This is a genomic window from Salinibius halmophilus, assembly GCF_003577475.1.
Lineage (GTDB): Bacteria > Pseudomonadota > Gammaproteobacteria > Pseudomonadales > Natronospirillaceae > Salinibius > Salinibius halmophilus.
Map to the genome: position 1 here is coordinate 55,893 of NZ_QPEP01000006.1, position 56,719 is coordinate 112,611.

Genomic DNA, 56,719 nt, shown 5'->3' on the forward strand with positions numbered 1-56,719 from the left:
TCGAATACCGTTTTGGGAATGTAGTAGATCAAGCAGTCTTCTAGAGCGCGCGCTGGAAAACGCACACATTGTTGGCGCAGCAAACTGAACTGGCCAAAAATATCGCCCTCGGTTAGGCGGTTATAAAGTTCGCCATTGCGGCGAAATAACTCTACGGCACCGCTGCGAATAAACATTAAATCGGTGGCCGGTTCTTCAAAATTAATAATGGCGCTACCGGCCTTAAAGTAGCGAACTTGTAGGTGTTGCGCAATCAGCTCAATGGCATCATCACTAATAGCATCAAAGGGTTCAAACTGCCCAATGTACTGGGCAATCTCTAGCTGCTCGGGTGTCATAAGCATTTCACCAAACGTCACTGCAGAATGTACTATGCAGTGTAACGGACTGTGGCGCTAATTACCTGTTAGGTCATATTGATAACCGGCGCCGTATACCGAGCGAATAAATGCTTGCTCGGGGGCGATTTGCTCAATTTTTTTACGCAGCTTTTTCACATGACTATCAATGGTGCGGTCGCTGACCACCCGTTGATCGCTGTAGGCGTGATCCATTAACTGATCACGAGAATAAATTCGCCCGGGGTGAGCAATCAAGGTAGACAGGATATTGAACTCCACTGCAGTAAGCTGAGCTTGTTTACCTTGCCAGCTCACGGTTAGCTGTCCCTCGTTGAGCGTTAATCCTTGGGTGCTTACCGGTTCGCCAAGCAAGCGCGCGCGCCTTAATATGGCTTTGACTCTAGCTACAAGTTCACGGGGGCTAAAGGGTTTGCACAGGTAGTCATCGGCGCCAAGCTCTAACCCTAACAGGCGGTCTACTTCCTCGACCCTCGCTGTGGTCATAATGATGGCGGTTTGCGGGGCAATGGCTTGCATCTGTTTGCATATTTCAATGCCGTCTGTGCCTGGCAGCATTAAATCTAGCACCACCAAGTCATAGCGGGTTTGCTCAAGCGCGCTAAGCGCATGGTCGCCATGATGCACCATCTCGACGTCGTAACCAGAGGCGAGCAAGTAGTCGCGCTCAACCTCCGCTAAGCTTACTTCGTCCTCAACGATTAATAGGTTCATTGGCGCTCCCTCGGCAGGGTGATGATTAAACTTAAACCACCCAATGGGCTATGCTCAGCCTGGATTTCTCCTTGGTGAGCTTTGACGATTTCGTCAACAATGGCAAGCCCCAATCCCGAGCCGCCAGTATAGCGGTTGCGAGATTCATCAACCCGATACAAGCGGTCGAATAGTTTGCTAAGGCTTGCATCTGGCACGCCTGGTGCGCTATCTGACCAGGTAATTTGCACATATTGCCCCATGTTCGTCACAGTCACTTGCAGCTGCATGGGTTGGTCACTGTAGTGCTTCGAGTTGCTAAGCAAGTTGTGCCAAAGTTGATTAAGTCGTTGGTCATCAACGGCGGCAAAACTACTGTTGCCAACAAGATGTGTGGCCGGCCAGTGGGTTTGTAAAAATTCTGCTAGGTGTTCATGTATATCTAGGGTTTGCCAGTGATAGGTCAACCCACCAGCGTCTGAACGGGCAAGTTCTGCCAGGTCGTGAACTAGCGTGGTTAAGCGCTGTTGCTGATCTTTGAGTCTAGCCAAGGCGGCATCATCAAGCGGGCGAATGCCATCTTCAATGGCTTCAATGTCGGCCTGCAACACACTCAGAGGCGTGCGCAGTTCATGGGCAATATCTGCCACCCATTGTTTGCGCGCCTGCTGATGATCAGCCAGCGCTTGTGCTAGCAGGTCAACATCCTGCGATAGTTCGCCAAGCTCATCGCTGCGCTTGAGCTTCAACCTAGGCTGATAGTCGCCGCGCGCTAGTCGATGCAACGCGCTGGAAATTAGGCTAAGTGGCTTGGTGAGCTGGCGCGCCATCGCCATGGCAACAATGGCCGAAATAATGATGGCCGCAATGGCAATCCACCAGCCTTGCTGTTGAATTTCGCGCTGGAACTGGCGGTCAAAATCGGCCAGGGCTCTGCTTCTATCGGGTATACCCAGGGTGCCCACTTGCTCACCATCAATTTCGAAGGGTACCCACAACATGTCATCGGCTGCTATGCGCGGGCCAATGAGTACTTGATTAAAATTATCGCGCAATACAAAGGGCAAACGACGGCGCTCAAAATTGCGCGAGCGCAATTCATCCATACGTGACCAGCCATGCGAGCGATACTCTAACTCGAGCATTTGTCGCCAAGGCTCTAAGCGCTTGAGTTCATTATTAATCGCGTAGCGCTCAAAGCGCTCCTGAAAAGCGAAGTTAGACGCTAGCACCAGCACAGCGGCGAGCGCAAAGTTGGCAAATAATATTGCCGCAAATAGTTTGCTTCGAACAGTGAGTTTCATAGCCATAGCATAAGCCATAACTTAGGATGAATTATGGAAAAATCTGACAAATTGCTTGGTAACGGTCATCACCAAGCAACATCGAAATAAGGCTAGCAGTTAGTTTTGCTGGGAAGGCGATATGAGGTATCGAGCCATGCCATCAATATCTAGAATTTTTTTCCCGCCTTGGCAGCAAAATTTGGCAAATTTGCCGAACTCGGTGGTGAGCTCTACTTTTAAAGCAGCCATTGAGTAGCGCTTGCCTGTTCTGGCTAACAGCGCCATCACTTCATCGTCAGAAATAGTACGTCGCATTGTTTTTCTCCCTTACCCCAAAGCGCACAACCATTGTGCTGGGGCCTTATTTTTGTTTTCGCGTCTATTTTGTATGGTGCCCTAACTTTAGGGCTTTGGCATTCATGGAACTCGCTAATCGACACGACGCAAATGAAGAGCAGTCGAAAGCATCCCAGCGTGGGCTTCCAGCCAGTGCTTCCATGCACTGTCGTTCAAGCCTACAAACGCATCTTATGCGTTTGTTGCTTACGCATCGGCTTTTACCCCTGTAGTCTCTCTCTCTAAACAAAGAGGCGCTCCCTGCGGGTGACGGTCTCTTAGCAAGCACCATGAATACCAAGCTTGTCGCTCAAGTTAGTGGCTATGATATTTAATGTAGTTATTTTTATGACTATTAGGTGACAAAAAGATCTGATTGAGATCAATGGTTTGATTGCTTCTTGAGTGGCAATTTTGCAAGATTTTGCTATGCGGATTTTGTATGCTGGGTGCTCGCACTTTCAATGAGATGGTCATGAATATTCTGGTTGCCCCTGATGCAATAGCGCCTGAGCTATCGGCATACCAAACATCGGTAATGCTGAAAGAAGCGCTACTGACGGTTTGCCCACGTGCGCGCTATCAATTATTGCCCATGTCTGATTGCCGCATTGGTATGGCGGATGCACTGCGCCATAGTGTTGGTGGGCAAATCATAGAATGCCGAGTGCAAGGCCCACTTGGTCACCCTGTAACGGCTCGCTACTTATTGTTAGATGACGGTAAAACTGCTGCCATTGAAGTTGCCGAGGCGGTCGGCTTAAAACAACTGCATGGGCAACCCAATAATGTTCTGCGTGCTTGTAGTTTTGGTGCCGGTGAGCTGATTTTAGATGCGCTGAAACACGGCGTTTCACAAATTGTGTTGGGGTTAGATGAAACGGCAACACTAGATGGTGGCACCGGCATGATGCGCGCGCTAGGTGTGCGCTTTCTTGATATTTTTGGCAATGAGGTGGGGGCAGGTGCGCAAGCACTGCAGCACATCGAAAAGATCGACGCGACCGCCATTACGCCAATGTTAGAAGGGGTGCGCTTCGACATTGCCTGTGAGGTGGCGACTTGTTTGGCTGGCCCAACTGGCGCTGCGATTGAGTGTGGTGAGTTTAAAGGCGCCAGCTTGGATGAAATGTTGCAAATTGATGAGTACCTACACAGCTTTGCTGATGTGCTAGGGCGTGATATCGCCGACAGGCCAGGTGCTGGTGCCGCCGGTGGGGTAGGGGCGGTCGCTATGGCGTTTTTGGTGACCCGAATGCGCCGCGGCGTTGATATTATTGCTGAGGTGGTTGATTTTCATAACCATCTAGCAAGTGCCGATTTAGTCATTAGCGCGCAAGGCTATGCAACCAAACAGCAGCCAAGTACGGTAGCAAGCGGCGTGGCTAGGCTAGCCGGTCAGCTCAATAAACCCTGCGTTGCAATAACACCACATAATTGTGCCGACTTTCCACACTGGATTGCGTTACAATCGCCGCCCGATATTGACGTGCTGACATCGCAGCTAGCAGATGTGATCACGACTTTACTTCCAACACTCGAGTAATATCTTCGTGCAAAAATTTTCTTCCTTGCCGCTGAGCAAGGCGCTGCTAGAAAACCTAGACAGCCTGAACTACCAACAAATGACCGAGATTCAAGCGCAAAGCTTGCCGGTGATGATTGATGGCCGTGATGTGATCGCGCAAGCGCAAACTGGGTCTGGTAAAACGGCAGCCTTTGGTTTGGCCTTGCTGCATCATCTCAATGTCAAACGCTTTCGTGTGCAAACCCTTGTGTTATGCCCAACGCGCGAGCTAGCCGATCAAGTGGCGAACGAAATACGCCGCTTAGCGCGCACCATTCATAACATTAAAGTGCTTACCCTGTGTGGTGGCATGCCGTTTGGGCCGCAAATTGGCTCACTTGCTCATGGTGCTCATATTGTGGTGGGCACACCCGGGCGCGTAGAAGAGCATGTACGCAAAGGCACACTGAAGCTTGCAGACATTCAAACCTTTGTCCTCGACGAAGCCGACCGCATGTTGGATATGGGCTTTCAACCTACCATTGATGCCATTGTTGATCAGTTGCCAGCGAAGCGGCAAAACTTGCTATTTAGTGCAACGTATCCAGCTGAAATTGAGCAACTATCAGCACGAGTGTTGAGCCAGCCGGTGATGGTGAAGGTAGAAAGCAAACACGATCAGCGCAGCATTGAACAGCATTTTTACCAGCTCGACAGCAATGATGAGCGCCTTGGTGCGGTAGTAACGCTATTGATGGTGCACAACCCAAATAGTGCCATTATTTTCTGTAACACGCGCAAAGAAGTGGATGAAATTGCCACTGAGCTGCGCAGCCAAGGTGTGGATGCTCTAGGCCTACATGGCGATTTAGACCAACCAAAACGCGACTCGGTGATTGTGCGATTTGCCAACCAAAGTGTGACGGTGCTGGTTGCAACCGACGTGGCTGCACGGGGCATTGATATTGATGACATTGAATTGGTGGTCAACTACCAAATAGCGCATGACCCTGAAGTGCACGTGCACCGCGTGGGACGAACGGGTCGAGCCGGTGGCTCAGGTGTGGCGTGCTCTCTGTTTAGCAAGCGCGAAGCGCATAAGTTTGCTGATGTGCAAGCCTACTTAAACTGTGATTTCGAAGCCGAAAGGGTGCCACCTCGCCCAGCTGGGGTTGAGCTCAAGTCGGCGGTGATGGCAACCTTGCGCATTGATGGTGGTAAACGCGATAAGGTGCGCCCAGGTGACATTGTTGGGGCGTTAACAAAAGGTGGCGATATTGCCGGCAATGACTTGGGTAAAATTCAAGTGTTCCCTAACTGTGCCTATGTTGCCGTGCGCAAACGAGACGCCAACCTCGCTTTGGATAAAATTAATCGTGGCAAGCTGAAAGGGCGTAAATTCAGAGCAATGCGAATTCGTGGGGAATAATATGGCCAACGCGACTCAACGACTGATGAAAATTGCTGATGCAACAGCGTTAACTCTTGCTGGGTTAGCGCTCGCCTCAATGATCTTTGTTCCGTTCGCTGCCAGTGCCATTGCTGAGCAACAAGGTGTGGGCACTAATTGGTTAGCCGTGGCCATTATTGAAGTGATTAGCTTATTAACCGGCATTGGCGCATTTTTATTAACTAGGCACCGTCCCCTTGGGCTGCTAATCACCTTGCTGCCTGCGGTTGCTTGGCTAGTGATTGGTGCATGGCCAGTCGCGATTGCTTATTTGGTTCTGCACTTTTTACTCATTGATTTGGCTTATCTGAAAGTCATGCAAGAAGCCAGGTAGGTTGTACGGCGTTTTTTTTGCCGGGCAACATGTATCGCCACCGAGCAATTGTTTCCCGAACCTGCGGCTCGTGAAACCTACGTGAACCTAACCAAATTAATAACATGTCGGCTACCTCTTACACGCAAGGCTCTATACGCCAACATATTTACCGTATGACGGCCTCGGCTGGCATTGGTTTGCTTGCCATGTTTTCAGCTGAGCTGGCCGATTTGTTCTTTATTAGTTGGCTTGGCAACCAAACGCTTACTGCTGCGGTTGGGTTTGCTGCAACGCTGATCTTTTTCACCCATAGTGTCAATATTGGGTTAATGATTGCCACCGGTGCCGTGGTAAGCCGTGCCCTTGGCGAGCAAGCGACTAACAAAGCGAAGCGTTTGGTTAGCCACAGCTTGCTATTTAATGCCATGGTTAGCTTTGTCATTACCGCCGTCATTTGGTTTGCTCGCACGCCGCTTTTGCAGCTAATTGGTGCTGAGGGAGAAGCGCTGCAGGCTGCTTCTAGTTATTTGGCGATTGTATTGCCTGCTTTTCCTTTAGCCGCGGTAGGCATGGCCGCCGGTGGCATTATGCGTGCTAATGGAGATGCCAAAGGTGCTTTGTGGCTATCGCTTACCGGCGCTTTGGTAAATGTATTGCTCGATCCACTCTTGATTTGGTGGTTATCCATTGAAGGGGCGGCCATTGCTAGTGTCGCGAGCCGCTTGGCAATGTTTGGTTATGGCGTTTATCGCGTAGCCGTGCATTACCGCTTGTTTGGTGCATTGCAAAAGCAATTGTTTGTGGGTGACGTGCGTCTATTCAGTGGTATCGGCTTGCCAGCCGTGTTAACCAACCTAGCAACGCCTATTGGGGGTGCCGTGGTGATGGCCGCTATGGCTCAGTATGGCGAGGCGGCGGTTGCTGGCGCAGCCATCGTTGGTAGGCTGCAAATGCTTGCTTTTGTGGGTTTGTATGCCCTCTCGGGCGTAGTGGGCACCATAGCTGGGCGCAACTGGGGGGCGCAAGCTTTTGATAGAGTTGAGCGCACTATGAGTGAGTCGCTGCGCTTTATTGTGCTTTATTGCCTACTGGCTTGTGCGCTGTTAGCAGCATTAACGCCGATCGTCATCCACGGCTTTAACGCCAGCGGCGAGGCCGTTGTGCTCATTCAACTGTTCACCTTTGGCCTGTCGCTACACTATGTTTTTCAGGGCATGTCGTTTGTTAGTAACGCCATGTTTAATAATCTAGGCAAACCACGCTGGGCGACCTATTTTAACGTCGCCAAGGCTACCGTTTTTACCGCGCCATTCGCGTGGCTTGGTGCCTGGGTTTTAGACGCACCAGGTGTGCTAGTAGGGCAGGCGGTTGGTGCAGTATTGGTAGGGCTTTGGGGCTGGTTGGCATGCAAGCGTTACATTGCCAAATTAGCTAGCTGAATAGTCATTCAGACATGATTTTAACGGCGTGATACAGTTTAAGCGTTCAACAAGTGATTAAGGAATGATAATGGACGCCAAAACTCGAACTGAACTGGTTTATTTGTATCTAGCCGCAATCTTCTTCCCGCTGTTTGCATCGGTAGCGGTCTTACTCACGTATCAATCTGGCGAGCAGCGCAATCCAATTATGTTGCGCCACGCAACCGTACTGATTTGGTTCGCTGGTATTCTTGTTGTCCCCTACGCCATCGCCGAAATATTATTAACCGGTAGGCTTGCCTTGATCATTCAACTTGTTGTGTTAGCCGTGCATGTTGGTTTGTTAGCGAAGGGCGCTTGGGCAATTAAAAACAGCCAACCAGTGCCAAAGGCGTTTGCTTGGTACACCAAATAACGCACTGCCAATATTATGTTGCACAGCCATTAGGGACAGCCATGAGTTTTTCTAATAAAGCCATAGAGGCGCTGCCACAAGCGCAATCCATACCGCTTACACCTATTAGCCCCTTGCATGCTTGGTTTTGTTTAGTCATGCACACACTAGTGTTCGCCGTGTTGGCAGCGGTGTCGGCATTTTTTTTATGGCAGCCCTGGTTTGACTTGGTTTTCTTGCGGGATGTCGCGCCTTATACCCTAGGTGCCACGCTCGTTTTATTTGTACTCTTTGCTGGCTATCGCTTTGTTGCCAATCGCAAACTCGCTTATGGCGTGCGTGAGCACGATATTACCCTGCGAGCCGGTTGGTACTGGCGCAGCATTACTACCCAACCTCTGCTGCGCGTTCAGCACATCGAAGTAGAGCGCGGGCCGCTGGAGCGCCGCGCCGGTTTGGCAACCTTGGCATTGTTCAGTGCCGGTGGCGAACTGCATACGCTTAGCATTCCAGGGCTAACCCTTGCTCGGGCGGAAGCACTTCGCCAATTTGTGCTGGCGTATAAAGCTGAGCAACATGTCGATCAGGGCGCTAGCGATGTTTGAGACTGGCTGGCAAAAACTCTCGCCGATAGCGGTGTTATTCTATGTCGCCCGTACCTGGTACCACGTGCTAGGCAACGTATTTTCTTGGTTAATCCCACTCATTGTGTTTCGCCAGTACATTCTTGAGCACCTCTTGATCACCTCAGGTGTTGTGATTGGCCTGCTTGCGCTGTCTATCTTATGGGCCTGGGTAAGCTATCGAATGGTGAGCTATCAGCTAGACAATAATGGGGTTGATTTACGCACCGGTGTATTCAATAAACAATTGCTCCAACTGCCGTTTGATCGCGTGCAAAACGTTCGAATAGAGCACCCTTGGTATTTTCGCCTCACTGGGCACTGCCAGTTGATTCTTGAAAGTGCTGGCAGCTCCGACCAAGAAATCATGCTGGTGGCGCTAAAACCCGAGTTTGCTGAGCGCATAAAAGCTGAGGTGCTAGCGGTTCGCACCACCGTGCCAAGCGCACACAATCCGCCGCAACATGACCAGCAACACCTTCACCAGCAACACCAAGACGCCACGCTACTGAATCAGCGTAGTGTGGGCGACTTGGTCATGTATGGCATAGGTTCAAACCGTGGCTGGCTGATTATAGGTGGCTTGTTTCCATTTTATGGCTACATTGAAGACCGTATTGAGCCTTTGTTATATCAGCTAGGCATCTTCAATGACGGCTCGCTGCCCATTTGGCAGTGGCTCGTCACATTGTTGGCATTATTTGCCATGCTAATGTTCGTGCTCACCTTATTCTCTATTGTGATTGCGGTGATTAGCTATTACGACTTTAAACTATACCGAGATGGCGATAGATACTTAGCCCGAATGGGCTTATTGAGCCGCAAAGAAGTGGCAATGCCCATCAGCCGTATTCAGGAAGTGTCGGTGCAGCAAGACTGGTTAGATATGCTATTGCGCCGCCGCCAATTACGCTACTCGCAAGTTGGCGGTATGTTTGAGTCGAAGAACATTTTAGTGCCTGCTGTGACCAGTAGCGAAAGCCAAGCGCTATTAGATGACGTGTACGCCCAGCGCGACCGCAACATTAAAATGACTCAAGCCAGTAAATGGCTATTGGCCGTTTACGCCACCTGGTATTGGCTGCCACTGGTTGCATTGACTACGACAGTGGTTGTTTTGCTAGCAGGCTGGAGTGCAGGCGTTTGGATGTTAGTTCCTGCGGTGTTGTTAGCTGGCTTGTATTACCTGCGCTGGCGCCGTTGGGGCTATGCGATGGATGGCGAATTTATTTACCTGCAAAGTGGCTGGCTAGGGAAGAAAACTACCCTGATTCCGCTTGCGAAACTGCAGCAGCCTTCGCTATTGCAAACACCACTGATGCGCCGACGCGGCTTAATGAGCATCGACTGGGTCACAGCAGGCGGCGTCCATCGCTTGCCGTTTATCAACGAAGCTCAAGCACGGGCTATGTATGACTTTGCGCTATTTGAAATTGAAGCCAAATCGCCAAATTGGATGTAGAAAGTAAAAAATGACAAATAATTAATTAATATAAATAAAATATATATTTTATTGAGTTATTTTCAATAAAAAATTATAGGTATTTTTTGCCTTCTCTAACACTTAGTGGCGATAATTCACAGCTATGCAATATCTCTTTTGCGGCAGTAGGATTGGTCTTGCTTAACTCGCGAATGGCCCAGCCGATGGCTTTTTGAATAAAGAACTCGTCACTGCTTTGGTTTTCGGCAATTAAGCTGTGCAGCAAGGCAACATCTGTGTGCTGCTTATATTTTAATTGAAACAACAAGCACACACGGCGCAGCCAAAAATCCTCACTCGTGCGCCACTTTGCAATCCACTCTCTGGCATCATGCTGCTGCGCTAGCTTACCTACCGTTCGAACGGCGAGTGGGTCGATGGTATCCCACCAGCTTTTGTGTAAAACCAAACGCTCGACCTCGGCAAACATGGTTTCCGGTAGCTGCTTCTGGCGATCAAGTAGGTCGATCACGGCATACTGCATTTCACGCTTATCTTGTTGCCACAACTGCCAGTAGTCGCATGGTGCACCAAACTGCTTGCAATACTGCTTTACCAATGCCTTTCGCTGCGGGGTTTTAATGCCAAAAAAGTCGTATTGGTCGCGCAGATACTTGCGCATCCAATGAGCGTTTTCAGCGTTACTATGCTGGGCTAAAAAGTCATAAAGGGTCATTTATCAACCTAGGGTTACAGGTAATGCGCTGCCGATTATCGCACTGGCGTTGTATTTTTATTCAGTAGTTATAGACTGCCAAGCCCTTCATCGCAACAGGAATAGGCCGCTATGGAACTTATCTACACCCTCTTTCGAACCAATAAAAAGATCGTGCTGGTCGGCCTCATTTTTGTTTTCGCTAGTGCTTTTGCCAACATTGGTGCAATCAATTTTATTAACCAAACCGTGGTGACCGAAGGCCAGTTTTTTGCTGACCACACGTTGATGTTTTTCAGTATTTTGCTGTCGGCATTTGTGCTGGCGGTGGTGGCACAGTGGCTGATGACCACCTTGAGCTACCGAGTGGTGTATCAGCTACGTGGGCGCATGCTGGGGCAAATTTTGGGCTCTGAATACGAGCATATTCAATCGCTTGGGCGCAATAAAATTTATGCCAGCATCACCAAAGACATTCGCAGCATTCAAGATGGGTTTGTCATGCTGCCATTCTTCTTATATGGCGTAACATTAGTTGTGGCAGGCTTTGCTTATATGTTTTGGCTGAACTTACAGTTAGCCGCGATCACATTAGGCGCACTGGGTGCCATTTCGATTGTTGGTAAGGTGCTGACTGGCCGTTTTCAGGCATTGCTGCGCAAAGAGCGCGAGCTCGAAGATGACCTCTTTGGTGGTTATGAAAAAGTGCTAGATGGCCATAAAGAACTGCTACTGAACGAGTCGCGTGGCCAGCGCCTAGTGAAAGCCGTGATGCATGGCCCGGCGCGCCTTTCGCGAGACTATCGCACCAAAGCCGACCGCTACATCATTGTAAATATTCATATGATGACCACGGTGATTTTGGCTCTAATCGGTTTAAGTTTCTGGTCGGTATTTTATTGGGACCTTGGCACACTAGGCGAAGGCACGGCGTTTGCGCTCACCCTACTGTTCGTGCGCCAACCTTTGAACATGGCGATGAACCAGCTGCCCGGCATTTTAGTTGGCCGAGTAGCCCTGCTAAAAATGCAAAAGCTGCAGCTACCTGAACCCCGCACTGAAGCGCATGATGCCCCCCTTAAACAAGATTGGCAGCGCATTCGGGTAGCAGACGTAGAGTATGACTACCCAGGTAATAGTCAGTTCCACTTCGGCCCGGTATCGACCGAGATCAACCGTGGAGAGCTAGTGTTTTTAGTTGGTCACAATGGCGCCGGTAAAACCACCTTTGTGCGCTTGTTAACCGGATTAACTCAGCCGGCGCGTGGTCAAATCAGCATAGATAATACGGCGATTACTGATGACAACCGCCGCGGATACAGGGCGATGATTTCGGCCGTGCTGACCGATTTTCACTTGTTTGAGCAAGCAGCATTAAAACCTAATGATCAGCAAGATGAAGCCGCACGCGCTTGGCTGAAACGATTGCAGTTAGACCATATTGTTAGCGTGCACAATGGCCAGTTCTCTGTTGTTGACTTATCCACCGGCCAGCGCAAACGCCTTGCCATGGTGACCGCTTGCCTAGAAAACCGCGATATCTTGGTGCTAGATGAATGGGCCGCCGACCAAGATCCATACTTCCGCAAAATGTTCTACGAAGAGCTGTTACCCGAGCTCAAGGCCGCTGGCCTCAGCCTCATTGTGGTTAGCCACGACGACCGCTACTTCCATGTAGCCGACCGCGTGCTAGAGCTAAGCAAAGGTGGCTTGGTGGATATGCAAGCCGCTGGGTAGAGAGTTCACCGCTTGGGTAAGGTGGCGCAAATAATTGAACACCTACCGGTTACAGGGCTGAACAAATAATAACCAATTGCATATAAAACTCTTTAGCTAGCCGCCGAAAGCCTCAACACTACAGAAACCGTTGAGGACGCGGCCATGAAGATTGTAAGCACGGACCTACAAGCTCGCAGTGCCCGCAGTTATGAATTCGCAGAGCAGAGCAATCAACAACTTAAAATAAGCGCCGAGCAGCGTATGGCAAAAGCCGACGACACGCTGCAGGATGATGTCAGCATTACTGCTGCGGGCAGTCGACTGTCGAGCCAGCAGTCGGTGTTGAACAGCCAGAGTGTGGTCACCAAGCTAGACGACCCTGCCAGTATGCAAGTTCACCAGCACCAAGAGATTATCCAATCCATGGTGGCAGAAACCTTTGCTACATCGGTGGATATCAAAAGTGTGCAAGGTGCATTTGGTGATGACCTAACCGCGGAAGAGCTGGCGGAAAGTGCCAAAGTAACCTTTAGCATTGATATGGTAGAAGAGCGCACTCTGGTTGAATCTGAGCAGCTTGCGATTGAAACGCTTGGCACAGTTACCACAGAAGACGGCCGCGAAATCAATTTTATGATGAGCCTAGAACTTCAGCGCCACTACGCTGAAACCTCTACCGATACCGTTAAAGGGACAACCGAGTGGATCGACCCCTTGGTGCTTAACTTTGCTGGTGGCGTACCCGCCCTAAAAGATACAACGTTTGAATTCGATCTAAATGCCGATGGTGAGACGGAGAATATTAACCAGCTAGCCAGTGGTACGGGTTTTTTGGTGTTCGACAAAAATGCCGATGGTGAACTCAACAATGGCAGTGAGTTGTTTGGCGCGTTAAGTGGCAACGGCTATGCCGAGCTTGCCGAACTGGATGACGATGGTAATGGCTGGATTGATGAAGGCGATACTGCCTATGCTCAACTATCGTTGTGGACACAAAACGATGATGGCAGCGGTCAGCTGCAAAGCCTTGAAGAAATGGGGATTGGGGCATTGTCGATTGACGCCATCATGGGCAACTTCACCATGACCGACCACAATAACCAAGCCAAAGCAGAGGTCACTGCCACGGGTGTTGCATTAACCGAAGACGGCAAAGTGCTCGCTATGCAGCAAATGAACTTTGCTAGCCAAGGTGAAGTCGACGACATTGACGATGTAGATGATGTAGATGATGTAGATGATGTAGATGATGTAGATGATGTAGATGATGTAGATGATGTAGATGATGTAGATGATGTAGATGATGTAGATGATGTAGATGATGTAGATGATGTAGATGATGTAGATGATGTAGATGATGTAGATGATGTAGATGATGTAGATGATGTAGATGATGTAGATGATGTAGATGATGTAGATGATGTAGATGATGTAGATGATGTAGATGATGTAGATGATGTAGATGATGTAGATGATGTAGATGATGTAGATGATGTAGATGATGTAGATGATGTAGATGATGTAGATGATGTAGATGATGTAGATGATGTAGATGATGTAGATGATGTAGATGATGTAGATGATGTAGATGATGTAGATGATGTAGATGATGTAGATGATGTAGATGATGTAGATGATGTAGATGATGTAGATGATGTAGATGATGTAGATGATGTAGATGATGTAGATGATGTAGATGATGTAGATGATGTAGATGATGTAGATGATGTAGATGATGTAGATGATGTAGATGATGTAGATGATGTAGATGATGTAGATGATGTAGATGATGTAGATGATGTAGATGATGTAGATGATGTAGATGATGTAGATGATGTAGATGATGTAGATGATGTAGATGATGTAGATGATGTAGATGATGTAGATGATGTAGATGATGTAGATAACAGTGGCGATGGCGGGAGCGAAGTGGCAGAAGGCGTTAATAATGCACAAGCCAACGGCATTCCTACCAATGGCACCACCAACTTTGCCAACGACGAAGGGCTAGACCAGCTCCTTCAAGATATTCTCTTTATGCAAGGCAATGGTGAACTGGCTGTGCAGTCGGTAAACCCTAATGTGTTCGATGAAGGCGCCAACCAATCACTGGTCGCCGTTAGTGATGCTGGCGAGTTGAACCAAAACGTTGCCTTCCAGTTTGGTGGAAACAGCTACGCCTCCACCACTAATGTGAAATGGGAAACTGTTGCGGTTCAGTATAGCGCTAATAACACCACGCCACCGCCCGAGCCAGCCCCCGACAACGCGGCTAGCCCGTCACAAAATAATAGTGCACCAGATCAGTCGGGTGCTTACAGTGAACCAGACTGGATGGCACAACTAGAAAGCCAAGACCCGGCCGGGGAGATGCGCGTGCTAATAGAGCAGCTGAAAGCCATGCGCGAAAGCCAGCAAGCCCTAACGGCGAAGTTTGTTTAGTGAAACTAGCCTACAAAATCCAAGGTTAGCACTAAACGAAACTCATCATTTGCCACAGCAGGAGAGCGGTGAATAACACCGTTCTCTTCGTTGCCCTCCCAAGCGGTGCCCTTCAATAGTGCAACATCACCCGAGTGAATTTGTTTCACTGGCTGGTGCATAAACTCAGTACCCGGCCCGCCATAGGTGGTAATTAGGCGCACGGGCACTCGGTCGCAATGGAACTTGGGGCACATAGCACGCTCAAGCGGTTGCAGCCTTACACCTATATTTTCTAACTCAAACAAGCTGCTATACATATCGGCCAAGAGCCAAATGTCTTCGCTAAGTTTGGCTTTATCTTCATGGTCTGGCAGATGTTGGTGCAGCACGCCGGGTACATCATCAACCTTGGCGGTAAAGCGCAAAGGTGCAATGGTTCGCAGCCAATGCGTATTGTGTGCAAGCGGGTCTTGGCGTTGCCATACCGCCAAATTGCAGTGATCTTGATAGATATTAGTCAAGACTGTGCAATCAGATGAAATCATGATGCGCCTCTATGCTACCTAATGTTATAACGTAACAATTATTTGGGCGAGGGAGAAGAATGTCAAGCAGGGCAATGAGTTACTCTAGAGTTCGCTGTTTAAACAAAGGTCAGCTATACACCCACCACTTTAAGCCGATTTTTAAGCGTGTTACTGATGGGTGTCTAACTTACATTAAGCGTGTTACTGATGGGTGTCTAACTTACATTATTGATTAGACGCTTTGCGGTTAGCATTCTCTAATGTTGCTAACGCACTGCCTACCGTGACCAAAAAAAGCACTGCACCCACGCCAAAGAGAGTGTTTAATAGCCAGCTTGGCCAGTTGATACCGAATAAGGCTAGGCTCATGCATACCACGGCTGGCACTACTGACGTTGCATTCATTTGTGGAGCGAATTTGACCAAAAGCTGTCGACAAGGTGGTATTAAGCCAATCATTGCCGACAAAAGAATCAAGCCTGCTGCAAGCAGGCCTAGTTGCGTTTCCATTCTGCATTCTCCTAAAAAAGGTTAACTAACAAACTCGCGGCACCACCTAGCCAGAGCCCAGTGGTGAAGAGTGCCACACCGCCAACAAACAGCAGCAATACGGCTAAGCCTTCATGCTCTTTGGCTATGGTGATTGATAGTCCTTTGTTCTGTTTCATGGTTATCTCCTTACAGTAATTTCTGGCGCCAGCGGCTATGCAGTAGCACGGCTGCTGGCACGCTGATGGCGCCAAGAATGGCGAACAACATTGGGTAAGTGGTGTTTAAAACAATAAATCCAAAAAGTAGTACGCCGGAGCCGATAAACTTAACGCTTATAAGCCACAGGCGGTTCTCGGTTGGTATGAGCGCCCATGCCAGCATGACACAGCTAAAAATGCTGGTGATCGCAAGGCTTGGCAGTATTACCGCAAAGTTTTCTGGTGTTGGCAAAACCAGCCAAGCCACCAGCATGATAAACGGCTGTACTAGTAGCAATCCAATAAAGGTGATGGTTAGTTGTTGGATAATCTTTGCGCGAGATATGGGCAACAGCTGCCAAATCTTAGTAATCTGCTCACTGGTATTCGGAAGCACCGAGCAAGCAATCAATATAAACCAACTGCCAATAAACCAACCATCCGATGGTGCCCACCCTAGCTCGCGCACGGTACTGATCATGGGAAAAGATAAACCAACAAAGAGTGCAACCAGCATTACGCCAGCGACGGCAGCATGTTTGCCCCAAATAGCATAGCGCAGCAATGGGTTAAGCAAGATAACATTGGTATTGGTGGTTGCTGGCAGCCAGCGCCATTCATAATGGTCTAGGTCTGTACCTTGATTCACTCGCTGCTGGTGCAACCGACATATTTTTATATGTGAGAGTGCAGTGGCAACAATAATGAGCAGCAACATGGCACTAGGCCAGCGCCAATAATCTACGACGTTAATTTCTAGTAGCAGTAGCGGTATAAGCGCGTAGATCGGCCATTGTGAGGCGACATTGCTTTTTACCCCGCCCCAAGCCATGCCTAGGTGTAATAACAGTAGCCAGCCGGTAATGGCAACGGCATCGGCGAAGCTGGTGGTTTGCCAGGTTACGATAAATTTCAGCAAAATAAGCAAATAGAGCTGGCCAAAACAGGCATTAAAGTATTGCTGAAACAGGCCAGGCACAAACACCAATGTGGCTGATTTACGCAGTTGTATAACTTGATACTGGTAGGCCCAGAACAGCATGGCAAAGGCATAGAGTTCGGTGTAATAACTGGCAACACCGGCGAACGCCGACAAATAAATGTAGAACAATGCCAAACATAATGTGAGCCAGCAGTATCGCGAGTTGCTTACCAAGGCCATTTTTGGCAATGCTAAAACGCTAGTCATTTGGTCACCTCAAGCAAAATATCTTCAAGGCTGAGGTGCGTGACAGTAATTTGGGCATTAAGCGTTTGCGACAGTGCTTCAGTGTTTAGTTCTTTGCCATTGGCGACGATTACTTCGGCGAATTTACCATGGCATTGTTGGCGAATAATGCCAGCAATCGGCAGGCTTTCTGGAAGTATGTTTTGGCTTGTGATGGTGAGTTTTACAATGCTGGCTTTTAGTTCATCGATGTCGCCGGCATAGGTAATTTTACCGTGATGCAAGATGGCGACGTGTGAGCAAATGCGCTCGATATCACTAACAATATGGCTTGATAACAATATGGTTTTGTCTGATTCGGCATTTAAGTCTGCTAGGTCTGCCATTAATTGTCGGCGCGCCGCTGGGTCGAGTGATGCGGCTGGCTCATCTAGTACCAGTACCTCTGGGTCGTGCGCAACGGCGCAAATAATAGCAAGGCGTTGTTTCTGGCCACCAGAGAGTTTGCCAAGGCGTGCTTTTGGGTCAATCTGCCATTTGGCTAGCAGAGTCTCAACAGTGCTGGTTTGCCAGTTAGGGTAGTAGCGGCCAATAAACTCAAGGTACCTATTCACCTTCATTGAGGGTAGGGCATCGAAGCTTTGCGCCACAAAGCCAATACGCTGCTTGTGCTCGTTTGGCATATCCCAGGCTGGTTTGCCAAAAGCATTGGCAGTGCCTGTATCAGGTTTTTGCAAGCCAAGCAGCGAATGAATAAGTGTGGTTTTACCGGCGCCGTTTACCCCTAGTAGCCCTAATATCTGCCCAGGCTCAAGGGTTAAATCAACGCCCTGTAGAACTGCCTTGTTGTTGAAGGTTTTGCTTAGTCCTTTGGCTTCTAACATTCTTTTACTCCTTGTTGACTCAGGGCGTCTTCAATGGCCTTTAGTAGGCTAGGGGCGTCTACGCCTAGTTGTTTGGCGTTGGCGAGTAGTTGGTCAATGCTGGGTTGTAGCTGCGCCATACGCTCGCTTGGCGTTAGGGCTTGGCGCCGGGCAACTTTCATCCCTTTGCCACGCTGGCGCTCTAGCCATCCTTGTTGCTCAAGCTGGCCATAGGCTTTCGAGATGGTCATTGGATTTACGGCAAAATGAGCGGCTAATTTACGTACCGAAGGCATGTCATCGCCTTGTTGTAGTTGCTCTGTGCCAATAAGCCTGCTGATTTGCTCAACTAGCTGTTGGTAGATGGGCGTGCTAGCCCCTACATCAACATGCAGTAGCAGTTCCAATTGCATGGCGAAACCTAGAATTTTGTTGTCTGTATTAATACAATAATACACCTATACAGCTTTGCAAAGGACTTTTATGAAACCAGTTAAAAGGCTAGGTGATATCTGGCTTCGCCCAGGTGTAGAGGGGTGGGCCAAAGCATTAATCGTCTCAATGCTGATTACTCCCGTTTTTTCGGTGTACTTTTATTGGCAGGAAGCTCAGCAGGTTTTATTGGCGCTAAACGGTTGGCAGCAGGGCCTTGTGAACTTTTTGATCATTTGGCCTTGGTCGGTTTTTTTCGGAATGCTTGTCTTCGGAATTTATCAACGGTTTCAGTTGCGGTTTTTTGGCCAGTTGTTGGTAGCGGTCGGTGTTGGCTCGTCCGTAGGGTTTACGGTTGGCGTAGTTGAAGGGTTTACCAATAAGCCAATGATGCCAGGCATTGGGTTTCCCCTCGTATTGTCGGTCTTGGCATTTAGTCATGCATTGAAGCCAGCAAAAGCCGTAACCCAGCAGCCTGTTTGGTTTTTGGCAGCCATGGCGATATGGCCACGGGTACTGGGATTAAGTTTGTTGTGGCACATCGGCTTGGCCATTTTCCTAGCGGCAACGCTCGATGCTGTTATTCACTGGCCGCTTTCAATGCTAGTCGCTTGGCCTTGGTCTATTGTCATTGCAATTTTGAGCTTTCGGGCGACTGTGGCATTAAATGACCGCTGGTTTGTGCTTCCGATTTCACTGTTTCTGTTTGCTACTTCTCTGGCAGCTGTGTTTATCGACAGCTTGGTAGGCTTTGCGGATGTGCTCCTAATTATGCTACTCGCAGGTATATGGGTGAAAGCTACCCTCGAACAAGCTTGGCGCAAAGCTAAGGCGGCAACATGACGCTGTATAAGTGTGTTTTGCTTTTTAAACTCGCACTTATTACGTGCGCTGCTTTTTACGCTGTTATTTACGCTTCTAGCTGGTTGTGGGGCGGTGGCAGCGAGTTTATGCCCATCCCAAGTTTACCTCTTGCCATGGTTAACTGGGTTGTACCCAGCTTAATTGCCGTGGGGTGGTTCTGGTTCGTGGTCCGCAAGCCATGGTATAAACGCCACAAGCTTAAGATTGGCTTGTTAGCTTATGTGGTTATTTGTGCATTAGGGCTTTGGATTATTGCGTCGGGGCTTTATTTACAGGGCTGGGCAATTTTCCCGGTATTAGTGTTTATAACAAGCATGTTGCTTCGTAATTCTTTGTACCTATTTCGGTTCTCGCAACACAAAAAAGCACGGCGGCGCTAATACTCTAGGTTGGCTAAGTATGCCAATAACTGCTCAAACTCTTCTGGGGTAAGCGGTACTGCAGGCATCTGGCCACCGCCGCTAATCATAAACGCAAGCTCTCCCTCACTAATGCCTCGCAAATCAGCAAAAGTCACCACTTCTGGGTTTTTGCCATGACAGCTCGCGCAGTGTTCGCTATAAACATGCTGCCCCGCTTCAGCGCTGTTTGCACACATCGGCAAAGCGAGCACGAGAAGCAGCCATATTTGCAAACCTTGTTTCATACATCACCAAACCCTTCACATTACACGGATAGGCTAGCGAATGAACTTTGCCAGCAAATGACAAAGCTGCCACGTGGGCAGCTTTGCTTTTAGTTAGTGCAGGTTCTTACGGCGGCGTGTGGCAAACAGCAGAGGCAGTAGTAGCCATAATCCATAGCCCAACGCACCGGCTTTTTCGTTTTTGATCACGGTGCCTTGGCCAGTGCGGCTGTTGTCGCTTCCAGGATTGCCCGGTGTGCTTGGGTCTTCGATGTGGCTAAAGCTTATGAACTCTATATTGCGCAGTTGCGCCATATCTTGCCCTTCAGAGAGTGAGCCATCTTTTTGATAAATAAAGGATATCTCGTGGAAACCTGTCTCTATTCGCACTTGATGCGAGAGCCAATACGTATTGCCGTCGCATACGGCTACTCGATCAAAGTCGACCCAAACTTCCAGGTAGTCGGCGCCGGTTTCGGCATCAACTCGACAGTCAAAGGTCAACACGCCGTCGGCGAAGTAGTCAAGCTGCGTAAATAAGCTGATCTCGTTATCTTGAATGTCTGCCGATTGGAATACGGTGCCACCATCGTAGCCAGCAACAAACCATGGGTATTCGTTGCTGTGGCTCCATAAGTCATCAGCCGATGGCTGCCAATAGTGAATCAGATCAAGTTGGCGATTGGGGACAAATGGGTCGGTGCCAAAAATTAGCAATTCGTCCTTGTTACTCACGCCATCGCCATCACTATCTATGTTGGCATCATTTGGGTTATAGGGGTCGAGGCCGTATGACTCTTCTGCCCAGTTTTCTATGCCGTCGCCATCAATATCCATATCGCATACGTCACCATAACCGTCGCCATCCATATCTGCTTGGGTTGGGTTGGCGATATCAGAGCAGTTATCAAACTCATCTGCGATGCCGTCGCTGTCATAATCGGGTAGGCGCAGCTCAATACGCCGAATTTGAATAACGGTGTCTTCTGCTGCTTGCGCGGTGTTGTAGATCAGCAAATGATTCAGCCCATCGTTGACATTGAGTTTGAGTTCCTGCCATTGATTGTTGTTGCTCACTTGATTAACGGTAATGCTGTCGTTTTGGCGAATATGAAGCTGATACAGTGATGCAGGTGCCTTGGTGTCGAAGACAATCATGCCTGCCTTGAGCCAGGTGTATACATGCAGCCTAACAGTGCTACCCGCCGCCACCGGTACTTGCAGCGCACCATCGCTCACCGTCAGCAACTCGCCTCGTGAGGTGAAAATCCAAACTGGCACGTTGTCGTTTGCAAAATCGGCTAACACTCCGCTACTTTTTTCTGGAAACGATTGGGCATTGGTAGGGTCAAAACCTAAACGTACCTCCACTACATTAGGCACGCTATCTTGGTCAAAATCCAAGTTGGCATCGCTGGCATTGAACGGATCAAAACCGAATAAGGTTTCTTCGTCATTGGTCATGCGGTCATTGTCAGCATCTGGGTCACAGGCATCGCCGATTTCATCGCTGTCGTAATCAAGCTGATCAGGGTTGGCGACCGCTCGGCAGTTGTCGACGTCATCTTTGATGTTGTCGCCATCTTGATCGATGCGCACATCAAGTAGGGGCTCGCTGCTGTGGCGAATGAGATCCAAATAAACGGGCGCTTCCGACGACGTTAGCTGAATTTTATGAACGCCTGCTTGTGGTATTTCAACCTGCCAATAGTTCCAGCCTTGCTGGTCGTAGGAGGTCTCAGACGCGATAAAGGTGCCGTTTCGACGAACGCCTAAAGGAAAACCAGGGCTGTAGGTGTAAAAACTGATATAGCCCTGAGCAAAATAACCATGCAGGGTAAAACTATGAACTTCACCCTTGCTCATCAGTGACTGCTCACCACTCACCGCTGCTTGCTTGCTCAGTTGCGTGTTGACGCCAATGGCCGGATTGTAGGTCGGCTCGGCTTCAAAATCGATGCTGAAATCAGACTTTAATGCTGGTGTGTCGTTGGCATCGGCGGGATTGCTGTGGTGGATAAACTCCAACAGGTTATTAAAGCCATCGCTATCGAGGTCGGTGAGGAAGTCACTGGTCTTTTGTGGGTCGAGGCCATTGTTGGTTTCATAATCATTTGGCATGCCATCGCCGTCGATATCCGGATCACAGGCATCCCCTATTTCATCAAAGTCGATATCGCGCTGATTCGCATTGGCTTGCGCAATACAGTTATCGACCAGATCAGGCACCCCATCGTTGTCTTGATCACTCAATAAATCAACGTATTGGTGGTTAATGCCCTGATCATCTAGGTAGGTAACCAGTATGCCTTGGCGGAAGGTCTGCAAGCTAATTGGCTGACTAGGCAGAATAATGCTTTTGGTCACGTAAAAATCAGGCGCTCGTCGATATACCATCTGATTCTCGCGAACGGTGACCAAGTCGTTGCCTTGCCAGGCGCCCAGATCAAAGCCTGAACCAAATGCTTTGCTTGCTTCGCCGCTGGCGGCGTCGAGCACGTAGCCGGAGTTGATCAACAGCTGGCTGCCACTTGGTGAGGCTTGAATAAGGCTGGCAAACTCGTAGTCGGCATTAGGGCTAGTGCTAGGCGTGTGAGACAACTTGCCATCCAGCACGGTACCGTTTTGCACGATATTCTGTTGCTCGGTTTTAGTAAACGGTAGCCAATAAACTCTGTCATTGGTTGTTGTTAGGTTGCTAAAGATCGATTTATTGCTTAGGTAGTAGGTTTCACCTATTGGGTTAAACACGTAAAAATGGTTTTTCGTAGCTGCCACCAAATCGTCGCCAACTAGGGCTAGCGAATGCACTGGCGTGCGGCCAAAGTTGCCATCAATTGGCGTTGGAATCGACGCCGATGGGTCAACAGGCATTTGCATTGGCTTTTGGCTGTAGCGCTCGTACTGCAGGCTAGCAAGATCCAGCGTGCCGATATGCCCATCATACTGCGCGAAAAACAGTCGATTATTGGGCGCATCTATGGTCATTGCAGAGGCGCGCGCCGGCAAGGTTAACCAGTTTGTCACCGCATAAGACGTCGCATCTTGTATGAGTAGGCGGTTAGCAGTGCGGTCATAGATAAAAATTTGATTGAGAGTTTCAGACAGCGCAAACAGGTCTGCTTTGGTATGAGTTAACGCATCTTGTTTGCTCAGCTTAACTTCGCTAGCTAGCCGCTCAAAGCGACCACCCGGGTAAACAAGAATTAGATCACCATCATCGGCAAAGGCTGCGATGACTTCTGAATAATCACCTTCGCGTACAGCTTCAGGGCTAAAGTAAGGGCTTACCCACTCAATACGGTCGTTGAATACTAGGGCGCTGCCTTGTGTAAATTGCACCGCGAACTGCCAACGGTTCAGCACGGCGGGGTAATACGAAGTGTGGTTAGACGCCGCATCGATGATAGAGCCTGAACTGCTAATAATCGATCCATTATGAGGCGCAAGCACCAGCTTATCGGCATAGGCACTTAACTTCGTTGCACTCACTTCTGCCGTACCAAGGTTGGTTGCTATGGTATAGAGGCTGCCATGATATGAGATAAACAACTTATCTTGCGCTGCCACCACATCGATGAGCGAAGGCAGCAATACGTCCGTTACCCGAAAACTTTTAACGGCTTGCTCTGGGTTGTTGGCATACTCAAAGATGGTTGGTTTGCCGCCACTTGAGGTTACCAACCAAGCGTGCTCAGCGGTTGCAGTGATACCAAGCACTTGCACGCCTAGCCATTGTGGACTGGTGAAATTGGCCAGCACGGTTGGTTGCCAGGTTGCACGGTTATAAGCAATTAGTGCGGTACTCGACACCACAAACACTTGGTTTTGTGTTGCTGCCACCTGGCGAATATTGGGTACATCTATTCTGTCAAGCTGGTTATCGGCTTTGTTGTAATGCAACAACTGCTGATTTTTGTCATCCGCTATAAAAGTATTGGTATCGGTTTCAAAAAAGCCAGCGGCTTTAAGCGAAATACTCAACACTAAACCTAGTAAGGCAAACAATGGCATCCTTATGCTCATGACCCATCCTTTAAAATGATAAACACTGAAGTCTACCTATATGCGTTATACTTTTTCGTGACTTAAGGCTGATAAGTCACTTGATACGCATCGCCGGTATAAAAGTCCGTAATAAACTGCCTAACTGCGCTGTAGTCTACCTGGTTGGCTAACTCTCGGTTTTTACGCAATGACATAGGGTCAATCCCAATAGAGTGGGCGTACTCTAATTCGCCTAATAAGCCACCTAGGGTTGCATAAAACTCAGCGTAATTGGTGGTGACACGTCTTTTTGCTTGTTTCACCTGCTTCTCGGTAAGTCCACCGTCGACTAAGCGTGAAATGGTGGCATTTACCAACTCAATGACTTCTTCCGTATTGCCCACATCTGTTTGCCAGTCGATGGTGCTGAACACTTCGTTGTAAAATGGAGTTGTGGCGTAGTTATCTGAGCCAATGTAATAAACTAGGCTGTGCTGCTCCCTGACTACCTCAATTAACGCTTGATCGAGCACTTCAATAGCAATACTAGCTACAACTGGATCGTAGCCTTTGGCACTGCGGCGAATTAATTGTGTATAAGCGCCATCCTCACGAGAGCCATCCATATAATCAGCCTTCCCTAATGGCAGTGGCGATTGCATGGCGTTCGTTGAGGCAAAGTTAATTGTTGGCAGGCCAGCAATATAGTGCTCTAACACCCGCTGCACTTCGTCAAGCTCTACATCGCCTACTATCATCCATCGATTGTTAGGGTTTTGAAATAGCGTCGCTGCCTGCATCAATGAAGTCATAGTAACTAGTGACAGGTCTGGCCATGCATGATTGTTTTGGCCCCACATGATTTCGCGTAATTGACGGTCATAAATGCCTTCAGCGGTATTGCCGTAATTAATGCCATAGTCTTGATAGGCCGCTAAATCATCGCCAACTCGGTCATTGTTTTTAAAGGGCTGGTAGAGCGCATCGACAAACAACTGAGCGACCGTATCCAGCTCTTCAACGGGTAGCTCTGCCCAAATATAGCCATCGTAGGCATCAATGCTGCCCTCCCAAGCTATTTGCCGTCTTGCTAGTTCTTGGCTTAGCTGAATTGGCTGTAATCCTAAATGTGGCTGGTAGGCGACTAGGTCGGCAAACACCGTAGCAGCGGGAATGTCGGCGTCATCGAGCAATAAATAACCTTGATCCAAGTAGAGCTGCAGCTGAACACGGTCGGTTTCGATGTCTGACTGCACAAGCCAAGCTGTTTGCCCATTCGACAGGGAAAACTCGTAGCCATTATTAATATCCAGCGTGCGAGTGAGTTCAGCAGTACCTGGGTATTGCTTAGGCCAAACGATTTGATTAGCAATGCTTTCTTTCGCAGCCGTCGGTTGCTGGCGAGCCTGTGTTACCCAGCGTGCAACGGTATCCGAGGTAATGTTTTGTCCAACGCCGGTTGGGTGAGTAAGGGCATATCCACCAGTGTCATTGCTGAAGTAGGTATTGATGATATCAATACTGTCTTGCGTGGTGACTGATACGCTGGCGAGCACCTCTGCCGTGGCAGCGACCGACGGTGCCCAGCTGAGTTCCCCGCGCGCCGCTTCCAACAAGGTTTCGATATAATAATTCGACGGCGCATTCTGCATCGTATTGCGATGGTCTGCGATGCTTGCCATTAAACTCACTTTGGCTTCATCTATGGCTGCTTGGTTAACGCCTTCACGCATCAATCGTTGGCGTTCGCGCTCCAATAACACGCCCCCTTCTTGTTCCCGGCCTTCCCGCAAATTGACTGCTAAACCAACGATTAGGCTGTCGGCGAAATAATCAAAAGCGTAAAGCTCAAATGCGGTCACCGGTGAGTTCGGTTGCGTGGCAATATCAGCAAGGTATTGATTGACCGCATGCTGCACCACGAGCTGCTTAAAGTCATTTTGTATTTTGTCTAATACGCTCTGCTCTTCGGGATGAATAACGCGCAAGTACTCAAGTGTTTGAATGGCGATATTGTTATCGGTGAACTTAAACCAAGGCCGGTTTTGTGTAGCCAAATCATCCGCTGCTTGTGCCGCTTCTAACAGGGAGTTATCTGCGAAGTCGCCAAATTCTTGATTAATTCTGTGCAGGGCAAACTCGGCATCAACTGGGCCCGCCACAACAATCGACATTCGATCTGGTTGATAATGTGTGCGCCAAAAGTTTGTTAAGCTTTCAGCCGTAGCTTGCTCAATCGACTCCGGCGTGCCAATAGGCATACGTTGCTGCCAAGTGCTATTGGCCAAAAGCGTATTGGTGACTTGTTGCTGTACACTGCTTTGATTAGCGTTAACGGCTCGCCACTCTTCTAGAATCACCCCTTTTTCTTTTTCAACTTCTTGTTGGTCAAAAGTTAAGCGCCAGGCCCAGTCGGCTAAAACGGTATAGGCCTCATCAATTAAGCCTGGTTGCTCGACTGGAATTGACAGTTGATACACTGTCTCATTAAAGGTGGTGTAAGCATTAATATCGCCACCGAACTGCATGCCCGCTTGCTCAAAAAAACGCACCAAATCATTGCCAGGATAGTTTTCACTGCCATTAAAAGCCATGTGCTCAACAAAGTGGGCATAACCCAGTTGGTCGTCTTGCTCATCTAACGAACCGGCTTGCACGTGCAGGCGCATCTCTACCGTTGGGCGGGCATCTGTTTTTTCCAGTGGCAGAATGTAATAGTGCAAGCCGTTCTCTAACTGACCAATTTCCACACGATCATCAGCAATGTCTTCAATGGTGAAGGCGTTGGCACAAAAAGGAAGTAGCAAACAGGCGGCAAACATGCGCATAAAAGGCTCCTTGGCAAAAGTAGGTAGGCAACTTAGATCCTGCTAAGTTCAGCCATTGTACGATGTTCTACCTAATCTGCGCAGTAATTGTTTGCCAGCACCCGTGTATGATTAGCTAAGTAGTTTACTGGTGCACGTCGTTATGATGGTCGACCGGATGGTGTTTCTGATAATAGTCGTGCAACACGGCATAGAGCTTCAATCCTGATGCCATCAGCGGTAGGCCAATAATGGGCGGTAAGCTCATGCCAAAGGCTTGCAAAGATGTCATATTTGCTAACTCTGTGGCCAGAAACCAGAAGCTAATCATTAACGCAGCATAGAACGTGATGTCAGCAACGAATCGAATAGAAACTTGGCTGCTAATCAACCAACTCACCGCCGACCCCATAGCAACAAGTAGCGCTAGAATCAGCAAGGTTTCAATATTGAGTAGGGATAATAGGGCGTCGATAAAAACCATAGTGCACCTCCGCAGGTTCGCTTAGACACTATGGTTTAGCTTAAGGATAGCCACCAACTAAAACGACAAATTGGTACAGATTTCATCTTGGTGGCGTATTTTTGACGCTTATTCTTCGGCCGCTACAGCGAGATCGCGCTTCCACTTTAGTTTCTTTTCGATCGAAGCGATGATCATGCCAGCGATGTCCTTCCCTGTTGCGGTTTCTATGCCTTCTAAGCCAGGAGACGAGTTCACTTCAAGTAGCAGCGGGCCATTTTTTGAGCGAATAATGTCAACACCAGCAACTTGTAAGCCTAGTGCCTTGGCCGCTTTCACCGACAAGGCGCGCTCTTCGGGCGTGATTTTTACAATTTGGGCGCTGCCACCTTGGTGTAAATTTGCTCTAAACTCACCTGGTGCTGCGGTACGCTCAATTGCTGCCACAACTTTGCCATCAATCACAAAACAGCGCAGGTCTTTGCCATTTGCCTCTTTAATAAACTGCTGCACCAGCAAGTTCGCCTTCAGTGATTTAAAAGCGTTAATTACCGACTCAGCCGCTTTGCGGGTCTCGGCCAACACCACGCCTCGACCTTGTGTGCCTTCTAGCAATTTCACGATGAGTGGCGCGCCGCCCACCATGTCGATCAAATCATTAGTATCCATCGGCGAGTTAGCAAAACCCGTCGTTGGAATTTGTATGCCGTGCTTGAGCATCAGTTGAAGCGAAAAAAGCTTGTCGCGCGACTGAGTGATCGCATGTGAGGCGTTAGTGGTGTAAATCCCCATGCTTTCAAACTGGCGCGCTAAGGCTGTGCCATAGAAAGTCAGACTTGGGCGGATGCGAGTAATCACTGCATCTAAGTCGTTTAATAAGTGGCCACCACGGTAATGGGCTTCCGGCTCTTCTGCATCAAGCTTCATGTAAGTCTGTCGTATATTTAAAAACGACATGTCGTGGCCGCGTTCTTCACCGGCTTCCAGCAAGCGTTGATTACTGTATAGGTCTTCGTTGCTGGCTAACAGTCCAATCTTTAAGCCTGATTTTTTCTCTTCAAAACGGCCATAAATTTCATCGATGCGGGCGCGATCTACATCACCTTGGGTAAGCCTAATTTCCGGGTCGACGATTAGGCGACCATTCATAGCTTCGCGACCTAACAACATGCGAAAGCCCATGGAGTCTCGGTTTGCAAGCGTTAACTCAATGTCCCAAATCTCCTCACCAATGCGGATTGGCGAGCGCACAACATAGCGGGTTTCGCCAACCCCTGATGAGCTTTTAACAACGCGCTTGTCTACTACTGGGCGTTCGCAGCGAATCACAATGCGACGATTATTTTGTATTGGGTGCACTTCAAAGCTTACCCAAGACTCACCATGGCGCCGAAACGGCTGAATGTTAAATGCATGGATTGACGAGGTTTTAGCCCCTGAATCAACGCGTGCTTTAATAGCAGGAACGCCAAGCTCTGGGAATGCGCACCATTCCTCGCTGCCAATGATGATTTTGTTCATGATTCTTTTCCTGAAATAAGTACAAGAGCCAAAATTAAGCTCGTACCGTCACCCTAGAATGGACAACTTGATAGTGCAAACGGGAAGGCGGTTTGCAGGGCTGCAATATAACGTATTTTCTGCTCAGGTCGAACTTTTTAACAATACCAAAATCATGGCCGTCGACTATGCTCTAAATCTAGAGCAATTATATTTTGCGAAGACGTGTCGGGGTTGCCACATGCTTAAACGCTTCACTTTAGTTCAGCGCATTATCGCTGGCTACACATTGCTAATTGCTATATTTGCTTTTGTTGGCTTGAGCGCTCGCCAATCATTGTCTGATGTGGCGGCCAATACCCAAAGTGCCTATCAAAATGTGGTGCCTTTGGTGTCGTTGTCTAGATATTTACCAGTGCAGTTTTATGGTGTGATGGACGAAGTCACTCGCATTGTATTCATAGAAACCGAGGTAACAGAAGACGATAAGCAGAAAGCAGCCGAGGCAGCCGGCGCGGTTCAGCAGCATTTCAACGAACTTGCCTCCCAGGCAGAGTTAGTTGGCAATCAATTTAACCAAGACATTGATGCGATTGGCTCGATTGTTGAAACGGTGGATACCGCCGTGATGAACTTGGTCAATTTGGCGGAACAAGTCAAACGCGCCGACGCTGATCGTAATGTTTATTTGGATTCGTTCATTAATGAATGGAACCGCTCTTTAGACTTAGTTGAAACATTGCAAAACACTGATGATCGGGCGCTCGCCAGATTTTACCGGCGTTTTTCTGGCACCATAGAACCCACAATGACCATTGTTGAAGAGTTATTTGAAACAACAGATATTGACGCAGCCCAAGAAAAAGTGGGCACTCTGCGAGACATTCGGGCGGCAGTAGATCCAATCATTGAGCAAGTCGAAGCCCGACAAGGGACTACGCGGCCGATGATTGAAGCGCGCCAGAAGTTAGATTCATTGCTTGATGAGCAGGCAAGCTTGTCGCGCTTTCACATTGAATGGGTGGTCACCAACAAGCAACTTCTTGGTGCCATAGGAATTTGGCAGGAAAGCGTCGATCAGTCTCGTGCCTTGGTCGACCAAATGATTGAGCGTGTCGCTCAGTTTGCAGCGGTCCAGCAACAAGACTCTAGCACAACCAGAGACCGAGCAAATACCAGCCTTACCATTGGCATGCTGGTTAGCTTGTTGGCCGCTATTGCCATCGGTTTTAGCGTTTATCTTTCTATTTCAGGCCCTTTAAAAACTCTAGTGACTGCACTAACCAAAGTATCCAACGGTGACCTGCGTGATCAACTACCTGCTTCGGGGCGTGATGAGCTGTCGCAAATTTCCAAAATGGTCAATGTACTGATAAACAAGTTGGCAGCGGTGATCACTGAACTGGATGGCTCTGCAACCCAGTTGGTTGATTCGGCTAAGGATACCACCAAGCGCTCAAACCAGGCGATGCAGCAAGCACAGGAGCAAAGTAGTCAGTCGCAGTCCATCGCGACAGCGATTAATGAGTTGGAGTCCTCAGTCGCTGATGTGGCGGGCTCGATCGAAGAAGTAAAAGACGACTTTGTGGCCATTAAAGTGTCTACTTCTGAAGGTGCCAAACTGGTCAGCACGGTAGAAAATACTGTAGCTGAACTGCGCAACAAAATTGAGCAAACTCGCGCGGTAGTCGATCAACTCGCCGAGAACAGTAGTGAAGTGACTAAGGTGCTCGATGTGATAGAAAGCATCGCTGAACAAACTAACTTACTGGCGCTTAATGCAGCGATTGAAGCCGCCCGCGCTGGCGAAGCGGGCAGGGGCTTTGCCGTCGTAGCAGATGAAGTAAGGTCACTCGCTGACCAAACACGCGTTTCGGCAGCGAGCATTCAAAAAATGGTACAAGAGTTTGCCCAAGTCAGTGGCAATGCCGCGGCCTCCATGGGTAATGCAACCGACTCTGTCACCAGCACAATTGAGTTATCAACTCAGCTGGCTGAATCAATTAATACCATTGATGCCTCTATGATGAGCGTGCAAGATAAAACGTTGCAAATCGCAGCCGCAGCAGAAGAGCAAACCCTGGTTGCAGCGGAAATAAGTCAAAATGTCGTTCGCGTGGCCGAGCTTTCAGACGCCAGCCTCGCCATTGCTGTCAACAATGAAAAATCGGCGGCTAACGCCGCGCGCCTAGCCAACGAGCAACTTGCCCAGTTGAAGTGGTTCAAGATTAGTTAGTCAAACCTGAGGCTTGGTATTGTTGAAGTAAGTCCTGGTACCATTGTTTGCTGAACTTGATGATATCCAAGCCATAACGGATGGTTGCCAGTTGGAAAAAGGCAACTTTTTGCAAGTGATCGGGTATTTGTGTGAGGTCTTGGGCATCCAACATGGCTTGCAAACCATTGATCCACTCGTCGGCTTCATCTATGTATAACTGAATGTGATTGCTGACATCGCCTTCAATTTGGCCGAAATAGAATAGCCGGAGCATGCTTTCGTCTTTGGTTTTAAAAATGGCCACGGGTTCACTAATCCAGTCTTGGAAAGCTTTTGCGCCAGCTGGGGTGCGCCGATAAACTTTTTTTACCCGTTTGCCATTGGCCTCTTCATGCACCTCAACATAGCCAAGTTTCGCTAGTTTCTGCAGCGCAGGGTGAATGGAGCCAATACTGGTGTTGTAGAACATCGCAGTGGATTGTTCCATGGTCTTTTTGAGGTCATAGAGGCTGTAATCGCCAAAGGCGAGCAGCCCCAAAATGATTTTATCTTGCATGCACAGGCTTAGTGTTGTGTCAGTTGCGTGCCACTAAGCTTGCTTATTTCTCCTTGGTTGCGCAAGTGTTGATTAAAAAAGTCCAGCAGTACTTGATTTAGATTGTCTTGCATCAGCTCAGTATCTACTGATCCTAGTACACCAAATCGGCGCAAAATGGGCAGTTGGTTTAAATCACTAAAGTTCATATGCTGGGCGCCCTGAAACACTACCTCACAACCATTTAGTGCCTGAGCTAATGGTTGATTGATGTAGGAAAAATCCGACCCGTGTTTGTCACCGTGCCCCTCATTTCCGTATGCAAAGCAGTAGGCGCCGGCATCTGTTGTGTTGACTGATTTAGCAAACACAGGTCCATCTAAGTTAAAAGAGGCGTCAACCAGCGCTGAGTTCATATTCATATAGGTGGCCACTGCACCACCAAATGAATGGCCAAAGTAACCCAAGTGTTCTAGGTTCAGATGTGCTTGGACTAACAACTCGGTGTCGCCCGCGACAAGTTGGTTGAGCACCAACTCATTGTTCGCGACCCATTGATCAAACTCGGCTAATACAGCAGCGAAGCTGTTTTGTTCTACTTGCGCCATTGTTACGAGCCATTGGTTAAGTTTATCTGCTTGGCGCAAAGCATCAAAGTCTTGCGCAAGTTGATTAAGTGCTAGGTCCATATCAATGGGTCCACTACTTGCCACAGGCGTTTGTTGCACAGCTTGCTCGCCGTTTTTGCTCAATAAACTGTAACCCGGGTGATTAAGGGTTAGAACGACGTAACCCTGACTAGCGAGCTCGATGAAGTTGGCTTGGTTTTGGCGAGCAAAACTTGAGTGTCCATGATTAAAAATCAACACCGGAAAACGCCCCAGTGCAGGTGGTGCTTCAATAAACACATCTAGTAGCCGATTATCTCGCATCAAAAATGCAGGCATGCCATAGGCGTTTGCCATCACACCCGCCAAATCATCGGGTGTTGCGACTAACCGTGTGTCAGATTCGGCTTGCGCTGGGTAGTAGGCTTGCACATCTACCCAGTGGTCATCGTTGCCAATAGGTGTTCTTTGATAGCCAACTAGGTCACTGCCACTTGGTTGTGGCAAGGGTGGTGATGTGGCGCAGCCCGATATCACTAAAACAATGGTGATGATGATTGCAAACTGTTGCATGTTTTCTCCAATCAAAAGTATCTACTAGATACAATTTATATATATCTAGTAGATATGCAAGTTGTTTGGAGAAAAATTGTTCAGGCCTAGCGGACTACATGCCGGTCGGTTTCCACTCTTTGTCGTTGTAAGCGCTTTGTACTGCCTGCAGCGCCTCGGCATAGTGGCGCAACATGAGTAAGGAGTCTTGCAAGCGTTGATGAGCAAGCTCATCAGGCTTTCCTTCGGCTGCAACCTGGTTAAAGGTTTCTTCGGCGTAACGAACGATTAAGTGCTCTGGAATTGGCACGATCCGGTTGTTTTTAAAGGCATGGCCGCGCAGCTCTGCAATGGGGTAGGCGCCATTTAGTCCAGCAGAAACGGTCACTAACAAAGCCGGCTTATTGGCGGCAAGGCCGTTGGGAATCGCCATTAGGAAGTTTTTTAGCATTGGGCTGGCCATGCCGTTCCACTCTGGGGTAGCAAGCACAAATGCATCGGCGGCTTTTATTTGCTCAACGAGTGCTAGCCATGATTCATTCATCGCAAATTCGGCGGCGTTGCCCGAGAAGAACGGTAGGTTAAGTGCCTGCAGATCGACATGTTCGCCAGCAAAATCATGCTTGGCCGCTTCATTGTGAATAAACTGAGCCACTTTAGCCGTTTGTGACGAGGTACGTGGACTGCTGCTTATGGTCAATAGGTTCATGGTGTCTCCCTTTCTGGATTTGGTCTAATCTTTACGCGTTTCGCTCAGGATGTGATCTAAAACACGCCTATTTCTCCTAGCCTAGACTAATTTGGCAACGATACCGGTTACATGAAAATAACAAAGGGATCCGAATGCGGTATTTCACTACATGCCTCATGCTTTGCTGCTTAAGTACGGCAAGCGTGGCATCCATCATTGGCTATTTCCCCAATTGGTCTGCTTACCGCGATGAAACAACCCTACTAGACGTTGATGCGCGTGAGTTGGATGTATTGGTCTATAACTCAGCAGTACTGCAGGCTAATGGCACGATTGTAGCGAGCGATCCCTTTGCAGACTTGAGCATTGAGCAGGTTACAAGCGGTCAGCAACTAATTCGCGGAAACTTCAATGCCGTTAGAGCGCTGCAAGCAGATTACCCTGAACTGAAGATTGTGTTATCAATTGGTGGGTGGAATGGCTCGCGATATATCTCTAGTGTGTTAGCCAGCCCCGAATCACAGGCTAGATTGATTCAAAGCTGGTTAACGTTAAAAGAAAAATATGGTTTTGCCGGCTTAGAGTTAGACTGGCAATACCCGCTCGATGGCGGTGACGCAGAAAACACTAACCACCCCAACGATCTTGTGAACTTGCAAGTGTTTGCCTCGGCTTACAAAGCTGCTTGTGAATCTTGTACGTTAATGCTCACTCTCGGTGCGGGCTCGCATGTCCGAGAGCGTTGGCCATTTGATTCGTTGCGCCACAACGTAGATTATTTTGTTCTACATGCTAGTTCGTTTAACGGCAGTTGGAGTGGCCATACTGGCCATATCGCGCCACTATTTGCTAACCCTAATAGACCAACTTTATCTATTGACCGCGCAGTAAAACAGTTAACTGACAGTGGCCTGCCAAGGCGGCAATTAGTTCTGCAGTTCACAACTGTTGGTGCGATATGGCAGGGGGTCAATCAACTTAATAATGGTCTGTATCAACCAGCGAGCTCGCAGAAGGTGTTTGGAACCTGGGACAATGAGTTTACTGGCCCAACAGGTAACATCGCCTATCGAGAAATAATTGAGCAGCAAGACGACTGGCAATACTTCTGGGATGAAGCCGCCCAAGTTAGCTACCTATACTCTCCACAAACTGAACAGTTCATTAGTTACGAGAGCAAAGCCTCTCTGGCAGAAAAACTAGCCTATGTTAGCCGAAACAACCTTGCTGGTGTTGGATTTTGGGACATTGAAGGCGATAGTGAGGATGGTTTGATAGCATTCGCTTTTCGCTATTGGCGACCTTGGCAGGGCTTGGCTTGGCGTATGGGCGACCATATTGCCTTTTATGGCGTTTACTACCTGTCGGCGCTACTCATTTTGCTCACTGGTTTACTGTCTCGCTATTATTGGCGTCGCTATCAAACGTTGCGTGTGGAACTAATTTTTCACCAGCAGTGGCATATTTGGCTGCAGCAAGTCCCACAGCAAATGTCCTCGCTAGCATATTTTGTTACGCATGCCAGACCTGAAGTCATTGCCCTTCCTGCTCCGCTGGTTGAACATCCTGCGCGTATCGCTCAGCAACTGGAACCACTAGTAGATGATCCATGGCAGAGATTAACCAAACTATCTGATGAACTTGTTGCACCGTGGCAAGCCGACGAGCTTACCCAGCAATTGCTGCAGTTCTTGGCTGGCGACCAGCGCTTTGGCGAAGTGGCCTGCCAAGAAACAAAAGCAATCGCTAGCCTTACCGATCAAGAGCTTTCTCTGGATATTGGTGATCAGCTAAGTATCGTTGTTCGCTGCAAAGGTGTGGTAGATGATGAAGTTCGCCGCTACTTGCAACAGTTGCAATGCATGGTTCGTGTCGCCCGTGTTAACGCCCAGAGAATACTGGCACAACCACAATTGTTGAGTGAACTGAGCAAAATTGCCTGTCGGCGTGAAAAAATCCGCTATATCAAAGCTGAGAATGGCTACAGCGGTATATATGCCGATGATTTAAAACGGCCTGAGTTTATTACCACGCGCCTGCGCTACTTAGTGATTCACTTTCCTAGTTTGTTTATCTCTCCTCATCGAAGCTTCTTAGTGGTAGCAAGCCGAGTAGATGGCGTGATGAAGCAAGGTGTTAAGTACTCTCTTTTGGTAGGCAACGATCAAATTCCAATCGCGCGCAGCCAGTTAGCAGAGTTGCGCCAAAAGTACCCGCACTGGTTTGCCAATACAACAGAGCAAATAGCATAGGAAGTGAGTGCATTTCATGAATTTCTGTTGCGATATATTTAATCTGTATCGCCCATCCTAGAGCCGTTAAGCGATTGCTTTTCGTGCATTTCGTGAAGCGCTCGGTGTGCGCAGTAGATTCGCTGGTTTGTTGATCGCTACAGTGAAGTGGCTGTACCAATAAAAACAAACATTACAGGCACAACATATGAAACATCTCAAAAAGCTATCGCCACTGTTTATCGCCGTGGCACTATCTAGCACAGCGGCAGCCACTATGAATATCTCCGCCAGTGAACTGCCGCCAGGTGGCGTCTCGGTGGAGCAGGCGCCACAGTTTATTGCCATTGCATTCGACGATAATGAATCGCCAGCTGGGCAACAGTGGGTGCTGGACTTATTTGCTTCGGTAACTAACCCGCAAGGTACCGGTAACCTAGATAACTACGATGGTCAAATGCCACACACAACGTTTTTCAACAGCTGTCAGTACATTAAAAGCAGTTTCTGGAATGCTGGTAATGTGAAGAACACATGGCGTGCTGCGTTTGAGCAAGGTCACGAAGTTGCCAACCACACTACTGATCATTTATGGGGTGGCGCTTGGATGGATGTAGCGACGTGGACATCGCAAATTCAAGACTGCAACGATCAATTAGCAAAACCATACAATCCAGATGCAAACCCTTGGTCGGCATCCGATGATGATGGCATCGGGGTTGCTGGGGTAGGGTTTCGAACACCTTACTTAGACTACAACCCAGCCTTGTATAGCGCCTTAACCAACATGGGCATGCGTTACGACGCCACCATTGCCGAAGGCTGGCACTGGACTGAAGATGGCACCAACTACAACTGGCCCTACACGTTAGATAATGGTAGCCCTGGCGCTAAGCTACGAGCAGAGTGGGGTTTAAACGAAGACATTGGAGAGCATCCAGGGCTTTGGCAAGTACCTGTGTATGCCATGATTGTTCCCAATGATGAGCAAGCGCTCGCTTATGGAATTAGCCATTCGATTCGTGAAAAAATTGCCACAGCCATTCCTTGGTTCGATGTATCGGTGGGCAAATTTGAGTCAGCGGACTACAACCTGTTCTATCAAGCCGGCTTAACCGGTGCCGAAGTATTGGCAATTATGAAGCACACGCTAGATCTGCGCCTTGCAGGTAACCGTGCCCCCTTCACGTTCCTAGCGCATAGTGCCTATTACGATGCTGGTATTGATAGCTGGAATCCGGTTGCTACGTCGTTTGAAGAACGCAGAGCGGTGCTAGCAGAGTTCATTGAATATGCGCTAACGCATGACGCGGTGCGCTTGGTTAGCCATAACGAACTATTGGATTGGATGGAATCTCCACAGGCGCTCGATGCAGAACATTGTTACCGACCTGCTTGGCAAACGAACAAGGCTTATACCGTTGGCGATCAAATGATCCATGCTGGCGCTTTATATGAGGCCACTTACTGGAGTTTCAATACGCCGCCTACTGACGACAAATGGGGCCCTTGGTTCAAAGTGATGGACTGTCAATAAGTATACCTGCAGAGAGGCACAGACCAAGGAAGACTTTGCCGCCATGGACTGGCGGCCTTTTTTAACCAGCAACTGCAAGGCTGTCGCTGGTAAAGGTGCGAAATCCAACAGCTGCGCGAATTAAATTCAGTGATGCCAACGAATGTTCTTCTAGGGTTTTTAGGCTATCCATACGAATACCTTGATACTCCATTGCCATATATAGCGGCATGGCATGGCTGCCAGTTAGCAGAGAAAAGTCGTTCATAATGCAATGGTACCCTTGCCAGCACTCGATTTTGCGAGTGGTTTCAGTAACATCAAGATCGCTATCTTCACTATGCAACAAAGCAAAAGCTCGCAAGCGGCTAATTTGCTGTTGGGCATCGTAAAAAAGCACCTGCTTGCCGCTGCAATAGCGCTCAAAAAGGTCTACAACTAGGCTGCCATCTTTAGTGCTTACTTGGCTGATAGGTTTGCCTTTACCATCAACAATGCCAATCTGATAGCTGTTACCAAAATTGAGTGTGACCACTCGGCAGTCCTGCGGCTGAAAAAATAAGTTTTGATATTTAGCTGTAATCGACATGGGTTCGCAACCGGTTCCAAATTGAACCTAATTTGTATTGCAGCTATCTTTCATTGTGTTGGATGTGCGACGAGCGTAGCAAATTGTCGAGGCAGTGGCAGGAATGTGAATGTTAACTGGTTAAAAAACGAACGAGTGACAAAAATTTAACGGGTGCAAGCACCCGCTTCTGTTACCTTGGAGCGTAGGCAAATACATCAGAGAACATGGCGCCCTCCGGTAAACCGGCTGCCGTTAACACGTCCAAGGCGTGGTATACCATTGCTGGAGAGCCACAGGCAATGGCTTGGCAGTGGCTCAAATCTGGATGGTCGGCAATGATTAAGCGGTCTAGGCTGCCCTGCAAACCATTCCAGTCTAAATGCGCTGAAATTAAAGCGGTAAAACGAATATTGTCATGCGCTTTCGCCCATTGCTCAGGCTGCTTCATCATATAAAGAGCATCAGACATTCTACCAGTCCAATATATATGCACTTCACGCGGGTCGTTTGCAGCGATTAACGCTTCAGTGATGGCTTTGACTTGTGAGTAACCAGTGCCTGATGCCAACAGAATGATTTTGCTGTCTTGTTTATTTAGTCGCTCAACATGTGTGTCACCATGGCCAACATTCACTTCTAGCTGCCCGGTGCGTTTCAGCTGCTCAACAAACTCCATACCGCCGCTGTTAGGAAAGGCTTGGATATGTAGCTCTATTTGGTTCGAGTTAGGGGCACTGGCAATGGTGAAATAGCTGCTTTTTCCATTGTCCAACTTGGCCTCTAGGTATTGGCCGGCAATGTACTGTGCTGGTTCGGACAGCTCGAGGTGAACCTGATAAACCTCATCGGGTAAATAATTCATCGAGGTCATTTTGGCGACTAGAGACAAAGGGTGCTCCTTAATAGTTGACTCTTTTGGTCAGTTATTCGATTTGTGCAATTCTACCAGTTCTAAGCCTTCAACTTCAAAGCGCTTGCTTAGTGTAAAGCCGTGCTTTTGATAAAGCAGCAGTGCAGGCGTGTTGGCAGCGCCGGTCATTACCAGCCAATAGGCTTGCCGAGGCAGTACGTGCGAAAGCAGTTGGCTGGCTAATCCTTGGCGAAAATAGTTGGGATGCACTACCAAGCTAGTGATTTGGTTGCCATCACACGATATCCCAGCCTGTAGCTGATTGGCGCCAAAAATTCCCCAATGCCGATCTGGTTCCTTTATGAAATCGCTGAGAGCTTGCGTCATTGGCGGTAAATATTCAACACCCAAGAGTTTTGCTTCCACGGCGTAGGCTTGCAGGCGTAATTGGTAAAGCTGGGGTAACTGCTCAACCGAAAGTTTGGTAACACGAGTTGCCATCATTTAGGTCACTCTTGAACTTTTGCCAAATACTATCTTAACAATAATAGATTGACAGTTAGATGATTATCTAATTAACTAAGTAAAATAAAAATTCAAAAAGGAGAAACTCATGACAATTATCTGGGCGACGTTCGTGCGCCAATCTTTGGAAATAAGAGCAGCGTTTCCGTGGCATTTTTTTATCGGCCGCTCATTAAGTGGTGTTTATGCTGCGTTGTTCGCTTATTTCATTTTGCAATTTGGCTTCGCTGGGGAGGTGACTGAAGACTTCCGCGCGGCAGTGGGCAGCAGTGATTTTTACACCTCTGCCATTTTAGGCGCGGCACTCAATGTGATGGCGGTATCCTGCCTAATGAACGTTGGACGAACGCTAATGAACGAACTGCGAGAGGGCACTTTACCTGCACTGATGCTCGCTCCAGGCCATTTGCCGGCTTATTTCTTTGCCAGTTGGATGCAGCAATGGCTGCGCTGCTTATTGGAGGTAGCACCAACTCTGCTGGTCGGCGCTCTGCTCGGTGCTTCATTGTTGCAGGTGTCGGAGATCGATTATGTCTTATTGTGCTTGGTGGCGATGACTTCGTTATTTTGCATGGGTGTGCTGCTTGCTTGGGTGATGATTTGGGCTCGCGATACTTATCTGACACAAAACACACTCTTCGCTGTGCTGGTACTGGTTTGTGGGGTGATGTGCCCGCGCGAGCTACTACCCGAACCAATGCAGTGGCTCGCCCAGTTTATTCCGTTTAGCCACTTGCTCGACCTATTTCGCAATACTGTGATGCACCAACAAAGCTGGCTGGCGCAGCTTGATGTGTTGGCTTGGCTCACTGGTACGTCTATCAGTTATTTATTGGCTGCCCTATTAGCCTTTCGCTTACTGGCACGCCAATTAAACGAACGCACATTCGCTTAGGAGAGATGATGCTTACTGCAACGAACTTAGCTAAAACCTATCAAACCAAGCAGTCGAACGGCTTTTGGCGTAAATCAAGCCGCCAACAGGTGGCAGCGGTTAAGGATATTAGCCTTACGTTAACACCGGGAAAAATTACCGGCCTGCTTGGTATTAATGGGGCTGGCAAAACCACCACCATCAAAATGCTTAGTGGCTTAATTCAGCCAGATGCAGGCAGCATCAGTATCGACGGTGTTGATGGCATTAAGCATTACCAGCAGTTAAAACGGCGCATCAACATGGTGACCGGCGGCGAGCGCAACCTATACTGGCGCTTAACCGCACAGCAAAATCTTGAATACTTTGGCGCACTATATGGTCTTACGGGTAAAGCGTGTCGACAACGTGTGCAGCAGTTATTAGCCGAAGTTGAGCAGAGCAGCATGTGCGCCAGCGAGGTAGCTATCATATGTACTAGCGAATTTGCTAACATGACTTCTTTTTAGTGAATGATGTTATGGCCATTGATTTTGATGCAACGCCACGCCAGCAGAGCCGCTGCGAGCACCATCCTCTGCTTGAATATATTTGGGCTGGGCACTTTGTGCTCGATCGTATGCATCATTCTGCGCGCCCAGCTTGGGTGGAGCAAGTATGGCAAGCGGCCTCGGGCGAAGTTGCTGGCGCACTTCGCCTGTGCCAGCAGGCAAACTTTCCGCTAATTAATCTGCTGGGCTTGTTGCAAAAGCAGTTACCCAAACTGCCTAGTTTTGATGCTTACATCGCTTGGCTAGAGGCGATGGACGATGCTGAATTTCGCCTAGAGTACTTTGATGGCGAAGTGACTGCACAACAGCTTGATACACTCATGAGTGCCCCGCAGCGTTTAACTGAGTTTTTAACCGCGGTGAACTGGGCGGAAAGTGGTAGCGAGCCCTACATGCAGCAGCTTATTTTTGAGCCGGGTCGCATTAAAGCTGCGCAGCTTCTGGTGCTCAAGCATGTGATGCCTTTTGCCGAGCAAGTGTTGGCGCAGGAGCAAGACAAGATTGCCGACGCCATAAGCTTTGTAGAACAGCAGCTAAAACATAACGCGCCGATGGCGCTAGCCCAGCAAATTAAGGGCAGCCATTACCGGGATGAGCAGTTTGATCATTTCCTTTTTTGCCCCTGCTTGTTTGCCGACACACATAATGTGTTTTTGTTGTCTAAGCACTCGTTTGCCGTGCTGTATAACTGTGAGCAGAGCGCTTTTCACGTGGACAGCCAGGCCGAGCCTTTAGCGGAGGCATTTAAGGTCATTGCCGATCCAAAACGGTTAGAAATTTTGCGAATGGTAAAAAAACGGCCAACGTTTGCCAAAGTATTGGCCGCTCGTTTGGGCTTAACCACTGCCACCATGTCGCGCCACCTTGAGCTGCTACGCAATGCCGACCTCATTCGCGAGCAGAAAATTGATCGCGTAAAGTATATTCATTTGAACGAGGAGCGCTTTCGCCGCTTACAAGGTCAGCTGAATAAACACGTATTAGGCGATGGTTAAGTAGATATCTGGCCGATGAATTTGCATCAGTTTTTCTGGCTGATTGATGGGTACAAAACCGTACTTCGCATAGAGTGAGTGGGCATCGGCAGTGGCCAGCATAATGCGGCGCATCCCCTCAACTTCTGGCTGCGCTAAAATGTGCGCCACCAGATACTTACTAATGCCTTGCCCGCGACTGGCTGGGTCAACGAACACATCGGCAAGATAGGCAAACGTGGCGTGGTCGGTGACCAAACGAGCAAAAGCCAGTGTTTCGTTGGCTTCGTTGAGCACCGCAAAGCACCAAGAGTGCTGCATGGCCGTGTGCAGCGTTTGCTCAGGTACGCCTTTCGCCCAGTATGATTGGCTTAAAAAGCCATATATGCGCTCGAAGTCCATTTCTTCCAGCACGCTAGTGATTCGCAGATGGTCCATGTGTTTCCCTTTTAAACGTCTATTTACAACAACTTGCTTTGAGCGCGTGATAGGCGGTCGTTGACGGCCCGCCAGGCTTCATCGGTTGGTGGCGCTTCTAATATAATTTGACTCATATGGTCTTGATCAGCTTTATGCAACGTTAGGTATAACTCGCGGCCAAACCCTTGCGCATCATTGTCGAGCACGCGAATGCGTTTAGCGTCAAAGCTCATTTCCAAACAATGGTCTTTTGCTGTTTGCGACCAAATCACTAGTTCACATGATTGCCCCTCCAATACCTCGAGCTGGCGCAATAACTCGCTTGTGCTTAATACTATAAGCGGTGTGGCAGGTTGGTAATGGGCTTTTACATTCCCCGGCACCACTTCCACGTGCTCTTCAGGTAGCTCAACTGGGCAGCCTAATACCGCTTCGATTTGCTGGCGACTAATGGGGCCAGCGCGCAGAATACGCGGCGTATCGGAAACTAAATCGATAATGGTCGACTCTAGGCCAAAATCACAATGGCCACCGTCTAGTATGGCTGCAATGCGGCCATGTAAACCATAATCTACCTGCTCCGCAATGGTTGGGCTCAGTTTTTTATATGGGTTTGCCGAAGGGGCGGCAAGGCCGGTATCAATGCTGCGCAATACTTCTAAAAACAGCGGGTGGGCTGGCACTCGCAAGGCAATCGTATCAAGGCCACCGGTCACTTCATTTGGAACTTCTGGCTTCTTTTCGACTAACACAGTCAGCGGCCCAGGCCAAAAGGCCTCACTGAGCTGGTCGAGTTGTGCGGGTATGTGGCGAGCCCAGCGTGCCACGTGACTCACATGTGGAATGTGCACAATCAGAGGGTGATTGGCTGGGCGACCTTTGGCAGCGAATATTTTGTTGACTGCACTAGGTTGCATGGCATCTGCAGCTAGGCCATAAACGGTCTCGCTTGGCAGTGCGACACACTCGCCTTGCTGCAAAAGTTTAACCGCCTGCTGGATACCTTGATCACCAGAAAGCAAAAGTGTTTGGTAGGTCATAGAGCCTGCTTAACCATAAAATTATGGCAATTATAACGCATGGCAAAGCTGGCTCACAGATAATGCTAACAAGTTAGCCGTGTTGGTGCGCCATTGATTAACTTGTTAAAAACTGGGTTCTTAGTTTTTCGTGGAACGACTCTTTGGCATTGCTGCGCGGGAATTCGATGTTTGGCACGGGCACACTCAAACCATCACACAGAGGCTGCCAGCCATCTTGTACTTTAAAGCTGATCAAACGCTCACTTGGTACCGTTGCTTTAACATGGGCCACATGGTTGCGATACACCTCTTTTACGAACTCAGCATCCTCTACGCGACCATCAAACAGGTGATCTTTCACCAAAGCCTTGTGCATCATGCCCACTTGGATTTGATTGCGCGATTTCTTTGAGTAAGTCGCTTTCAACGTCATCAACAGCATCTCAGCCAAGCTTGGCTTAATGGTTAGGATCGTTTTAAAAGCACTTTCGTACCAGCTGTCTGCATCGCGTTCTGTGAGCACAACTTTTGCCTCTGGAAAAGCTTGCATCAGTTGCTCAAAGAAAATACAGCCAGGGAAGTCGACGATCGATTGATAGTCTGCCAGCATGGTGTGCCAATCGACGGTTTCACCGGCTAGCGCCTTGCGCCAGTTTTGCGCGTGCCCTTGGTGTTTGTATACATCTACCATGTGATAGCAATCACCGTAGCCAAGATGCTCTAACGCTGTTTTTACCGAGAGTGTGCCAGTGCGGCCAAAGCCTGCACCAATTACCTTTAAAGTCATATTTAATCCTAAATATTAACAAAATATGAAAGTTTCTTAGATATCCCTGAACATATGTAGAGTAATTATTTGATCACAACTAGGTCAATAGCTGCTTTTTTCGGGGTACTATAAGCTGTACATTACCTAGGGAATATGAAAATTGGTGTCATAAATGACTTCAAACAAGTTCGGAGCACTGGTATTTGGCGGGCTATTACTAACTTTAGGGGTAGTAATTATTGCAACAACTGTAATTGCGCCTGTTTATATTTCATGGTCGATGCGAGGCTGGCAGCAGGTGCCCGCAACCCTTGTGGATGCGCGAGTGGCATCGCGAGATGTGATTCATGATGACCAAAAAGACAGCCCAATGTACTACGCTGTTGTTGAATACCAATATGAGTATCAAGGACGTGTCTATTTTGGTGATCGACTAGACTTAAATTTATTAGAAATAGTTAACGCCGAACGCGCAAACCACATAGTTCAAGCAGTTTTCTCAGCTTCGGAAAATGGGTTAAGTGTTTATGTAAATCCAAATAATCCATCGCAAGCGATATATCACAAACAGCCCTATTGGCGTTTGTTAATATCGATGGGTTGTTTTGGTTTGCTGTTCATTTTGGCAGGCATTGGGATTGTGTTATTGGGGTTTAATAAACCACTCAACAATAGAGAGACGTTATTGTCACAACCGAAAATGCAGTCTCACCTTGCTATTTTTGCTGCCTTAACGCTGCTATCGGTATATGGCATGTTCGCAGCGTATTGGCTCTTTGCTGGGTTGTGGCAAACAGTCATTGCGCTATTGTTGTTTGCTGCACCCTTGTTCATGTCGCGCTACGCATGGCGCTTTAGTTCGTCAGTGAAGCGTTATGAGCAGGTTGACCTCAAGCTTCATAAGGCAGTTGAGCTGGGTGGTCGCATTTGTGCAACAGTTACCATTCCAGAGCCATTCGGAATCGAAGATAGCTATCAAGCTACTCTACGGTGTTTGCAGCATCATCGAGCTGAAAGTCAAAAAAATCCTATGCTGTTGGAGCGCTGGATGACGGCGACTAATGTTAGCGCTCAGGCCATTGATGGCTCAACTCAGCTATCAATTGATATCGCTATACCGCATGACCGTCATGTCACCAAGTACAATGAACAAAACAGCTTCTTTTGGTTATTGCGAGTCCGCAACACACGATCGGGTATTGGCTTTGATCGAGAGTATGAAGTTGTTGTTGAGGGTGAAGAGATTTTGCAAACACTGGCTTCATAGTCAGGCGAAACCTCCAACTAACGTCTAAACTCATTCGCATATTGAGCATTAAGTATTGGTGGAGAGGCGAATGAGCATCAGGCAAAAGATTTGGTTGATTGTAGTGGTTATGGCAATCGGTACCATAGGTACCGCTTTGGTGGGGAATTGGGGCTTTAATAGTAGCAAGCAAATTATTGCTCAGTACACCGACAATACCATCCCCAATATTGTCTTGGTGAAAGATCTAAATATTGAGATCCTAAACATACAAGAACAGATGCGCACTAACGCTAACCCTAGCGATGTGAAACGGCGTTGGCAGGCGGCGATGGCGGTTTTTAATGGTTTTGCTCAAACCATTCGAAATAATCAAGCGGCACAAGGTAACCCTGATCAAACGCTTTTAGATGGCCTCAATAGTATTGAACGTAACATCAATAACTACTCTGCTGTAATCAATGCTTACCGGGGCACCTGGAGCAATGACGTTGAAGGATTGCACAACCAGTTTAACCCCGGCGTGGTAGGGTCGATGGTCAATGTTAATGCCGTTATCGACAATGTGATTGTCATGACTAACCAGACGATTGCAGGCTTGAGTCAAACTATCACCAATATTCTCATTTTTGTTCCGCTCATTCTTCTAGCTACTGCACTTGCGATCGCACTATGGGTTTCTAAGTTGGTCAACCGTTCGGTTGCTTGTTTTAAGCGTGAGTTAAAGGTGGTCGCGGAAGGTGACCTTTCAGTTCATCTTACGGAAAACGGTAAAGATGAGCTGGCTGAGGTTGCACGAGAAACCAATAAGCTGATTGCTAGTATCAGAACACTGATTAGTGATATTCAGGTGGCAGCAGATTCGGTTGCAGACTTGGCGACTGACTTTAGTTCCGAAAGTCAGCGTATGAGTCAGCGTAGCCAAGAGCAGTCTTTGCAAACCGATGCATTAGCAACTGCGATGACAGAGATGTCTAGTAGCGCAGTAGAGGTTGCCAATAATGCCAATGAGACAGCAGAGCAAGCTGATATGACGAATCAGCAGGCTCAGCAAGCAGAAGGCCAAATCACCACCGCCGTTAATCAAGCAGAGGATATCAACAGGCGAGTAGCAGAGGTTGATCAGCGGGTGTTTAGCCTGAAAGAAAAAGCTGGTGACATTTCTTCGGTGATTGATGTCATTAAAGGTATTGCAGAGCAAACAAACTTACTGGCACTAAATGCTGCCATCGAAGCGGCCCGTGCCGGTGAGCAAGGCCGTGGTTTTGCTGTGGTAGCAGATGAAGTACGGTCGCTGGCATCTAAAACACAAGACAGTACAGGCGAGATAGTATCGGTAATTGAAGCGCTGCAAAATGAAGCAGAACAGGCCAGTCACCATGTTTCTAGCATTGTAGATGTGGTGAAACAGAGCACCGAAACAAGCCGCTCTGTGGCAACAGTATTGGAAGCGATTACGCGTGCTATTGCTGAAATCAACAGTCGCAATGCTCAGGTAGCAGCAAGTTCGCAAGAGCAAAGCCATGTTGCAGAAGATATGAATCAATCGATTACGCTAATCTCAGGCGCTGCCAACGACAACGCTACGGCAACGCAGCAACTGGTTTCTCAGATTCAGCAAGTAACCGATCTAGCGCAAGGGCTGCGCACAGCCTGTAAAAGGTTTAGTGTTTAAAACTTCTTGTGGCGTTGAGTAAACTTATATGACGCCATTGCGAATGCAATGGCTGTAACAACAAAAGCAACAGCTTGGCGCGGAGCGAGCGCGCCCGGAAGTTGGTAGTACCAGTTATAAATACTCGCCATCCCAACAATCGCACTGAACATAGCTAATAGCGAATACATGGTTGCCCAAATCAAATCGGCAGTCGGCTCTGCTACATCACTGTGGTAATAAATCCCACTCAAACCAGCGGCCATTAGTACAAGTAAAATGGCTAGCAGCCGACTGCTGCCAAGCAGCAGGGAAGTTGAGTAAATATGTGCAAACATAAGCGACTCCCAAATGGTTAGTGTTATTCGATGCGCCGAACAGAAAAGTTCGCTGGCGGCTGAATTTGATAACCCATGTAATCATTTTTTGCACCACGGTGTGGGTTTTTTCCAACTGGTATACCAGCTAAGTCAAAGTTTGGCACCGGTTCTGAACTGCCACCTGTCCAAGTGGGTGAATCGGTGGCGATGTGTAGTGGAAGCTCATTGATTATTAACGGGTCGGCAATTTCGCTATCGACTGGTAAGTGCTCAAGGAAGCTTGCTTTAAATAAACTAGGGTTGTTGGCCACAGCTTGGTTGTACCAAAGGTTGTTTGACAGGTTTAGTGTGCTGTTTTCATCCGCTGAATAGGCAACATAAGGGGCAGGGTAGTCTAAGTAGACCAGGTTATTGGATACAGTAAACGTTGCTCCCTGACTAGAGCTGAGCGCGATGGCGTAAGGGGTGTTGTACTGAATGCCACCGCCACGTGGGAAGCTACGTGAACTGGGATCCGAAACACGAGAAATGGTGTTGTTATAAATGTTAAAGTTGCCATTGATCGCTGCGCCAGCCGTTATGCCTTGTGGCGACGTGCCATTGTTTTCTTCGCCAACGGGGCCCAGGCCCGCATTAATGATGAGGTTATTGTAGATTTCACCATCGACATTCCAACACGGCTGGTGCACACCATCAATGGTACGACCGCCGGCACGAATGTTTATCGCCGACCCTTTTTGGTTGATGATGACATTATTGTGGGCAGATAACACCGAGCCAGGCTTGAAGTTCAAGCAGCGCTCAAAATGTGCATTCCATTGATCATAAAAGTGCAGCCCAAATTTCGCTTTATTGTCTTCTAAAAAGTTCCAGCCAAACTCCCAACCATCCAATGGTTCACGAGTATTGCCTTGGTCGTCGATGGCATCCGTTCGGATAGTGATGTAGGTGGTATGTTGAAAATGGGACGTTTGGTCGCAACCATGGTCAAATATGTGGTTGCCAAACGCCTTTAATCCACTAGCATTGTAGCCATTGGCAACTATGGCGCCTGCGAAGCCCGTGGCGCATTTACCTGGGCGCTCCACAAGATAGTTACCAATAATTCGACCATTTTTGCTGGCGCGAATGTTCTCATTAGAGTTGCTCGCATTAGATACGCCTATGACTGGGCTACCGGGTGGCGGCTCATCAATATGACCCACTTCCACATGAAACTTAGAAAACACTAACCCCGAAGATAAGTACGGGTGAATGCCCCAGTTTGGGCCTGATGCAAATGCTTGTGTATTTGGATAACTAACAAAAGCGACTTGCTTATCGGCGGTTCCATTTACTTCAACGACCCATATACCGGCGCGACCACGATCTGCGTTTGCGAATTGCTCGCTGATCTCTCGTACCCCATGGCTATAGACAATATCACCGGCCTCAACTCGGCCATTGCCAGCTGAGCCGCCCCCGAAGCGGTAAGCACTGATATAGCGCCAGGGCGCGGTGAAAGAACCATCATTACTAGGGCTGCCCGAGTCGGTAACGTGATAGATATTGCCCAGGCGCACGGTAAATGCCAGCGTATTATTACTTGGAGTGCCAGATGCGTCGGCTAAGTGAATCTCTGCCTCGCCATCGGGCAAAGAGCGTGGCAAAGAAAACGCAACTTCATAAATTTGATGAGAGCGCCACAGATTAGCAGGCCCGCCTGGCAGTTCTCCATCAGCTCGGCGCCAATAATAAATATGTGCTGCATCGTGGCGTTGTCCATCGCTATCGATAAGCCAAACATCACCTTTTTGATCGCCAAAGCGATTGCCCCATATGGTAATAATTGCCCCTTCGCCTAAGCCATCTGATAATCCTGTCTGAGGGCCGGAAATAAGGTCACTAAAGGCTAAGTGAGGTTCTTGGGCACTTGCCGTGGCGGCCAGTGTCATCATTACAATGGTACAAATCCAAATTCTCAAGCGCATTTAAAGGCCCTATGGCGATACTTGTTCAACATTGAAGTGACTTGGGTTAAGTGGCGGAAAAACGAATCCGTTAATATCAACATCGGCGTGTGCCGGTAGCCCGTCGTAAATTTGCAAGTCATCAATAGCGAACCACTCTTCACGCATTGACTCTTTTGGCCATGAATGAAAGTAATCATTGCCGCCGATCGACACGAGGTTCCACTTCGCCATGCCAGTTGGGTCAATTAGGGTATCTTGTGCATCGCCATCGTGGCGCCCAGAGCGCACATAAGGAATGTTGTCCAAGGTGAGTAAGCGGCGACCGTTTAGCCATTGAATCAGTACACCATCCTCAACATCCGGTGCTGAGTTCATCTTCACGTAGAACCCCATCTTGACCCACATGTGTTCATCACCAAAACACCACTGATTTGCCTTGCTTGCCTCGCGCTTTGTCGGCATTGCTCGCCAGAATTTCGATGTTCTCATGATGATCTGGGTGACCATTGCGGGGGCTATAGTTTTGCCCGGCTTGTCGAACTGAGAAAAACCCTTCTGGAATCAGGTGCCCATTAGGCGCCCAGTCATGTGTGCGAATGGACTGGCCGGTATCAACCGGCGCGTCAGGAAAGTACCTTGAGTCATTCATGCCGTATGGATTGAGTGCATTCTGCAATAATCCAGAGTGCCAATCCGGCTGGTCATCGAATGTGGCTTCAAAGATAAGCTCACCGCTAAGCGCTTGGGTCGCCAGCAGCGTGGTGAATAAAATCCTTTTCATTGTAAGCTCTACTGTGGTTTTACAAACTGACTTAAGCGGCCAGTTTTATCAATGGCTGCGATCTCAAAGTTGTAATTACCAGGTTCGAGTTCGGCAAGGTAAGTCGTCTTTTCAGCTTCCAACTCAATAATTGCGCTAGTGCCATTAGCGGTGTTGGTCCACTTTATATGGTAGCCAGCAATGTCTTGCTCATTGAGGGCGGTGCCATCAACTCTTGCCGTTGGGGGTGTCCAGCTTAATTGGTATTTAGCACTGCTTGCTTGCTGCTCGCCTACCGGAGCATCAGTGCAGCCAGCTAAGCCTAGTGCCAGCAATATGCTTGTGGCCAATGCAGAGCGCTTATCCATTGCATTTATCCTTTTAATTGACAGATAGGCGATAGCTTATGGGCTAATATCTTTTGGCACAACTACCCACAGCGGTAACTCAACTAAGGTTAAACAATTTAGCTCATGCCAAACTGAGTATTTTAAGGCCGTCGATCTGGTTAACAAAATCCTTGTTATGACTTACCACTACCACAGCATTGGCGAGCTGATTGATTAGGTGCGCAAGGTCACTTTGGCTTTGCAGGTCAAGGTGATTGTCCGGTTCATCCAACAGTAAAACAGCACTAGTTTGACTCGCATAAGCGAGTGCTAACTTCATTCGCTCGCCGCCACTTAACTGACCAACTAATAAGTCAGCGCGATCACGACGCAGGCCGATACCTGCTAGTAAGGTTTGTCGGTCAGTTTGGCTCAACTCGGGTGTGAACTGCGCCAGAAACTGCTTAGCGGTGCTTGTTGGTTCCAGCAGTGACACCTGTTGATCAACATAGACTAGCTGTTTCGGTCGTCGTAGTTCTCCCGATATCGCTTCAAGCTGCCCTGTTAATACTTTCAACAAGGTGGATTTGCCACTGCCATTGGGGCCTGCTAGCCATAAGCGGTCACCGGTTCGTATGCTCAAGCTGATTGGCTGCTGTCTGCCATACGGCAATATGACATTTTGCAGCATGCAATAGTCGTGATAATGGGCTTGGTTGGCGTGCAAACGATTAACATGTGCTTGCTGGGAGGCTGGCTTTTCAGTTTCTAGCTGCTGCTGCAAACGGGCAAATGCTTGCTCTCGATTGCCTTGATTTTTGCTCGCTTTGTCGGCCTTAAAATCGCCTAGCATCTTACTTTGGCTGCCATCGCGCACCAACTTTTTACCTTGCTTTTGCCTTTGTTCCGCTCGTTCACGTGCTAGCTGGTGCTGCTTGGCTATCTGCTTTTGCTGGCGCTCGATGGTTTCTATTTTCGCTTGCACGCCAGCAAGCTGGCGCTGGCGATTCTCGCGATAAGCGGCAAAACCGCCACTGTAGCTGTGCAAGCCTTGGTGGTCGAAGTGAATAATGCGCTGTGCAGCATCTAGCAGAATAGGGTCATGGCTAATAGCCAGCACACCGGGTTGATGACTTGCTAACGCTTCAGCAAGCCAAACGCGATTCGCTTGGTCTAGATGATTGCTCGGCTCATCGAGCAACAAAAACTGTGAGGTCTGTTTAAGCAACTTAATAACAAGGCGCGTGCGCTGACCGCCACTTAGCTGGTCTAGGCTATCGAATAAACCGATATTTTGGCTAGCCAGCCTTTGCTGCCACCGCTCGGCTAGCAGCCAGTCATCATCGCCGATTAACTCAAAATCTTGCTCGCAAGCCTTACCTTGTTCAATACGCTTAAGCGCTGCTAGTTTGTCTCGAATCTGAATAACGTCCGCTACGGTTGCGGCGTTATCTAAAGCATGCTGCCCTAAATAAAAGCACTCGACTTGTTGGCTGATAAGTCCTTTGATGTTGCCGCCCCGTCTGCCCGCTAGGGAGGCCAGTAGTAAAGACTTACCAATACCATTGTCACCCGTAATAACCGTTAAGCCAGTGGCAATGCTTTCGCTGAGGTTTTGAAAAACAGCTTCACCGTTAGGGTGTTGATAGCTCAGTTGTGAAAATTGAATGGCGGTCATATGCGCTCCCAAAACCTAGAAAATTTTGAAAGCAGGAGCTGTGCTAAATCAGCGATAGAGATGTTGCTTGTTTCAGTAAACAAGCAACGAAGACAACCAACCCCTGCGAATGATAAACAAATCAGATGCGGGCGAGCGCGAGTGACCATGAAAGTGGTGCAAACGTGTAAAGGCGCTCTAGGGGTTAGTTGTTCATTTGTGCGGTCACCAAAAAGGGGAAATGAAGCGCGCAGTATTGTACAAAAATTGCGCGCTTGCAAGATTAGGCCACGCCGTGGCCCTTTGACGCGCCCCACAAACGGTACCACTGCTCGCGAGAGAGCTTAATGTTTTTGCTTTCAACCGCATCGCGCACACGCTCAATTTTACCGCTGCCAATAATTGGAATAGGGCGTGCAGGGTGAGCCTGCACCCAGGACATAGCGACTTGTTCAATGTTGTTGGCGCCCACTTCTTCTTTAACCTGATGCAAGGCAGCAACGATACGATGATCTTGCTCAGATTCTGGATTAAATAAGCGTCCTCCCATTAAGCACGACCACGCCATCGGGCGGCGTTGCAGTGTTTGTGCTTGCGCGAGCGTGCCATCTTCTAGCGCATACATATTGCCAAGGTTGATTTCTACTTGGTTGGTGATCAGTGGTTGGTCCACATATTGCTGCAATAAGTCGAACTCGTGAGGTGCGTAGTTCGATACCCCAAAGTAGCGTACTTTGCCTTGCGCATGCAGCTGTTCGAACACCTCAGCCACTTCTGCCGGGTTGAGTAACAAGTCTGGTCGGTGCAGAAGCAGCGTGTCGATGTAGTCGGTTTTTAACCGAGTCAGCGACTCTTCAACCGAGCGCAGAATTTCTTCTCGGCTACTATCGTAGTAGGCAATATCGCAGTTACCCGATGGCGGTACGATGCCGCACTTGCTAACAATATGGAGCTGCTGGCGAATACTTGGATCGAGTGCCATGGCATCACCAAAGAGAGCTTCGCACGAACTATCACGCGCGCCGTAAATCCAAGCGTGATCGACTGCATAAATACCAAGTTCCATATGCTGTTTGGTAAACGCTAACAGCGCTTGCGCGTCCATCCCCCAGCTCTCGGTACGCCAATAACCTTGGAAAAAATCAATCTGTTCAAACGGATGCGCCATAACAATCTCCTGTGAGGTTTTACCCATCATAGCCAGCCTTGGTAAGCCATTAAACCTAGATTAGTAAATTGATTGTTTGCTATAACAAATAATACATTGTAGTTGTGGATGATCATGCAAACACTCGCTCATAAAAAATTTGAACGCTATTACTTGTTCAGTGCGGTGGCTGAGCAGCTTAGTTTTCGTTTAGCTGCCGAGCAGTTGGGCATTTCGACCAGTTATTTATCACAGCAAGTTCGCCAGCTCGAAAAACAGCTAGGTGAAACCTTGTTGATTCGCACTACACGCAGCGTGCGCTTAACCGCAGAAGGGCAGGCGCTTTTGGCGGGTATGCAGCAAATAAAACAGCAAGTGACGGAGCTTGAGCGCAGCCTAGTCAAGCATCATAGCGAGGTAAGTGGCACGCTCAAAATTACCAGCGCCGCCATTTTTGCTCAGCGCTATTTGCTGCCCGCTTGCCAAGCCTTTCGCCAACAGTTCCCTGACGTAGTCTTTGCAATTGATGCCGGTTATCAAAATCACGACCTCACGCGTATGCCATTTGATTTAGCGATTCGCGCAACGAATGCACCACCAGAGAATATGGTGGCGAAAAAGTTAATGCACTATCGCCATGCAGTTGTAGCGGCGCCTAGTTATTGGGCAAGATTTGGTAAACCCAGCTCACCGTCAGAGTTGAGCCAACACAACTGCTTATCTGACCCTAATTTGCAAGCTTGGTTATTTGAGCAAGGTGATCAACACATTGCAGTGCAAACATCGGGAAGCATGGTAATTAACGACAACTTTATGCTGCTAAATGCCGCAATAGCAGGAGAGGGGGTGATTAAACTGCCCGACTATCTAAGTCAGCCAGCTGTGCAGGCAGGCCAGTTACAAGCGGTGCTCACTGACTATAAAAGTGGCCAGCGCGATATTTACGCGCTTTATCCACAAAAGCTAAGCCAAAGTGAACTGCTCAGTCATTTTCTGCAGTTTCTGCAAGACTTTGTTGCACAGAGCTAGTGGCCAAACAACTGGTATCCGCGCGCAGCGCTGGCCAGATTGCTAACCAACGTTTTTTTCCTACCCGCTCGTTAAAATCGTCGATTTTGGGTCGCCTTGGATTTAGGTCTATTCGGCCGTTAAATAAAGGTTCAACCCCAAATGGCGCCACCAGTTCAAGTTTGCCGCGCTTAGCCATGCGCACGCCAATGGCGGTTTGCACTTCCACCCAATAACACATAGCGTTTGCCGTGCTGGTATAAGGGGCGTCGTGATTGCGAATATGCATGCGCGCTTGATTTTTTACCGACCAATCAAAGTTCGACATGGCTAATAACTGCTGGTCAAAAGCTAAGTCTAGCGACTCAGCTGTCTCAGCTGGTTGATAGTAAATTACGTCGATGTCGTTCAGCGGTGTGCTCACGCCATACAGCTTATCCCATACCAAATTGCGCACGAACCCAGCAGCAATGCACCAATCCGGCAAATTTAATGTTGCCGCTTGCTCTAGCGCTAACATGCGTTGCGGGTCTGCTTTTATCCAGTCGACAATTTGTTGCGCGGTTGGTTGATAGTCTAGATTAGCAAGCATGATCTATACCCATGCTGCCACCAGTGACTAATGCTGTTTGCATGGTAGGGTCCTAAATATGGAATTAGCTAGCAGCTTAAGCCGTTTGCTACCGATATTTCAATTTTGTTCAGCCACAGTTAGTCAAATCGAACAATAACCTTGCCTTTGGTTAGACCCGAAAGCTGCTTAGCGAAGGCATTGATGGCGGAGTCAAAGCTAAAAACTTCATCAACATTGACTTGCAGCTGGCCAGTTGCCAAAAGGTTTAGCAGCTCTGTTATGCCTTCTGGGTGCTGTTTTAAGGCTAATAATCCGGAGTGTTTGTGTTGCAACTTGGCTTTGAGAGGGCTGAACAATGCGGTGCTCAATATGTGCTTGAGTGGCCCACCCACTAACAAATATTGCCCACCAGGAGAGAGCTGGCGGTGCCAAAATGAGTAAGGTAGGCTTGCGACTAAGTCTAGTATTAAATCGTAGGGTGCTTTCAGATCGGCTTGTTCTAGTTGTTGATAGTCAATCAGTTGGTCACCACCTAACTGCTCGATCATTTCCAGCTTGCTGGCGTGGTCAATGGCGCTTACAAACAGCTGATGTCGTTTCGCTAGTTGCACGGCGATATGACCAGCACCCCCTCCGGCACCAATAATGAGTACCCGCTCAGCGGATGGTGGCAGCTTTGCCATGGCTTGCTGTGCAATGGCCCCCGCCTGCGGTAAACCTGCTGCTTGCTCAATGGACACATTGTCTGGCAGCAAGATTAGGCGCTTAGCCGGAATTGCAGCAAACTGCGCCAGTCCGCCGAAATGGTCAAAGTTATCTGCCACAATACGTTGGCCTACATGCCAGTCATGAACATAGTCACCTACCTGCACAATAGTGCCGACGACATCCGATCCCAGGCAGTGTACTCTAGGTTTGCGAAGCCCATACACCCGCGCATAAGCAGGTTTGCCAGTCAGTAGCTCCACATCCGATGCATTCAATGAGCAAGACTCTAGCTTTATTAGCACCTCTGTTGGTTTGATGGTTGGCTTGGGGATATCTTTCCAAATCAGTTGCTCAATACCACCATAGTGAAAATGCTGCAGGGCTTTCATCTCAGTTAGAGCCTCTTAAACAGTGCTACTTCAGTCACCAAGTCGTCCGGTGCAACGTCGCTAGGATCACTCACGTAGCGCTCTAGCCCAATAGGAGACTTATTTGTTTTAATCTTCTTATGGCGCGCAAGCATCATGGCAAACGACCAAGCATTGCCAACAAAGCCATATGCGCCTGTATGTGCAACGGCAAACGTTTCTTTGGTGGGTAGTTGAGCACAAATAAATGGTGGGTCCACATCGTGCTGCTGTGCCACGGGCAAACAATTGTGCAAAGTGCAGCGACTAGTTTGCATATCCATATCAAAATACAACGCAAATGGTTTGCCGGTAGCATGTAGGTGCTGGGCAGCAAAGTAGTTGGCTAGTTTAGTGAAGTCTTTCGCCATCACTGCGCCTAATTGATCAGTTGTAGCGGTCGCTTCTAGTGCAATGTACCAAAGGCTACTAGCTGTTTGGTCGCCAATTGCAGATAGGCGGCTAGGCACCTTACCTTCCTCTAACAATGACTTCAGCATTAACAGCCCTCGCTGGTAGTCCATACTAATGAACTCACTCATCGATTTGGTCATCCAAAACATAAACCAAGGCAGGCTAGAACTCATCGACCAAGTGACGATTGTACCCTGCTCAGTTTCTTGCAAGGTAAAGCGGTCATGTGCACGTGATTTATAAGGCTTTATAAATAGCAGTTCGCATGAAATGCCTGTGTCGGTAATCTCGGTCAGTGTCATTTCACCCGCACCAACCATATCGCCTCGCCATTGATAACTACTGCCAGGTTCTCCCATATCACCTTCGTATGTAACGCGGCATTTGGGTTCCATAATTAGCCAAGGTGACCATGTCGGCCAGGTTTGAAAGTTAGCAATTACATCAATGATTTCGCGGGCAGACTTTTTAATCGTTATGCTGCTCTGGGCCGAGAATTTAGGCATAAGGTGTTCCTGTTACCTGTCGTAACCGTCAGCATAGTTCAAAAAATGGAATATGTTGCATTGAGCGCCTCGCCACATACATGCCTAGTGTTGGCCTGGCCTTATCCGTATTATCTCGCCAGCGAAAACAACGGATGATTTGACTAAATATGGCGAATTTTAATACTCATTTTTCTTTTGCTGCTGGCGCTAGTGCACTATTAGCTACCAGTGCAATGACCTTCGGCTTAGCCTCCCCTAACGAAGCGCTTGGCTTGTGGTCTGCTGGCACTGTGGGTGGTATGTTGCCAGATATTGATGCTGACGATTCGAAAGCGATTCGTGTGCTGTTCAATCTATTGGCTGGTGCCATCATTGGCTTATGGTTGGTCATTGTCCATCCGCAGGTGTCGTTAATCTCATTGTGGTTGGGCGCCCTGGCTATTTTTATTCTTGTGCGTTACCTGCTAATGAATATTTTCGAGCGCTTTACTGTGCACAGGGGCAGCATTCATTCGCTATTGGTCGTTGCAATATTTGGCCAAGCCGCGGTGGTAATG

General features: G+C 48.4%; 56 protein-coding genes and 1 pseudogene (2 of these 57 only partly in view). 21 read left to right on the plus strand and 36 right to left on the minus strand.

The features are described 5' to 3' along the window. The 4 genes from DUW71_RS08065 to DUW71_RS08080 all read right to left on the minus strand — a co-directional run. A protein-coding gene (locus DUW71_RS08065) for a DUF294 nucleotidyltransferase-like domain-containing protein (protein WP_119394740.1) crosses the window boundary here: on the minus strand, positions 1-338 show its beginning. Its footprint begins 1,540 nt before the window's first position; 338 of the gene's 1,878 nt are visible here — the first part of the coding sequence; its start codon is at positions 336-338; the stop codon falls past the left edge of the window. Positions 339-395: 57 nt separating this feature from the next. Further along, positions 396-1,073, minus strand: a complete 678-nt coding sequence (locus tag DUW71_RS08070) for a response regulator (protein WP_119394741.1) — start codon at positions 1,071-1,073, stop codon at positions 396-398. Further along, the gene (locus tag DUW71_RS08075; protein ID WP_158583930.1) at positions 1,070-2,362 is read right to left on the minus strand and encodes an ATP-binding protein; all 1,293 of its coding nucleotides are present in this window, start codon (positions 2,360-2,362) and stop codon (positions 1,070-1,072) included. Before DUW71_RS08075 ends, DUW71_RS08070 begins: the two co-directional genes overlap by 4 nt. Positions 2,363-2,455: 93 nt before the next feature. Next, a complete protein-coding gene (locus tag DUW71_RS08080; RefSeq protein ID WP_119394743.1) occupies positions 2,456-2,653 on the minus strand; it encodes a hypothetical protein in 198 nt (65 codons plus the stop codon). A gap of 496 nt (positions 2,654-3,149) precedes the next feature. On the opposite strand from DUW71_RS08080, the gene DUW71_RS08085 reads away from it, so the two are divergent. The 7 genes from DUW71_RS08085 to DUW71_RS08115 all read left to right on the plus strand — a co-directional run bounded on the left by DUW71_RS08085 (position 3,150) and on the right by DUW71_RS08115 (position 9,847). Further along, positions 3,150-4,220, plus strand: coding sequence for a glycerate kinase family protein (locus DUW71_RS08085; protein WP_158583931.1), 1,071 nt, complete (start codon positions 3,150-3,152; stop codon positions 4,218-4,220). Positions 4,221-4,227: 7 nt separating this feature from the next. Continuing rightward, positions 4,228-5,610, plus strand: coding sequence for an ATP-dependent RNA helicase DbpA (gene dbpA, locus DUW71_RS08090; protein WP_233546077.1), 1,383 nt, complete (start codon positions 4,228-4,230; stop codon positions 5,608-5,610). 1 nt (position 5,611) lies between these two features. After that, positions 5,612-5,965, plus strand: coding sequence for a hypothetical protein (locus DUW71_RS08095; RefSeq protein WP_119394746.1), 354 nt, complete (start codon positions 5,612-5,614; stop codon positions 5,963-5,965). A 104-nt stretch (positions 5,966-6,069) separates the two neighbouring features. Beyond that, positions 6,070-7,386: an MATE family efflux transporter gene (locus DUW71_RS08100; protein ID WP_119394747.1), complete on the plus strand. Its 1,317-nt coding sequence runs from the start codon at positions 6,070-6,072 to the stop codon at positions 7,384-7,386. A gap of 70 nt (positions 7,387-7,456) precedes the next feature. Next, positions 7,457-7,783, plus strand: a complete 327-nt coding sequence (locus tag DUW71_RS08105) for a hypothetical protein (RefSeq protein ID WP_119394748.1) — start codon at positions 7,457-7,459, stop codon at positions 7,781-7,783. A 41-nt stretch (positions 7,784-7,824) separates the two neighbouring features. Continuing rightward, positions 7,825-8,367, plus strand: coding sequence for a PH domain-containing protein (locus DUW71_RS08110; protein WP_119394749.1), 543 nt, complete (start codon positions 7,825-7,827; stop codon positions 8,365-8,367). Next, positions 8,339-9,847 carry a PH domain-containing protein gene (locus tag DUW71_RS08115; protein WP_119394750.1) on the plus strand — a complete coding sequence of 503 codons (1,509 nt, stop codon included), beginning with the start codon at positions 8,339-8,341 and terminating at the stop codon, positions 9,845-9,847. Before DUW71_RS08110 ends, DUW71_RS08115 begins: the two co-directional genes overlap by 29 nt. A gap of 73 nt (positions 9,848-9,920) precedes the next feature. Here the strand turns inward: DUW71_RS08115 and DUW71_RS08120 are convergent, their stop codons facing one another. Next, positions 9,921-10,544 carry a DNA alkylation repair protein gene (locus DUW71_RS08120; RefSeq protein WP_119394751.1) on the minus strand — a complete coding sequence of 208 codons (624 nt, stop codon included), beginning with the start codon at positions 10,542-10,544 and terminating at the stop codon, positions 9,921-9,923. 111 nt (positions 10,545-10,655) lie between these two features. Between DUW71_RS08120 and DUW71_RS08125 the strand changes: the two genes are divergently transcribed. Further along, positions 10,656-12,260, plus strand: coding sequence for a cyclic peptide export ABC transporter (locus DUW71_RS08125; protein ID WP_119394752.1), 1,605 nt, complete (start codon positions 10,656-10,658; stop codon positions 12,258-12,260). 144 nt (positions 12,261-12,404) lie between these two features. Further along, positions 12,405-14,684, plus strand: a complete 2,280-nt coding sequence (locus tag DUW71_RS08130; RefSeq protein ID WP_119394753.1) for a hypothetical protein — start codon at positions 12,405-12,407, stop codon at positions 14,682-14,684. A gap of 5 nt (positions 14,685-14,689) precedes the next feature. Here DUW71_RS08130 and DUW71_RS08135 read toward each other — a convergent pair whose 3' ends face one another. From DUW71_RS08135 to DUW71_RS08155, 6 genes are all read right to left on the minus strand, one after another. Then, entirely contained in the window at positions 14,690-15,211 is a 522-nt protein-coding gene (locus tag DUW71_RS08135) for a DUF1826 domain-containing protein (RefSeq protein ID WP_119394754.1), read from the minus strand. Between the two features lie 207 nt (positions 15,212-15,418). Next, complete coding sequence (locus DUW71_RS08140) at positions 15,419-15,703, minus strand: hypothetical protein (protein WP_119394755.1); 285 nt, start codon at positions 15,701-15,703, stop codon at positions 15,419-15,421. Between the two features lie 11 nt (positions 15,704-15,714). Next, positions 15,715-15,861 (minus strand): hypothetical protein, encoded by a 147-nt coding sequence (locus DUW71_RS17565; protein ID WP_158583932.1) that lies wholly within the window; start codon positions 15,859-15,861, stop codon positions 15,715-15,717. Positions 15,862-15,871: 10 nt separating this feature from the next. Further along, positions 15,872-17,071 (minus strand): hypothetical protein, encoded by a 1,200-nt coding sequence (locus tag DUW71_RS08145; RefSeq protein ID WP_119394756.1) that lies wholly within the window; start codon positions 17,069-17,071, stop codon positions 15,872-15,874. After that, positions 17,068-17,934, minus strand: coding sequence for an ABC transporter ATP-binding protein (locus tag DUW71_RS08150; protein WP_119394757.1), 867 nt, complete (start codon positions 17,932-17,934; stop codon positions 17,068-17,070). The genes DUW71_RS08145 and DUW71_RS08150 overlap by 4 nt, the downstream gene beginning before the upstream one ends. After that, positions 17,928-18,326, minus strand: a complete 399-nt coding sequence (locus DUW71_RS08155; protein WP_119394758.1) for a GntR family transcriptional regulator — start codon at positions 18,324-18,326, stop codon at positions 17,928-17,930. Before DUW71_RS08155 ends, DUW71_RS08150 begins: the two co-directional genes overlap by 7 nt. 70 nt (positions 18,327-18,396) lie before the next feature. Between DUW71_RS08155 and DUW71_RS08160 the strand changes: the two genes are divergently transcribed. Together DUW71_RS08160 and DUW71_RS08165 are read left to right on the plus strand one after the other, a co-directional pair. Continuing rightward, positions 18,397-19,188: a hypothetical protein gene (locus DUW71_RS08160; protein ID WP_119394759.1), complete on the plus strand. Its 792-nt coding sequence runs from the start codon at positions 18,397-18,399 to the stop codon at positions 19,186-19,188. Further along, positions 19,185-19,589: a hypothetical protein gene (locus tag DUW71_RS08165; RefSeq protein WP_119394760.1), complete on the plus strand. Its 405-nt coding sequence runs from the start codon at positions 19,185-19,187 to the stop codon at positions 19,587-19,589. Before DUW71_RS08160 ends, DUW71_RS08165 begins: the two co-directional genes overlap by 4 nt. Here the strand turns inward: DUW71_RS08165 and DUW71_RS08170 are convergent. The 6 genes and pseudogenes from DUW71_RS08170 to DUW71_RS17710 all read right to left on the minus strand — a co-directional run. Next, positions 19,586-19,855, minus strand: a complete 270-nt coding sequence (locus DUW71_RS08170) for a c-type cytochrome (protein WP_119394761.1) — start codon at positions 19,853-19,855, stop codon at positions 19,586-19,588. The two genes, DUW71_RS08165 and DUW71_RS08170, sit on opposite strands and share 4 nt — an antisense overlap. Positions 19,856-19,948: 93 nt before the next feature. Beyond that, positions 19,949-23,860, minus strand: a complete 3,912-nt coding sequence (locus DUW71_RS17705) for a thrombospondin type 3 repeat-containing protein (protein WP_199671184.1) — start codon at positions 23,858-23,860, stop codon at positions 19,949-19,951. A gap of 62 nt (positions 23,861-23,922) precedes the next feature. Continuing rightward, complete coding sequence (locus tag DUW71_RS08185; RefSeq protein ID WP_119394762.1) at positions 23,923-26,649, minus strand: M16 family metallopeptidase; 2,727 nt, start codon at positions 26,647-26,649, stop codon at positions 23,923-23,925. A 124-nt stretch (positions 26,650-26,773) separates the two neighbouring features. Continuing rightward, positions 26,774-27,112, minus strand: a complete 339-nt coding sequence (locus tag DUW71_RS08190) for a hypothetical protein (RefSeq protein WP_119394763.1) — start codon at positions 27,110-27,112, stop codon at positions 26,774-26,776. A gap of 108 nt (positions 27,113-27,220) precedes the next feature. Then, the gene (gene rimK, locus DUW71_RS08195) at positions 27,221-28,165 is read right to left on the minus strand and encodes a 30S ribosomal protein S6--L-glutamate ligase (RefSeq protein WP_233546079.1); all 945 of its coding nucleotides are present in this window, start codon (positions 28,163-28,165) and stop codon (positions 27,221-27,223) included. Positions 28,166-28,210: 45 nt separating this feature from the next. Continuing rightward, positions 28,211-28,612: pseudogene (locus DUW71_RS17710) on the minus strand (ATP-dependent zinc protease family protein); the annotation flags it as partial. A 220-nt stretch (positions 28,613-28,832) separates the two neighbouring features. Here DUW71_RS17710 and DUW71_RS08200 point away from each other — a divergent pair. After that, complete coding sequence (locus tag DUW71_RS08200; RefSeq protein ID WP_158583933.1) at positions 28,833-30,827, plus strand: methyl-accepting chemotaxis protein; 1,995 nt, start codon at positions 28,833-28,835, stop codon at positions 30,825-30,827. Here DUW71_RS08200 and DUW71_RS08205 read toward each other — a convergent pair. The 3 genes from DUW71_RS08205 to DUW71_RS08215 form a co-directional block, all read right to left on the minus strand. Further along, entirely contained in the window at positions 30,820-31,365 is a 546-nt protein-coding gene (locus tag DUW71_RS08205; RefSeq protein ID WP_119394766.1) for a PadR family transcriptional regulator, read from the minus strand. The two genes, DUW71_RS08200 and DUW71_RS08205, sit on opposite strands and share 8 nt — an antisense overlap. An 8-nt stretch (positions 31,366-31,373) precedes the next feature. Continuing rightward, positions 31,374-32,525, minus strand: coding sequence for an alpha/beta hydrolase (locus DUW71_RS08210; protein ID WP_119394767.1), 1,152 nt, complete (start codon positions 32,523-32,525; stop codon positions 31,374-31,376). A gap of 94 nt (positions 32,526-32,619) precedes the next feature. Beyond that, positions 32,620-33,213, minus strand: coding sequence for an NADPH-dependent FMN reductase (locus DUW71_RS08215; RefSeq protein ID WP_119394768.1), 594 nt, complete (start codon positions 33,211-33,213; stop codon positions 32,620-32,622). 134 nt (positions 33,214-33,347) lie between these two features. On the opposite strand from DUW71_RS08215, the gene DUW71_RS08220 reads away from it, so the two are divergent. Next, a complete protein-coding gene (locus tag DUW71_RS08220; protein ID WP_119394769.1) occupies positions 33,348-35,447 on the plus strand; it encodes a glycosyl hydrolase family 18 protein in 2,100 nt (699 codons plus the stop codon). Between the two features lie 187 nt (positions 35,448-35,634). After that, positions 35,635-36,963 (plus strand): polysaccharide deacetylase family protein, encoded by a 1,329-nt coding sequence (locus tag DUW71_RS08225; RefSeq protein ID WP_119394770.1) that lies wholly within the window; start codon positions 35,635-35,637, stop codon positions 36,961-36,963. A gap of 61 nt (positions 36,964-37,024) precedes the next feature. Here the strand turns inward: DUW71_RS08225 and DUW71_RS08230 are convergent, their stop codons facing one another. From DUW71_RS08230 to DUW71_RS08240, 3 genes are all read right to left on the minus strand, one after another. Then, positions 37,025-37,477, minus strand: a complete 453-nt coding sequence (locus tag DUW71_RS08230) for a hypothetical protein (protein WP_158583934.1) — start codon at positions 37,475-37,477, stop codon at positions 37,025-37,027. Between the two features lie 226 nt (positions 37,478-37,703). Continuing rightward, complete coding sequence (locus DUW71_RS08235; protein WP_158583935.1) at positions 37,704-38,402, minus strand: ferredoxin reductase domain-containing protein; 699 nt, start codon at positions 38,400-38,402, stop codon at positions 37,704-37,706. A 30-nt stretch (positions 38,403-38,432) separates the two neighbouring features. Then, positions 38,433-38,867, minus strand: a complete 435-nt coding sequence (locus DUW71_RS08240) for a GNAT family N-acetyltransferase (protein ID WP_119394773.1) — start codon at positions 38,865-38,867, stop codon at positions 38,433-38,435. A 109-nt stretch (positions 38,868-38,976) separates the two neighbouring features. Here DUW71_RS08240 and DUW71_RS08245 point away from each other — a divergent pair, with 109 nt between their 5' ends. Genes DUW71_RS08245 through DUW71_RS08255 form a run of 3 tightly spaced genes read left to right on the plus strand, consistent with a single transcriptional unit; the run spans position 38,977 to position 41,308 of the window. Next, positions 38,977-39,783, plus strand: a complete 807-nt coding sequence (locus DUW71_RS08245; protein WP_119394774.1) for an ABC transporter permease — start codon at positions 38,977-38,979, stop codon at positions 39,781-39,783. An 8-nt stretch (positions 39,784-39,791) separates the two neighbouring features. Beyond that, positions 39,792-40,271 (plus strand): ATP-binding cassette domain-containing protein, encoded by a 480-nt coding sequence (locus DUW71_RS08250; protein ID WP_158583936.1) that lies wholly within the window; start codon positions 39,792-39,794, stop codon positions 40,269-40,271. Between the two features lie 11 nt (positions 40,272-40,282). Next, positions 40,283-41,308 carry an ArsR/SmtB family transcription factor gene (locus DUW71_RS08255; RefSeq protein ID WP_158583937.1) on the plus strand — a complete coding sequence of 342 codons (1,026 nt, stop codon included), beginning with the start codon at positions 40,283-40,285 and terminating at the stop codon, positions 41,306-41,308. Here the strand turns inward: DUW71_RS08255 and DUW71_RS08260 are convergent. From DUW71_RS08260 to DUW71_RS08270, 3 genes are all read right to left on the minus strand, one after another. Beyond that, complete coding sequence (locus DUW71_RS08260; RefSeq protein WP_119394777.1) at positions 41,294-41,725, minus strand: GNAT family N-acetyltransferase; 432 nt, start codon at positions 41,723-41,725, stop codon at positions 41,294-41,296. The two genes, DUW71_RS08255 and DUW71_RS08260, sit on opposite strands and share 15 nt — an antisense overlap. A 23-nt stretch (positions 41,726-41,748) precedes the next feature. Beyond that, complete coding sequence (locus tag DUW71_RS08265; RefSeq protein WP_199671185.1) at positions 41,749-42,747, minus strand: L-threonylcarbamoyladenylate synthase; 999 nt, start codon at positions 42,745-42,747, stop codon at positions 41,749-41,751. 97 nt (positions 42,748-42,844) lie between these two features. Beyond that, positions 42,845-43,516 carry a sulfotransferase family protein gene (locus DUW71_RS08270; RefSeq protein WP_119394778.1) on the minus strand — a complete coding sequence of 224 codons (672 nt, stop codon included), beginning with the start codon at positions 43,514-43,516 and terminating at the stop codon, positions 42,845-42,847. 154 nt (positions 43,517-43,670) lie between these two features. Between DUW71_RS08270 and DUW71_RS08275 the strand changes: the two genes are divergently transcribed. Both DUW71_RS08275 and DUW71_RS08280 read left to right on the plus strand, forming a co-directional pair. After that, entirely contained in the window at positions 43,671-44,765 is a 1,095-nt protein-coding gene (locus DUW71_RS08275) for a DUF3592 domain-containing protein (protein WP_119394779.1), read from the plus strand. A 70-nt stretch (positions 44,766-44,835) separates the two neighbouring features. Beyond that, positions 44,836-46,419 carry a methyl-accepting chemotaxis protein gene (locus DUW71_RS08280; RefSeq protein ID WP_119394780.1) on the plus strand — a complete coding sequence of 528 codons (1,584 nt, stop codon included), beginning with the start codon at positions 44,836-44,838 and terminating at the stop codon, positions 46,417-46,419. Here the strand turns inward: DUW71_RS08280 and DUW71_RS08285 are convergent. The 7 genes from DUW71_RS08285 to DUW71_RS08315 all read right to left on the minus strand — a co-directional run bounded on the left by DUW71_RS08285 (position 46,416) and on the right by DUW71_RS08315 (position 52,584). Next, on the minus strand, positions 46,416-46,736 hold the full coding sequence (locus DUW71_RS08285) for a hypothetical protein (protein WP_119394781.1): 321 nt from the start codon (positions 46,734-46,736) through the stop codon (positions 46,416-46,418). The two genes, DUW71_RS08280 and DUW71_RS08285, sit on opposite strands and share 4 nt — an antisense overlap. A gap of 23 nt (positions 46,737-46,759) precedes the next feature. Beyond that, a complete protein-coding gene (locus DUW71_RS08290) occupies positions 46,760-48,688 on the minus strand; it encodes a hypothetical protein (protein ID WP_119394782.1) in 1,929 nt (642 codons plus the stop codon). A 9-nt stretch (positions 48,689-48,697) separates the two neighbouring features. Continuing rightward, positions 48,698-49,075 (minus strand): hypothetical protein, encoded by a 378-nt coding sequence (locus DUW71_RS08295; protein WP_158583938.1) that lies wholly within the window; start codon positions 49,073-49,075, stop codon positions 48,698-48,700. Between the two features lie 7 nt (positions 49,076-49,082). Then, the gene (locus DUW71_RS08300; RefSeq protein ID WP_119394784.1) at positions 49,083-49,451 is read right to left on the minus strand and encodes a hypothetical protein; all 369 of its coding nucleotides are present in this window, start codon (positions 49,449-49,451) and stop codon (positions 49,083-49,085) included. Between the two features lie 8 nt (positions 49,452-49,459). After that, a complete protein-coding gene (locus tag DUW71_RS08305; protein WP_119394785.1) occupies positions 49,460-49,798 on the minus strand; it encodes a fibronectin type III domain-containing protein in 339 nt (112 codons plus the stop codon). A 103-nt stretch (positions 49,799-49,901) separates the two neighbouring features. Continuing rightward, positions 49,902-51,437: an ATP-binding cassette domain-containing protein gene (locus tag DUW71_RS08310; RefSeq protein WP_119394786.1), complete on the minus strand. Its 1,536-nt coding sequence runs from the start codon at positions 51,435-51,437 to the stop codon at positions 49,902-49,904. A gap of 262 nt (positions 51,438-51,699) precedes the next feature. After that, positions 51,700-52,584, minus strand: coding sequence for an aldo/keto reductase (locus tag DUW71_RS08315; RefSeq protein WP_119394921.1), 885 nt, complete (start codon positions 52,582-52,584; stop codon positions 51,700-51,702). Between the two features lie 114 nt (positions 52,585-52,698). Between DUW71_RS08315 and DUW71_RS08320 the strand changes: the two genes are divergently transcribed. After that, positions 52,699-53,592, plus strand: coding sequence for a LysR family transcriptional regulator (locus DUW71_RS08320; RefSeq protein WP_119394787.1), 894 nt, complete (start codon positions 52,699-52,701; stop codon positions 53,590-53,592). Here DUW71_RS08320 and DUW71_RS08325 read toward each other — a convergent pair. The 3 genes from DUW71_RS08325 to DUW71_RS08335 form a co-directional block, all read right to left on the minus strand. Further along, positions 53,546-54,163 (minus strand): nucleotidyltransferase family protein, encoded by a 618-nt coding sequence (locus tag DUW71_RS08325; protein WP_119394788.1) that lies wholly within the window; start codon positions 54,161-54,163, stop codon positions 53,546-53,548. The genes DUW71_RS08320 and DUW71_RS08325 overlap by 47 nt on opposite strands. Before the next feature lie 119 nt (positions 54,164-54,282). Continuing rightward, positions 54,283-55,242 (minus strand): NAD(P)-dependent alcohol dehydrogenase, encoded by a 960-nt coding sequence (locus DUW71_RS08330; protein ID WP_119394789.1) that lies wholly within the window; start codon positions 55,240-55,242, stop codon positions 54,283-54,285. 5 nt (positions 55,243-55,247) lie between these two features. Then, positions 55,248-56,180 carry an SRPBCC family protein gene (locus DUW71_RS08335; protein ID WP_119394790.1) on the minus strand — a complete coding sequence of 311 codons (933 nt, stop codon included), beginning with the start codon at positions 56,178-56,180 and terminating at the stop codon, positions 55,248-55,250. Positions 56,181-56,329: 149 nt separating this feature from the next. On the opposite strand from DUW71_RS08335, the gene DUW71_RS08340 reads away from it, so the two are divergent. Continuing rightward, positions 56,330-56,719 carry the 5' portion of a metal-dependent hydrolase gene (locus DUW71_RS08340; protein ID WP_119394791.1) on the plus strand. The gene runs 312 nt beyond the window's last position, so only the first 390 of its 702 coding nucleotides appear in the window; its start codon is at positions 56,330-56,332; the stop codon falls past the right edge of the window.

Bases quoted from the DNA above. Each gene is read 5' to 3' on its own strand.
- DUW71_RS08240 (WP_119394773.1), bottom strand. From the start codon at position 38,867: ATGATGGCAACTCGTGTTACCAAACTTTCGGTTGAGCAGTTACCCCAG.
- DUW71_RS08130 (WP_119394753.1), top strand. From the start codon at position 12,405: ATGAAGATTGTAAGCACGGACCTACAAGCTCGCAGTGCCCGCAGTTAT.
- DUW71_RS08320 (WP_119394787.1), top strand. From the start codon at position 52,699: ATGCAAACACTCGCTCATAAAAAATTTGAACGCTATTACTTGTTCAGT.
- DUW71_RS08170 (WP_119394761.1), bottom strand. From the start codon at position 19,855: ATGAAACAAGGTTTGCAAATATGGCTGCTTCTCGTGCTCGCTTTGCCG.
- DUW71_RS08225 (WP_119394770.1), top strand. From the start codon at position 35,635: ATGAAACATCTCAAAAAGCTATCGCCACTGTTTATCGCCGTGGCACTA.
- DUW71_RS08260 (WP_119394777.1), bottom strand. From the start codon at position 41,725: ATGGACCATCTGCGAATCACTAGCGTGCTGGAAGAAATGGACTTCGAG.
- DUW71_RS08145 (WP_119394756.1), bottom strand. From the start codon at position 17,071: ATGACTAGCGTTTTAGCATTGCCAAAAATGGCCTTGGTAAGCAACTCG.
- DUW71_RS08210 (WP_119394767.1), bottom strand. From the start codon at position 32,525: ATGCAACAGTTTGCAATCATCATCACCATTGTTTTAGTGATATCGGGC.
- DUW71_RS08080 (WP_119394743.1), bottom strand. From the start codon at position 2,653: ATGCGACGTACTATTTCTGACGATGAAGTGATGGCGCTGTTAGCCAGA.
- DUW71_RS08300 (WP_119394784.1), bottom strand. From the start codon at position 49,451: ATGAAAAGGATTTTATTCACCACGCTGCTGGCGACCCAAGCGCTTAGC.
- DUW71_RS08330 (WP_119394789.1), bottom strand. From the start codon at position 55,242: ATGAAAGCCCTGCAGCATTTTCACTATGGTGGTATTGAGCAACTGATT.
- DUW71_RS08190 (WP_119394763.1), bottom strand. From the start codon at position 27,112: ATGGTTTTTATCGACGCCCTATTATCCCTACTCAATATTGAAACCTTG.
- DUW71_RS08150 (WP_119394757.1), bottom strand. From the start codon at position 17,934: ATGTTAGAAGCCAAAGGACTAAGCAAAACCTTCAACAACAAGGCAGTT.
- DUW71_RS08200 (WP_158583933.1), top strand. From the start codon at position 28,833: ATGCTTAAACGCTTCACTTTAGTTCAGCGCATTATCGCTGGCTACACA.
- DUW71_RS08105 (WP_119394748.1), top strand. From the start codon at position 7,457: ATGGACGCCAAAACTCGAACTGAACTGGTTTATTTGTATCTAGCCGCA.
- DUW71_RS08280 (WP_119394780.1), top strand. From the start codon at position 44,836: ATGAGCATCAGGCAAAAGATTTGGTTGATTGTAGTGGTTATGGCAATC.
- DUW71_RS08135 (WP_119394754.1), bottom strand. From the start codon at position 15,211: ATGATTTCATCTGATTGCACAGTCTTGACTAATATCTATCAAGATCAC.
- DUW71_RS08335 (WP_119394790.1), bottom strand. From the start codon at position 56,180: ATGCCTAAATTCTCGGCCCAGAGCAGCATAACGATTAAAAAGTCTGCC.
- DUW71_RS08295 (WP_158583938.1), bottom strand. From the start codon at position 49,075: ATGTGGGTCAAGATGGGGTTCTACGTGAAGATGAACTCAGCACCGGAT.
- DUW71_RS08255 (WP_158583937.1), top strand. From the start codon at position 40,283: ATGGCCATTGATTTTGATGCAACGCCACGCCAGCAGAGCCGCTGCGAG.
- DUW71_RS08275 (WP_119394779.1), top strand. From the start codon at position 43,671: ATGACTTCAAACAAGTTCGGAGCACTGGTATTTGGCGGGCTATTACTA.
- DUW71_RS08325 (WP_119394788.1), bottom strand. From the start codon at position 54,163: ATGCTTGCTAATCTAGACTATCAACCAACCGCGCAACAAATTGTCGAC.
- DUW71_RS08115 (WP_119394750.1), top strand. From the start codon at position 8,339: ATGTCGATCAGGGCGCTAGCGATGTTTGAGACTGGCTGGCAAAAACTC.
- DUW71_RS17565 (WP_158583932.1), bottom strand. From the start codon at position 15,861: ATGAAACAGAACAAAGGACTATCAATCACCATAGCCAAAGAGCATGAA.
- DUW71_RS08310 (WP_119394786.1), bottom strand. From the start codon at position 51,437: ATGACCGCCATTCAATTTTCACAACTGAGCTATCAACACCCTAACGGT.
- DUW71_RS08185 (WP_119394762.1), bottom strand. From the start codon at position 26,649: ATGCGCATGTTTGCCGCCTGTTTGCTACTTCCTTTTTGTGCCAACGCC.
- DUW71_RS08125 (WP_119394752.1), top strand. From the start codon at position 10,656: ATGGAACTTATCTACACCCTCTTTCGAACCAATAAAAAGATCGTGCTG.
- DUW71_RS08155 (WP_119394758.1), bottom strand. From the start codon at position 18,326: ATGCAATTGGAACTGCTACTGCATGTTGATGTAGGGGCTAGCACGCCC.
- DUW71_RS08285 (WP_119394781.1), bottom strand. From the start codon at position 46,736: ATGTTTGCACATATTTACTCAACTTCCCTGCTGCTTGGCAGCAGTCGG.
- DUW71_RS08205 (WP_119394766.1), bottom strand. From the start codon at position 31,365: ATGCAAGATAAAATCATTTTGGGGCTGCTCGCCTTTGGCGATTACAGC.
- DUW71_RS08100 (WP_119394747.1), top strand. From the start codon at position 6,070: ATGTCGGCTACCTCTTACACGCAAGGCTCTATACGCCAACATATTTAC.
- DUW71_RS08075 (WP_158583930.1), bottom strand. From the start codon at position 2,362: ATGGCTATGAAACTCACTGTTCGAAGCAAACTATTTGCGGCAATATTA.
- DUW71_RS08270 (WP_119394778.1), bottom strand. From the start codon at position 43,516: ATGACTTTAAAGGTAATTGGTGCAGGCTTTGGCCGCACTGGCACACTC.
- DUW71_RS08070 (WP_119394741.1), bottom strand. From the start codon at position 1,073: ATGAACCTATTAATCGTTGAGGACGAAGTAAGCTTAGCGGAGGTTGAG.
- DUW71_RS08305 (WP_119394785.1), bottom strand. From the start codon at position 49,798: ATGGATAAGCGCTCTGCATTGGCCACAAGCATATTGCTGGCACTAGGC.
- DUW71_RS08095 (WP_119394746.1), top strand. From the start codon at position 5,612: ATGGCCAACGCGACTCAACGACTGATGAAAATTGCTGATGCAACAGCG.
- DUW71_RS08140 (WP_119394755.1), bottom strand. From the start codon at position 15,703: ATGGAAACGCAACTAGGCCTGCTTGCAGCAGGCTTGATTCTTTTGTCG.
- DUW71_RS08220 (WP_119394769.1), top strand. From the start codon at position 33,348: ATGCGGTATTTCACTACATGCCTCATGCTTTGCTGCTTAAGTACGGCA.
- DUW71_RS08250 (WP_158583936.1), top strand. From the start codon at position 39,792: ATGCTTACTGCAACGAACTTAGCTAAAACCTATCAAACCAAGCAGTCG.
- DUW71_RS08245 (WP_119394774.1), top strand. From the start codon at position 38,977: ATGACAATTATCTGGGCGACGTTCGTGCGCCAATCTTTGGAAATAAGA.
- DUW71_RS08165 (WP_119394760.1), top strand. From the start codon at position 19,185: ATGACGCTGTATAAGTGTGTTTTGCTTTTTAAACTCGCACTTATTACG.
- DUW71_RS08110 (WP_119394749.1), top strand. From the start codon at position 7,825: ATGAGTTTTTCTAATAAAGCCATAGAGGCGCTGCCACAAGCGCAATCC.
- DUW71_RS08215 (WP_119394768.1), bottom strand. From the start codon at position 33,213: ATGAACCTATTGACCATAAGCAGCAGTCCACGTACCTCGTCACAAACG.
- DUW71_RS08315 (WP_119394921.1), bottom strand. From the start codon at position 52,584: ATGGCGCATCCGTTTGAACAGATTGATTTTTTCCAAGGTTATTGGCGT.
- DUW71_RS08160 (WP_119394759.1), top strand. From the start codon at position 18,397: ATGAAACCAGTTAAAAGGCTAGGTGATATCTGGCTTCGCCCAGGTGTA.
- DUW71_RS08265 (WP_199671185.1), bottom strand. From the start codon at position 42,747: ATGACCTACCAAACACTTTTGCTTTCTGGTGATCAAGGTATCCAGCAG.
- DUW71_RS08290 (WP_119394782.1), bottom strand. From the start codon at position 48,688: ATGCGCTTGAGAATTTGGATTTGTACCATTGTAATGATGACACTGGCC.
- DUW71_RS17705 (WP_199671184.1), bottom strand. From the start codon at position 23,860: ATGAGCATAAGGATGCCATTGTTTGCCTTACTAGGTTTAGTGTTGAGT.
- DUW71_RS08120 (WP_119394751.1), bottom strand. From the start codon at position 10,544: ATGACCCTTTATGACTTTTTAGCCCAGCATAGTAACGCTGAAAACGCT.
- DUW71_RS08085 (WP_158583931.1), top strand. From the start codon at position 3,150: ATGAATATTCTGGTTGCCCCTGATGCAATAGCGCCTGAGCTATCGGCA.